This window comes from Vreelandella hamiltonii (assembly GCF_014651795.1).
Taxonomy (GTDB): domain Bacteria; phylum Pseudomonadota; class Gammaproteobacteria; order Pseudomonadales; family Halomonadaceae; genus Vreelandella; species Vreelandella hamiltonii.
In genome coordinates this window covers 1-55,948 of sequence record NZ_BMXO01000019.1, presented here as the reverse complement: position 1 = coordinate 55,948, position 55,948 = coordinate 1, and the positions used below count along the sequence as shown (strand labels likewise).

Below are 55,948 nucleotides of genomic sequence, written 5' to 3'. Positions count from 1 at the left end.
CGCTTACCTACGGCTTGCGAACAGGCACAGCACTTTACCTGGGAGAGTTTGTCACACGGCTATCAGCCGCCCAGCGGGCAGTGTTTGCCTCAACGTCTATCACGCCCTGCACGCTTTTGATTTTTATTGTCCGTCAGCTATTGCTATAGAGGATGCCATGACCACATCTGCAGAATTATTTGATCTGGCCAGTCGCCATATTCCCGGTGGCGTGAACTCGCCGGTGCGCGCCTTCAAAGGCTTGCATCGTCCCCCGGTGTTCATGGAGCGCGCCCAAGGGGCCTACCTGTTCGACGTCGAGGGCAATCGTTACATCGACTATATCGGTTCCTGGGGGCCGATGATTACCGGTCATGCCGACCAGGACGTGCTCGCCGCCGTACGGGCCCGGCTGGATAATGGGCTCTCCTTTGGCACGCCTACGGCAGTAGAGACCACCATGGCGGACCTGATCTGCGAGATGATTCCGTCCATGGAGATGGTCCGCATGACCAGTTCCGGTACCGAGGCGACCATGTCGGCCATCCGGCTGGCGCGGGGCACCACGGGAAGAGACAAGATCGTCAAGTTCGAAGGCAACTACCATGGCCACTCTGATTCGTTGCTGGTCAAGGCGGGCTCTGGCGCGCTGACCCACGGTGAGCCCAGCTCGCCCGGTGTGCCTGCCGCGCTTGCCGAGCACACCATCACGCTCTCTTATAATGACCCGGAAGGCGTGGAAGCGTGCTTTGCCGAGATCGGCGAGCAGATTGCCTGCATCATCGTCGAGCCGGTGGCGGGCAACATGAACTGTATCCCACCCCAGCCTGGTTTCCTGGAAACCCTGCGCCGTGTGTGCGACCAGTACGGTAGTTTGCTGATTTTCGACGAGGTGATGACCGGCTTCCGTGTGGCCCTGGGCGGGGCCCAGGCCTATTACGGCATCACGCCTGACCTCACCTGCCTGGGCAAGATCGTGGGCGGGGGCATGCCGGTCGGGGCGTTCGGCGGCAAGCGTGACATCATGCAGAACATCTCGCCGCTTGGCCCGGTGTATCAGGCAGGCACCTTGTCGGGTAACCCGCTGGCCATGGCCGCAGGCGTCGCGCTGCTCACCAAGCTGCAGGTGCCGGGTTTCCATGATGCTCTTACCCAGCGTGTGCAAACCCTGTGTAACGGCCTGCAGGAGCGTGCCAACGCCGCGCGGGTACCCATGTTGACCCAGTCGGCGGGGGGAATGTTCGGCGTTTTCTTCACCTCGCAATCTCGGGTCGATAATTTCGCTCAGGCCACGGCGTGCAACCCGGATGCTTTCCGCCGCTTCTTTGGTGCGATGCTAGACCATGGCGTCTATCTTGCACCGTCTGCCTACGAAGCGGGCTTCATGTCCAGCGCCCATACCCCAGAAGATATCCAGCTCACGCTGGATGCCGCCGAAAAAGCCTTTGCCGTCATGTAGTATTCAGTAACGGGGGGTATGTCGACTGCTACACTACAAGGGCCGCTCAACATGAGCGGCCCTTGTGGTTACCGAGGTAGCTCACCATGATACGACGGCCGGTTTATCACGCTTCACGCTTTTACGGCGCGCTATTCACCGCCGTTCTCACCCTTGGCTCGCCCTTGGCAGGGTTGGCCGCACAGGAGCAGGATATGACCCAGATCCACATCACCATGAGCGGCTCCCCTGGCGCAGAGTTCTCCGCCGAGTGGCGCATTACCCATGACGGCGAAACCGTCGAGCATCCGGAAACCCGTGGTACGGTTCCAGCAGAATTCACCTTCGAAGGCGATACGTTGGAAGCCACCGTCAAGCTGTTGAGCGATGACGAGCGGCTGGAAGTCGATATCGTCAAGGGCAGCAACCGTTCCCGCTCTTCGACTCAGGGCAAAGGTGGCACGCTGACGCTGATGGTGCGTTAAGGCATAAAAAAACCGCCCCCGAAGGGGCGGTAGCGAGCATTCGGTATTGCTTAGTGGCCTTGGCTGACCACGTTGTAGTTGCCACTGCCGTTGGTCACGATTTGCGAGAAGTGCTGGCCTGCTCCGTTAAAGGCACCACTTTGGTTGACGAAGTGGGTGTTGCCGTTACCATTGGTGCTGATGAAGGAGTCATGACCGTAGCCGGTTTGAGTGACGGCTGCGTAGTTGAAGCTACCATTGAGGATGATATCGCTGTCCAGCTCATCACCGGTTTGGGTAGTGTAAGTGCGGTTGAAGTTGCCGGATGCTTTCACGTAGCTATCGTTCAAATCACCGTCTTGCACCACATTGGACTCGTTAGCCCAACCTTCCTGCTGTACCCAAGAGTCGTTGAGCTGACCTTGCTGGTCCACGTTGGCCAGGTTGCCTTTGCCACTCTGTACGACGATGGAGTCGTTGGTGACGCCTTCCTGGGTAACGTAGGCAGTGTTCAACTGGCCGGACTGGGTAATCGTGGAGTAGTTGTTACCAGGCGCGGTGCTGGCAGTGCCGACGATTTCGTCTTGAGTGACGTTAGCACGGTTGAAGCTACCTTCCTGCTTGATGCGAGAATCTTGGGTGCCCCACTGGGTGACCGAGGTACGGTTCAAGTCACCGTTTTGCTCGATCTGGGAGTCGCTGCCTACGGCACTGCCGGCATACAGTGAACCAGCCATGCTATCGACCGCTGCGCGGGAGCCGTTGAACTGCCAGCTGGGAGCCGTTTGTGCCATGGCGGCAGCGCTCATGGTCAGTGCGATGGCAGCAGCGATAGTAGTGATTTGAGTTTTCATGGTTACATCCCCTTTATGATGGCTTGCTTCGTTGGTTACTGAGATAGCGGCAGCAACTCAGTAAGTTTCGACGGTGACTGGGCGCAGGGTGCTAGAGTAGGCTTGTTGCTCTACGCTGATGCTGCGGTAGCCACTCCCCGATTGTGAAACTTGGATATCGCTTTGATGACCCACTTGATTGATATAGGCTTCAAGCGATTGTTGGTTTCCAGCTTGGGTGAGATGTGCTTTGTGATGGTTGCCTTGTTGGAATACCACCCCGAAGTTATTTCCCCCACGTTGCTCCATGACGGCAATGTTTCTGTTGCCCAGCTGAGTGATTCGAGAAAAGTTGCCTCTCTGGTAACTCGCTGAGTAAGACTGTGAAACCATTGCCTGATTGTTATTGCCGACTTGCTCGATGATGCTGTAGTTGCCTTGCCTGGCAGTGTCTACCGAATTGAAATACTGTTCGATACGTTGGTCAGCGGCGTTGGCCGAGGCTGAAATCGATACCATCGCTGCCACCAGGCTTGAAGCGGCGATCTTCAGGAGTCGCGTCTTGTTACTGGTGTGAGATGCTGCGAAAGGTTTCATTTTCCATCCCTCTGAAACTTTTTGTATCGTTTTGTATTTCATGTGTTGAGTTTGATCGATTATTGGGTTGACGCCATAAGCAGTTTGAATAGTTACGAGAGGGTTTTTCTCATTATTTACTACCAAAAAAGTATGAGTTTCCTAATGCTGTGATGGCATAAAAAGACGCGGCCCTATCCAAAGATAGGGCCGCGTCTTTTTATGAACTAACGCCGTCATTGATTACAAAGCAGGTATTGGCGCATTCAGATAGTCTGCTAGTACGGTATTTTGCAGCGTCGTGCCGTTGGGCAAGTTCCATAGATTGTTTTCGACGCCACGTGCGATCAGGTGAATGACCGCAGATTCAATGGCTGACATGACGGCCAACTGAACGGGCTCGTTCGTGGTGATACCTGCCTCGGCTTCCAGAAGACGCCTGAAATCGATGAAACGGTAAACACCGGCACGCAACTCTTTGGAATAAATGGTTTTGGTCGTGGTCACGTTGGCCAGGATTTCACCCGTCGAGATCTCCACGGCGCGCAAATTCACGGTGACCTGGTCTACTTGATACTGTCCCGACGCACCAATACCGAAGTATTCAGCCCCAGCCCCCCCCGTACGGATGTTGGATTCATAGGCAATGATGCCGCCTTCCAGCATGACGGAAGCTGCTCTGAGAGAAGGCAAATTATCGGGTTGGCCAAAACGCTCGAACTCTGCGCGGATGATACGTCGCTCCGTCAACAGGTTTTGTAACCCTACCCGCTCCAGCGGTATGAACCATCCCGAATCAGCCAAAGCGCCGGTCAGCATGGCGGCAGCCCCCTGCGTCACCGCCGTTGAAAAGGTGCTGGCAGGTGCGGGACGGTACTGCCCGGTCTGATCACGAAAGTCATACACAGAAACGAAAATCTTGCCTGCGGGTGGCGGTAGCGATACCAGGTCCTGGTACGTGGCTCCTCTGGGGGTAAGTGTGGCCTGTGCTCCTTCCAGGTTTTCGGAGTTGGCCACCATTCCTGCGCAGCCACTCAAGAGGCTGACAAGGAGCATGGACGCGATGATTTTCATGTTGATCCCCTGACGACACTGTAAGTGATGGTGTTATGTGTTGTGTGTGCCGAAACGCTGCTAAGGGTTGAATAGCCCACCGACGCTGATGTTGGTCACGTCGCCAGTGACTTTATCCACCACTCTCACGATCAGTTGCCCCCCTTCATCGCGGACGACGACGCTAAACTCACCGCTATCGAAGGAGCCCTCTCCAATGTTGCCCGCCCCGACATCCGTGATCAGCTGAGAGATCAGCCGACTCTCCAGACTTTGGATGAGTCGCTCGGTGGAAGAGATCGGCTCGATACCGCGTGCGTTGGGATCGACGTTGGTATCCTGTGACTGGGCTTTGCCCAGCAGATAGGTGCCCATGAACGGGTCCCCTCCAAACGAAGGGTTCAATGGGCGATAGATCAATTCGCCTGCAACGCTCTCAAGAGTAACGACTCCCAACATGACAGCCGTAGCGAAAGCGCAGGCTTTGCGGTGAGTGTTCATCAGTTCAACTCCTCTCTACCCAGGTCTTTATCGGATGTGATGGCGGCGGTAAGCTGCTGTTGAAGCAGCGCTTCTTCCACGATATTTACAGCTTCTCCGGCAACACGGTCCGCTTCGTTGATTCGGGGAGAGAGCTGTGTTCTGAAATACATGCGGTTGCCTTCCATGACCCAGATCTGGCTTCCCCACCGAGCATCTGGGCGCTCTTGAATGGTCAGGGTGGCGTTGCCGATGATCAGGTTATCCATCGCCCGCTGACTGAAGGCGCGATAGAACGTTTTTCCGGCCATGGTGATCGTTCGGTCTACCATGATGCCGGTCAGCTCACTGCCCCTGTTCACTCGGCCTTGAACTTCCGGGCCGTCTGGGCTCGACAGCTGATTGATGGCCTCTATCTCTGCTTGCTCATTGACGGGCAAGGTGCTGGCGGGGTCTGCAGGTTCATTGGCGTGACTGTAAATCCCTGATCCTGAGCTCAGCAGTACCGTCATGATCAAGTAATGGCGAAGGTTCATGGCGTTTACCCTGTACCTAGCGATGCCGTTGCAGGCTTCGCGCGGCCTCCATGTTGGGGAGGATGGGGCCCAGGTTCTGGTGGATCCAGTTGAGCGCCTGAATACGATTGTGTACGTTGATTTTTCTGAAGATATTGTAAAGATGTGACTTCACCGTGTGCTCACTGACAAACAGCTTGTCGGCGATTTGCTGGTTGGACGACCCATTGCTCAGCAGTGAAATGATTTCCATCTCTCGATTGGTCAGGCCACAAGCCGGGCGAAAGGCGTTGCTCTGATACTTGCGGTAAAAAAGGATAAGCCGCGCCATCAAGTCGCGTGACATCCACAACTCCCCCTCCAGCAATGAGAGGATGCCTTTGCAGATCACTTCCAGGCTTTCGTCCCGGTAAAAAACGCCTTTCAAATGAGCGCAGGAGAGTGCTTCCAAGGCGTGATCCATATCTCGCACATTGAAGGCTGCCAGCGGTGATTTCGCGAGCGAATCCGACAGTTTGTCCTGCCATTCTGGCAGTGCATCGACGCCGATATGGTCGCTGTCGATGAGGATCAACAGTCGATCGGTGATCGTGGCAGGCAGTTGAGCAGCAGGTGAGTGAACGCTCACACTACAACCTGTGTGCTCATGCAGGTAATCAGCAAATAGCTGTGCTTGAGGGCTTTTTTCGGTGACGATGTACACCAAGCCGGGGGTCTTTTGCTGGGACATTGGGGGAGCCTCATTCAAGGAGAACATCAGCAGGCGACCCTAACAGTGTTGCCTATAAGATACTTTTCGTAAAGAAATGTTATCAAAATAATGAGTAAAGTAATTTACATATTGTTATTCTTTTTTTATCTAAAAGCCAAGTTGTTGATTTATATTTTATAAATGAGTCATCTTCGAACGATTGGGCGGTAACCATAAAAATACGCTGGGTACACATTCCATGTGCTTTAGCTGTGTTTCTGTTCAGCGTAAACTGAGGCTCCCTGTTTGGAGGTTTCGATATGTCGACGGGTACGACGCTTGTCCTGGCCAGTGGAAACGCAGGAAAACTTAAAGAGTTCAATCAGTTACTTGCCCCGCTTGGGCTCGATGTAAGAGCACAGGCAGAGTTTGGCGTGCAAGACGTGGAAGAAACCGGACTGACCTTCGTTGAGAATGCGCTGTTAAAAGCTCGTGAAGCCAGCCGAGTCAGCGGGTTACCTGCCCTGGCAGACGATTCGGGGCTGGAGGTGGATGCACTGCAAGGAGCACCAGGTATCTACTCTGCGCGTTATGCCGGTGAGCCGAAGAGTGACGAACGCAACAATCAGAAACTGCTGGCGGCGCTTGCCGACTGTGCGGAAGGCCAGCGCAGTGGCCGCTACTGGTGTGTGCTGGTCTATTTGCGTCATGCCGAAGACCCTGTCCCCGTCATCGTACAGCGCAGCTGGGAAGGCGAAATTCTGGCGCATCCCCGTGGGGATGGTGGGTTTGGTTACGATCCTCTGTTCTGGTTACCGGATCAAGGCATGAGCGTGGCTGAGCTGGCGTCAGAGTCCAAGAACCGGTTGAGCCACCGCGGGCGTGCGCTGCACGATCTCGTGGATATCCTGAAGGTGGCGCATGGCTGAGGCACTGCCGCCCCTGTCGCTTTACATCCACACCCCGTGGTGTGTTCGCAAGTGCCCTTATTGCGATTTCAACTCTCACGAGCCAGGCGCCCAGGGGCTCCCTGAAGAGGCGTTTCTGGCTGCGCTATTGGCTGATCTGGAGCACGATCTTCCTCTGGCAGCCGAACGCCCTCTGCAAACGATCTTCATTGGCGGCGGGACGCCTAGCCTGCTCTCGCCGGACTTCTATCAGCGGCTGTTTCAGGGTATTCAGCAGCGTTTGGCGTTTGCACCGACCATCGAGATCACTCTGGAAGCCAATCCAGGTACGACCGAACAGCAGCGTTTTGTAGGTTACCGAGAGGCGGGTATCAACCGGCTGTCGCTGGGGGTACAGAGTTTTCGTCCGGCGCAGCTAGAGGCCCTGGGGCGCATCCATAGTGGGCAAGAGGCATTGACGGCCGTGGGGCAGGCCAGGTCGGCGGGCTTCGATAATATCAACATCGACTTGATGCATGGGCTTCCCCAGCAAACGCCTGAACAGGCCATGGAAGACATCGACCAGGCCTTGGCATTGGCGCCGGAACACCTCTCCTGGTACCAATTGACCCTGGAACCCAATACGGCTTTCTTCTCACATCCTCCTCCGTTACCGGAAGAGGAAGCGCTGTGGGACATTCAGGAAGCGGGGCATGTGCGCCTTGAACGGGCAGGGCTGCAGCGTTATGAAATATCGGCCTATGCGCGCCTCGGCTCACAAAGCCAGCACAATCTGAACTATTGGCGCTTCGGCGACTATCTGGGCATTGGAGCGGGTGCCCACGGCAAGTTGACGTGTATCGACGAGAGTGGCCAATGGCAGATCGAACGCCGCTGGAAAACCCGCCAGCCTCAGTCTTATTTGAGGCGTCTCGACGATCCACGTGGTTTCGTGGCCGGCAAACAGCCGATCGAAGCCGATGAGCTGCCGCTGGAATTTGCCATGAATGCGCTGCGATTGACGGAAGGGGCAAGCCTGAAAACATGGCAAGCGCATACGGGTCAGCCTGTCGAACTGTTACTTGACCGTTTACAAATCGCTCACGAAAAAGGACTTTTGGTGGAAATGCCCGAAAAGCTGCGTGCTTCTCCTCAAGGTCTATTATTCTTGAACGAACTGCTGGCACTGATCAGTGATGAGTGAGCAGTGATAACAAAGGCAAAACCTAATCGTAAAAGGAGTGAGTGATGCGTATGTTCCGACTACTGACCCCGTTGGCGGCGGCTATTCTGGTGGCGGGCTGTGCCACCACCGACCCTTATGGTGGTCAAACACAACGCTCCAGTACAGCGGTGGGTACGGGCATTGGGGCAGCCATTGGTGCCGCAGCGGGTGCCTTGTCTGGTGATGGAAGCACTAGCCGTCGTGACCGAGCGTTGATCGGGGCAGCGGTTGGCGCCGCCGCCGGTGCTGGCGTCGGGGCCTACATGGACCGCCAGGAGCAGCAGCTGCGTGAAAACCTGCAGGGGTCTCGTATCGAGATCGACCGTCGCGGCGACGACATCGTCTTGAACATGCCCAGCAGCGTGACCTTTGGTTTCGACTCTGCTGACCTGACCAGCGACGCACGCAGTGCACTCAATGAAGTCGCCAATGTGTTGACCCAGTACACGGATACCCGCGTCAACATTGCTGGCCACACCGACAGCACGGGCAACGCGGATTATAACCAGCGGCTTTCCGAGCGCCGTGCCGAATCGGTAGGTCGTTACCTGGGGCAGAATGGCGTTTCCTCCATGCGTCTGAACACCTTGGGTTACGGTGCGACTCGGCCGGTTGCCAGCAATGACTCCGAACAGGGGCGTGCACAAAACCGTCGTGTCGAAATCACGCTGACGCCGACAGGCAATGGCCAATAAGCCGTAAAAACTCTGCATTGCTCTAGAACGCCCGCTATGCTCACATAGCGGGCGTTCTGTTTATATAGGCATCCTCATGCTGTCATACCAACACGCCTACCATGCCGGTAACTTCGCCGATGTTCAGAAGCATCTGACGCTCTATGCCGTCATTGATCATCTGTTACGTAAAAAATCAGCAATTACATATGTAGATACCCATGCGGGCAGAGGCTTCTATCCACTGGCTACCGAAGAGACACAGCGGCTGCTGGAGTACCGTGAGGGCGTTTTACCGCTTTGGCAACATCGCCAGCAGTTGGCAGATCCGCTGCTTGGCGCCTGGCTCGAGGCCGTGGCCAGTGCCCAGCCAGACGCTGATACACTGGCCTGCTATCCGGGTTCTCCCTGGTGGCTCGCCCAGCGTCTGCGCTCAGAGGATCGGCTGACACTGTTCGAACTGCATCCTGGTGAGCACGAACATCTCGCCAGTCAGTCGCTGCCCAAGCGGGCGACGCGTATCTTCGGCGATGGGTTGGTCGGCCTGCGCCATCAGGTACCGGCATCGACCCCCAGGGTGTGTGTGTTGATGGATCCCAGCTACGAGCGCAAGATCGAGTATCACGAAGTGGTGGAGAGCACGGCCTACGTGCTTGAGAAAGCCAGGCATGCCGTGGTGATGATCTGGTATCCGTTATTACCTGCCGAACACCATCAAGCGCTGCTGGCAGGCCTGCGTGACAGCGGAATTCGCAAAATCTGGCAAAGCGAACTGCTGCTACGTGCCCCTGAAGCGGGTGCCCGCGGCATGTATGGAAGCGGTATGCTGGTCATCAACCCCCCCTGGGGGCTGGATGAGCGTCTGATCAACGCCATGTCACAGATCACACCGACGCTGGGCGAGCACAGCCGCTTCCGTACGTCCTGGTTGGTCCCGGAGTAAAGTTACAGTAGTCGAGTCTACTTGCCGATACAGAAGCTGCCAAAGATCTCTCCAAGCAGGTCGTCGGCGCTGAACTCTCCGGTAATCTCTCCCAGTGCCTGCTGGGCATCGCGCAGATCTTCGGCCAGCAGCTCTCCTGCACCGTAGCCTTCCAGCTGAGCGCGCCCTGCTTCCAGTGCGGCCATGGCACGGTCCAGGGCATCCAGATGGCGGCGGCGCGCCGAGAAACGACCTTCGGTAGTGGCGGAAAAGCCCATCACCTCTTTCAAGTGGGCTTTCAAGTTATCCACACCTGCCCCCGTTTTGGCCGAGAGCCTGACGATGGGAGTGCCTGTGGGTAACTCAGATGCTTCGAGCCCTGGCGCTTCGGCGCTGCTGTCGATCTTGTTGCGCACCAGGGTCAATCGCTGCTGGTCCGGCAGGCGGGCCACGAACTCGGGCCAGATGGCCATGGGGTCCGTTGCCTGGGTAAGCGAGGCATCGACCAGCAGCAGTACGCGATCGGCTTTCTCGATCTCTTCCCAAGCCCGGGCAACGCCAATTTTTTCTACCGCGTCCGGCGTATCGCGCAGGCCAGCGGTGTCGATAATATGCAGTGGCATGCCGTCCAGGTGGATGTATTCACGCAGCACGTCGCGGGTGGTGCCCGCAATGTCCGTGACGATGGCCGTGTCCTGCTCGGTCAGCGCATTGAGCAGGCTGGACTTGCCCGCATTGGGGCGCCCTGCAATCACCACGCTCATGCCTTCACGCAGCAAGGCGCCTTGGCCTGCGGCCTGGCGCACACGCACCAGTGCCTGCTGCACCTGCTCAAGATGCGTTGCCACGTGGCCATCGGCAAGAAAGTCGATCTCTTCTTCGGGGAAGTCGATGGCGGCCTCAACATAGACACGCAGCTCGATCAACTGCTGAACCAGCCCAGAAACGCGCTGTGAAAACTCGCCTTGCAGCGAGCGAAGGGCATTTTCGGCAGCCGAGCGTGAGCTGGCATCGATCAGGTCGGCAATCGCCTCGGCCTGGGCCAGGTCCAGCTTGTCATTCAAGAACGCGCGTTCGGAGAATTCGCCAGGCCGAGCCAGGCGGGCGCCCAGGGCGAGGCAGCGCTCCAGCAGCATATCCATGATCACGGGGCCACCGTGCCCCTGCAGCTCCAGCACGTCCTCCCCGGTAAAGGAGTTAGGCCCGGCAAACAGCAGCGCAATGCCTTCGTCGATAATGCCTTGAGCACCGTTGAAGGGGCCGTAATAGGCATGACGCGGGGGAGGGCATTGCCCCAGTATGGCCTGAGCGATATGGCGGCTTTCCGGGCCAGATACGCGGATGATGCCAACGCCGCCGCGCCCAGGGGGGGTGGCCAGGGCGGTAATCGTGTCTTGGGTATAGAGTCGTTCAGCCATAACGCGTCCTGGAGATCCAAAAAGAAAGTGTATCGTGTATGCAGCAGAAGAAAAGGGCAGGCCTGAAACGCCAGACCCCCGCTTTAGCGGGGGTCTGGTGAAGAACGGGATGAGAGGCTACTTGGTGCGCATCCCTTTGCCCACGTTGGGGTCTTTCTCGATATTGCGGGTAATCACGTACTGCTGGGCTACCGAGATGATGTTGTTCACCACCCAGTAGATGACCAGACCCGCCGGGAACCACAGGAAGAAGAACGTGAAGATAATGGGCAGCATCTTCATGATCTTGGCCTGCATGGGGTCCGGAGGCGTCGGGTTGAGCAACTGCTGAACGTACATCGATACACCCATCAGGATGGGCAGAATGAAGTACGGATCTTTCACCGACAGATCCTGGATCCACAGCATGAACGGCGCATGGCGAAGTTCAACGGATTCCAGCAGCATCCAGTACAGCGCGATGAAGACCGGCATCTGGATGAGGATCGGCAAGCAGCCACCCAGCGGGTTGATCTTCTCTTTCTGGTAGAACTTCATCATCTCTTGAGACATTTTCTGGCGGTCATCGCCATAAAGCTCTTTGAGACGCTGCATCTCCGGCCCGAGCTTGCGCATCCGAGCCATGGACTTGTAGGCCTTGGCTGAAAGCGGGAATAGCGCGAGCTTAACCAGCACGGTCAGCAGAACGATAGACCAGCCCCAGTTGCCGACTACGTCATGAATCTTGTCGAGCAGCCAGAACAGCGGATTGGCAATGAACCACAGCCAGCCGTAGTCCACGGTCAGACGCAGATTCGGTGCCACCTGCTCCAGGTACTCCTGGACCTTGGGCCCCATGTAGAGGGTAGCCCCCAGAGTGGCTTCGCCTTCGGCGGCCACGCTGGTCACCGGCCCTGCAAAGGCGGCAACGTTGCGGTTGCTGGAGTCGGTGGTCGCGTAATACAGGTTCTGCTGATTCTGAGCAGGTGCCCAGGCAGAGACGAAATAGTGCTGAATGATGGCTACCCAGCCACCTTGGGCCTCACGGTTCTCGAACCGACCGCGCTGGATATCATCGAAATCGACTTTTTCGTAGCGGGTATCGGGTGACGAGTAGGCTGCGCCCAGATAAGAGCTCATGCCCATGGCGACGCCACTGGAGGGGTCCGGGCTGTTATCGCGAGCCAGTTGGCCAATGAAACGGGCACTGACAGGTTCATCAGTGTTGTTGGCCAGGTAATAGCTGACATTGACCGCATAGCTGCCGCGCTCGAAGGTCAGGCGCTTGATCACGTCAACGCCGTTGACTTCTGCCGTCAGGTCGACGGTGAGCTCTTGCTCGTCGTTGCCCAGGCGGTATTCGGTGTTTTCAGGTGTAAACGTGATGCGACTTGCCTGGCCATCCAGCTGCAGGCCAGAGCGTGCTACGTAGCTGCGCGTGGCGTTATCCGACAGCAACACGTAGTTGCGTTCAGAGTCCAGCGTCAGCTTGTGCTGTGGCAGAGCGGCATACACGATATCCCCACCAAAGGGGTCGATGCGTACGTCCAGCACATCGGTAGTGACGGCGATGAAGTCACGACTGGCGGTCGAACTTGGCGAGTCGCTCATTCCTTCATCGATGGCGGCCTGAGGTGCGGAAGTACTGGGAACGGAAAGATCGTTGCTGCCGCCTTCACTCGCCGGTGCCCCATTGCTTGTCTGGGTCATTTCGGGAGTGGAGTCGTAGCTGGTCTGCCCGTAATCCTGATTCCACTGTACAACCAGTAGGTAGGCAAGCACTGCCAGTGGAATCAGTAATAAAAGTCGTTTTACGTCCATGAGGGTTCTGCCCGATGGGTGGTGAACATGCTAATGGCGCAGTGTCATTTGCTCGGCCCATGACACACGAAAGCCTGCCAAGCGGCAGGCCGAGGTCGAGCGGCGAGGTGTGTCGTCAAGTGTCACGTGTCAGGCCATGTGATGGCGGAGATGTCGATACCGCCGGAACCTCGCGCTGAAGTCGTTTCCACATGCCATGCAATTGGCGAGTCAGCGTCTCGTTGTCGATCTCCTGAACGCCCCGCTTGGCCATGATCACGATATCCACAGCGGGCAAGCGATCCTGACGAAGGCGAACGGATTCTCTAACCAGGCGCTTGAAGCGGTTACGTTCCACAGCAAGCTTCACATTTTTCTTGCTGACTATCAGGCCAATGCGGGGGTGCCCCAGAGTATTCAAGCGCGCTAGCGCCATCATGCCCTTGCCATGGACTTTCAAGTCGGCTTGTTCGAACACGTGACTGAAATCCCCAGCGTTCAGCAATCGCAAGCACCGGGGAAAGCCTTGAGGCGACACACGCAATCCGAGATCAGGCGCTCAGACGCTTGCGGCCTTTGGCACGGCGGCGTGCGATGACGGCACGGCCGTTCTTGGTTGCCATACGAGCACGGAAGCCATGCGCGCGCTTGCGCTTGAGAACGCTGGGTTGAAAAGTGCGTTTCATAACTCGTTATTCCCACGTGGTTTAGGACGGAAATTGAATTCCAGATGACCCGGTCCAGTGAGGAACCAGCCGGGGAGTTTCAATTCAAGACCGGAAATTGTAGAGACTTCCTGGCCCCGGTGCAATTTTTCCTTGCATGAAAAGCGTGAAAAGGGCAATGGCAGCCCACGATGCCCTGTCAGTCTGACGAACGTCGATGACACTACTATTACTAATAGGTTTATTTAAACCTGTTGTTATTAATAGTGGGGATACTAATTGTGGATAACTCATTTATCCCTATCTTTATCAAAACCTTAAAATGATAAAAAATCTGTGGGTAACTGGCTGTGAAGTAGCGTAAAAGCTGTGATTTATGTGTGATTAACGCAGCACAACTCAGCAATTTGCGGTTTTGTACCCATGCCGTCCGCTGTTTTTCCTAAGCTCTCATGGTCATTTGTCCACAGGCGGAAAAGAGCCCCGAGTGCGTGTGGATAACCGTTTCGTTGGGCGCTACAATGGTCGGCCGTTTTCAACCGATGGTGAGATGAGTGTCACTCGCGCTTTGGCAACAGTGCCTGGACTACCTGCAGGACGAACTGAATTCGCAACAGTTCAATACCTGGATACGTCCACTGCAGGCAGAAGAAGGAGAGTCCAACGAGCTTCGCTTGTTGGCGCCGAACCGCTTTGTGCGCGATTGGGTGAGCGATAAATACGCGAAGCGAATCAGTGAACTGATGCGCGAGCTTGCTCCTTCCAAACCTCCCAAGGTCAGCTTGACCGTGGGTAGTCGTCGCACCTCGGCACCTGCGCCACAGCCTAGAGAGCTGGGTAATCCCGTCTCCGCATCGCCTGCTCAGGCGCCTGCTCCCGCCGTCCATACTCCGCCCCGCGGTGAAGTGGGCGATGACCGTGAAATCGAGCAGTTGCGCGAAGAGCCGGGCGCCGGCCGACGCGGCAACGAGCGCCAGGTACAGGTAGAAGGTAGCCTGAAGCACAGCAGCGGCCTGAATCCCAACTTCACCTTTGATACCTTCGTGGAAGGTAAATCGAACCAGTTGGCGCGTGCGGCCTCTCGGCAGGTATCCGAAAATCCGGGTGGGGCCTATAACCCGCTGTTCCTCTACGGCGGGGTAGGCCTGGGTAAAACCCACTTGATGCATGCCGTGGGCAATGCCCTGGCAGGTAGGCGGGAAAACGCCCGAGTGGTGTATCTGCACTCCGAGCGCTTCGTGGCGGATATGGTGAAGGCGCTTCAGCTCAACGCCATCAATGACTTCAAGCGTTTTTATCGCAGTGTCGACGCCTTGTTGATCGATGATATTCAATTCTTTGCTGGCAAGGAGCGCTCCCAGGAGGAGTTTTTCCATACCTTCAACGCCCTGTTGGAAGGTGGCCAGCAGATGATCCTGACCTCGGATCGCTACCCCAAAGAGATCAGTGGCGTCGAAGAACGTTTGAAGTCGCGGTTCGGTTGGGGCTTGACGGTAGCCATCGAGCCGCCTGAGCTGGAGACGCGGGTCGCGATCCTGATGAAGAAAGCCGACCAGGCCAAGGTCGAGTTACCGCATGATGCAGCCTTCTTCATCGCTCAGAAAATACGTTCCAACGTGCGGGAGCTGGAAGGTGCGCTCAAAAAGGTCATTGCCGACTCCCACTTCATGGGCAAGCCGATCACCCAGGACTTCATCCGTGAGTCGTTGAAAGACCTGTTGGCCCTTCAAGACAAGCAGGTGGGGGTGGATAATATTCAGCGCACGGTGGCTGAGTATTACAAGATCAAGGTGGCGGACCTGCTCTCCAAGCGACGCTCTCGTTCGGTGGCGCGCCCTCGGCAGGTGGCCATGGCGCTGGCCAAGGAGTTGACCAATCACAGCCTGCCGGAAATTGGTGATGCCTTTGGTGGGCGAGACCATACGACGGTATTGCACGCTTGTCGTAAAGTGAAGGCGTTGCAGGAAGAGAGCGCAGATATTCGCGAGGACTACAAGAACCTCCTGCGCCTGCTGACCAGTTAACCCATTATGTCGGCCTGCTGCGGTGGGCCTTTCAGGATAGAAAACCGGAGTTTCGATGAAATTTACCATTTCCCGAGAGGCGCTGCTTCGCCCGCTGACTCTGGTGGCGGGGGTCGTAGAACGGCGCCAAACGCTGCCTGTGCTGTCGAACGTCTTGATCCAGGTCGAAGGTGATCAGGTAGCGCTGACCGGTACCGACCTGGAAGTCGAATTGGTGGGGCGCACGGTGGCCAGCCAGGTGGACCAGCCAGGCGCAGCAACGGTACCTGCGCGCAAGCTGATGGATATCTGCAAGTCATTGCCGGATCAATCGGATATTCAACTGGCTGTGGAGGACGGGCGCGCCGTATTACGTAGTGGTCGTTCGCGCTTTACACTTTCTACACTTCCGGTTGCCGAGTTTCCCAACATCGAAGATGCGGATGGTAGCCAGGAGCTGAGCGTACCGCGCGGTACGTTGAAGCACTTGATCGAGTCGACATCCTTCGCCATGGCCCAGCAGGACGTGCGCTACTACCTGAATGGCATGCTGCTGGAGATTCAGAGCAACCTGCTGCGCACGGTGGCCACCGATGGGCATCGGCTGGCCATGTGCTCACGTCCGGTAGAAGTGGCCGTCAGCCAAGCGCAGAAACTGATCGTGCCGCGCAAGGGTATTCTGGAGCTGTCTCGCTTGCTTGACGACAGTGACGAGCCCGTAAGCCTGACGCTGGGTGCGACCCATGTGCGTGCTCACACGGGCGACTTTACGTTCACGTCCAAGCTGATTGACGGCAAATTCCCGGACTACGAGCGTGTCGTGCCGCGCAATGGCGACAAGGTGCTGATTGCCGAGCGCGCGGAGTTGCGTCAGGTGCTGTCGCGGACCGCCATCCTCTCCAACGAGAAGTACCGTGGCGTACGTCTCTATCTGGAAGAGGGCAACCTCAAGGTCATGGCCAACAACCCGGAACAGGAAGAGGCCGAGGAGAACGTCGCTGTCGAATACAATGGCAGTGCCATGGAAGTCGGCTTCAACGTTGGCTATCTGGTAGACGTGCTTTCCGTGTTGGATGAAGACCGCGTTCAAATGACGTTGGCCGACCCCAACAGCAGTGCGCTTTTGGAAGAGCCAGGTGGCGGTGATGCGCTGTACGTCGTCATGCCCATGCGTCTATAAACGGCAGCAGGACGTTATCTATGACGGCGCTTCTGGCTTCAGAAGCGCCGTTTTCACGTGTGCTGGACGGCAATCAATGGTCTTGAAGAGTGACATCGACGCATGAGCATCAAGGAGCTTACTTTCCACGGCCTGCGTAACCTGGCCCCCACCACCTTGCAGCCATCGCCGCGCATCAATGTGCTGCACGGCGATAATGGCAGTGGCAAGACCAGCGTTCTGGAAGGTATTCATGTGCTGGGTATGGGGCGCTCCTTTCGAACCCGTCAGCTCAAGCATGCCATACAGACGGAAGCCCCATATATGACCCTGTATGGTCGTTTGGCGGGTGACCCTGAGGTTACCCTGGGGGTCAGGCGGTTACGCACTCAGCGCGAGCTGGAGCTGCGTTTGAGGGGGGAGAAGGGGGTGCGCTTGGCCGAACTCGTGGAGGCGATGCCCCTGCAGCTCATCAATCCCGATGCCTTCAGGTTGCTGGAGGGCTCTCCTGCCGGGCGTAGAGAGTTTCTCGACTGGGGTGTGTTTCACGTGAAACATCATTTCCTGGATGCCTGGCGAAGAACGCGCCGAGCAGTGAAACATCGGAATGCCCTTCTCAGGCGTGGTAGAATGGTGGCCAGTGAGCTGGTTGTTTGGGAGCAAGAGCTTGCACAGTGGGGCGAAGAGATGGATCGGCTTCGCCTTGAGTGGTTTAGCCAGTTCTTGCCCATGTTCGAAGAAACGCTGCATAAATTGCTGCCACTACCTGGCCTGACGCTGCGCTATGCCCGAGGGTGGGATAAGCAGCGCTCTCTGGCAGAAGTGCTCAGGGATAGCCGAGAGACGGATCAGCAGATGGGGTTTACCCAGCAGGGCCCTCAGAGAGCAGATTTACGTATTCGATTGAACAAGCAGCCAGCCGTCGAGGTGCTTTCCAGAGGCCAGCAGAAATTGGTCGTCAGTGCGCTGAAGCTGGCTCAGGGGCGGCTTCTGGAAAGTACCACGCAGCGGCACTGTATCTATCTGATTGATGATTTACCTGCGGAGCTGGATGACAGGCACCGCCATCAATTTTGCCATTTACTGGAAGAAATGCAGTGTCAGGCTTTTATTACCAGCGTTGAAGCCACGGCTCTAAGGAATAGTTGGCAAGCCAGTACGGACATAAAAATGTTTCACGTGAAACATTCCCCGGCTGGATGGAGTCAATTGGAGACGGATGGCTAAACGACACGGAACGAGACAGACTTCACGACGGAGTGGTCAATGAGCGAGCAGGCTTACGATTCATCAAGCATCAAGGTGCTCAAAGGACTGGACGCAGTACGCAAGCGTCCGGGCATGTACATCGGTGATACCGACGATGGCACCGGGCTGCACCACATGGTTTTCGAGCTGGTGGATAACTCCATCGATGAAGCTCTGGCAGGCCACTGCAGTGAAATTCGCGTCGTCATCCACCCGGATGAATCGATCACCGTGAGTGATAACGGCCGCGGTATTCCGACTGAACTGCATGAAGGCGAAGGCGTTTCGGCAGCTGAGGTCATCATGACCGTGCTGCACGCAGGCGGCAAGTTCGATGACAACTCCTACAAGGTGTCTGGCGGGCTGCACGGGGTAGGTGTCTCGGTGGTTAACGCGCTTTCAGAAGAGCTGCGCCTCACTATCTGGCGGCAAGGCGAAGTATTCGAGCAGATCTATCACCACGGCGTGCCGCAGGCTCCGCTTGGTGTGGTGGGCAAAACTGAAAAAAGCGGTACACGTGTACATTTTCGTCCGTCTCCTGCCACGTTCGCCAATATCGAGTTTCACTACGATATTCTGGCCAAGCGGCTACGTGAACTCTCCTTCCTGAACTCCGGCGTTGCAATCCGCCTGATGGATGAGCGTAGTGGCAAGGAGGAGCTTTTCCATTACGAGGGCGGCTTGAAAGCCTTTGTTGATCACCTCAACAAGAACAAGACCGTTCTCAACCCGGTTTTCCACTTCAATGCGGAGCGGGAAGATGGGGTGGAAGTCGAAGTGGCCATGCAGTGGAGTGATGCGTTTACAGAAAACATCTTCTGCTACACCAACAACATTCCCCAACGGGATGGTGGTACTCACCTGGCAGGGTTTCGGGCAGCGCTCACGCGGACATTGAACCATTACATCGAAGCTGAAAATCTGCTCAAGAAATCGAAGGTCAATACCTCCGGTGATGACGCTCGTGAAGGTTTGACGGCCATCATTTCGGTGAAGGTACCGGACCCTAAATTCTCCTCGCAGACCAAGGACAAGCTGGTTTCTTCCGAAGTGAAAACGGCGGTAGAGCAGGAGATGGGTCGCCTGTTCGCAGACTACCTGATCGAAAAGCCCAATGAAGCCAAGTCGATCGTCAACAAGATGATCGACGCGGCGCGAGCCCGTGAAGCTGCCCGCAAAGCGCGTGACATGACGCGTCGTAAGGGGGCTCTGGACATTGCTGGCTTGCCCGGCAAGCTGGCTGATTGTCAGGAGAAAGACCCCAGCCAGTCAGAACTTTACCTGGTGGAGGGTGACTCGGCCGGCGGCAGTGCCAAGCAGGGTCGTGACCGTCGTACCCAGGCCATCCTGCCATTGAAGGGCAAGATTCTAAACGTCGAGAAGGCACGCTTCGACAAGATGCTCTCTTCCGCCGAGGTAGGCACGCTGATCACGGCATTGGGATGCGGTATCGGCCGCGAAGAGTTCAACCCTGACAAGCTGCGCTACCACTCGGTCATCATCATGACGGACGCCGACGTGGATGGTTCGCATATTCGTACGCTGCTGCTGACGTTCTTCTTCCGCCAGATGCCCGAGCTGATCGAGCGGGGCCATATCTTTATCGCGCAGCCACCGTTGTACAAGATCAAGCGTGGCAAGCAGGAGCTCTACCTGAAAGACGAGCAGGCCATGGTGGACTACCTGACCACGACGGCACTGGATGGTGCAGGGCTCCATGTGAATGCCGATGCACCGGGCATCGCAGGCTCGCAGCTCGAGGCCCTGGTGAATCAGTACCGCAATGTCATGAAGCGGATTGATCGCCTGGCACGTGTTTACCCCATTGAGGTATTGAAGCAGGCAGTACATGCCACTGCACTGCAAGGGGAAGCCAGCCTCAAAGATCGCGGTACCATGCAGAACTGGATTGCCGAGCTTCAGAAAGCCATGGATGACAAAGTGGCGTATGAGGGCGGCCCGCGTTATCAGTTCCATCTTCAGGAAGACACCGAGCGTGGCCTGCACCTTCCCGCAGTGTCACTGATTGCTCATGGCGTGACGACCGATTATGTGTGGGGGCTGGATTTCTTCGAGAGTGCCGACTATCGCGCGATTTCAGGGCTTGGGCAAACGCTTAACGGGTTGTTGGAAGAGGGCGCCTATATTGCCCGTGGCGAGCGTCAAAAGCCGGTTAGTCACTTCTCTGATGTGCTGGCCTGGTTGATGCACGAGGGCCAGCGTGGCCTGTCAGTGCAGCGCTATAAAGGGCTGGGTGAAATGAACCCGGATCAGCTCTGGGAAACCACTATGGACCCTGATAGTCGCCGCATGCTGCGCGTGACCATTGAAGACGCCGTTGCCGCCGATATGATGTTCAACACCTTGATGGGCGATGAAGTAGAGCCACGCCGTGACTTTATCGAAACCAACGCTCTGGTGGCGAATCTCGACGTATAGCGCTGTACTCCATTAGCTAGCGGTCGTTAATGAAAGATGTTTCACGTGAAACATTGAATAAGAAAAGCCGCAGTGGGCATCGCCCTCTGCGGCTTTTTTGTATGAGGCTATATATAAGAGCCTGGCATGTGGTCAGGTTTGGCGCTTAACTCACCTTCAGCCACGCCGTGGGTGAGTATCCAGTGCACCGGCTAACAACTGGTCAACGAATTCGGCAAGGTCATTGACGACCAGCGTGTGTTCCAGGCCCACACTTTTGGCTAGCGTTCTCTCACCTTTGCCTGTCTTTACCAGCACACTTTGGCAACCTGCCGCCTCTCCGGCCTGCAGATCTCGCAGGCTGTCACCTACCATCCAGCTACCCCCTAGGTGATCCAGGCCAAGTGCCTGCTGTATTTGCGTCAGTAGGCCGGGCAACGGTTTTCGGCAGGTGCAGTCATCTTGCGGCCCATGGGGGCAATATGCGATGTGCGCAATCTGGCCACCTTCGGCTTCTACCAAGGTGCTCATGTGATGGTGCATGGCTGACAGGGTGGCTTCATCGTAATAGCCCCGTGCAATGCCTGATTGGTTGGTGGCTACCGCCACCGTAAAGCCAGCCTGTGAAAGCCGCGCGATGGCCGTAATGGAAGCAGGGTAGGGCACCCACTCCACCAGGGACTTGATGTAGTCATCCGAGTCGTGATTGATGACGCCATCCCGGTCAAGAATCACGAGCCGTTCTGGCATCAAAGAAGTCATCGAAGGCATGAAAGTCCTATTTACTGCGTAGGTGCTGATTCAGTAGCGCGAGGGCATGCAGGGTATGGGCAATTTTCTTGCCATCGCTGCCAAAGCGCTGGAAAGGGATTTTCTGGAGATGCTGCAGGCGCGGCAAGGTTGCCAGAAAGCGTTCGCGTACATCGTCCCGGGTGGCCTGCAGGCCGTCCATCAGGGCTGCGGTCAGGCGTTCACGATGAAGTGGTCGTTTGCTCAGCTTGCCATAGAGAGAAAAGATGAAACAGTGCCAATCGCGCACCATGCAGTCGGTGAGTTCGTGTACCTGGCCTGGGTCCGTTTCGAAATCGATGAACACGACCCCATCCTTGTTGACCAGAATGTTGCGTGCAAAAGCCTCGCTAAGGTAGCAGCTGCGCTCATGCACATCATTGAGCGCTGAAATACCGAGGTTTAACAGTTGGTCGATTTCTTCCGGTGTTTGCGCCTGGGTCAATTTATCCAGCAGCGTGGCTGCAGGCTCATCCTCACTGCCTGCATCGGCCAGCAAAAGGGCGTCGGGGGTTTCTGCCAGAATGGTCGGTACGGCGATGCCTGCGGCAGACAGCGCTTTAATACGACTGGCTTCCAGCGCCACGCTCTCTTGGCCGCCCAGGTTGGGCACTGGTTTGAGTGCTTCGATGTTCAGCCAGCGCGCCATCAAGGTCAGCGGCAGGTAAGCCAGCCGTGAGTTCCGTTTAGCCGCTTTTTTCAGCCAGACCTTTCGCCCTGCCAGCTCATAGGATGCCATATTGGACTGCTGCTGAGGCAGAGTATCGAAAAGAAACATATCGTACATGGCCAACTCCCTTGACGGCGTAAGTGCGTGGCCGCCCGGTATATCAGACGCAGCGGCAATTGAAATGTTTCATTAATTTTATCTTGATGTTTCACGTGAAACAAAAGCTTCGTTGAATACATTCAACAAAAAACCCGGCCACCAGGGCCGGGTTGCATGCGCTTACGAGTAGAGGCTTACTGGGGTAGCTGAGAAATATCCGCGACTTCCAGGAAAAGCGCCTGCAGGCTGGCGAGCAGAGCAAGGCGGTTGCGACGCACGGCCTCGTCATCGGCCATGACCATGACCTGATCGAAGAACGTATCGACCGGCTCACGCAGCGTTGCCAGGGTGTCCAGGGCCTGTTGGTACTCACCGGCGGCAAATAGCGGAGCTACCTGCTGCTGACAGTGGATGACGGCCTTCGCCAGTGTCTGCTCGGGGCTCTCCTGAAGCAGTGTGGTATCGACTTGCGTGCTGCCATCGTGCGCCTGCTTGCTCAGGATATTGGAGACACGCTTGTTGGCAGCCGCCAGAGCGGTGGCTTCCTCACGCTGGGCAAAGGCTTTGACGGCACGTAACCGACGCGCAAAGTCCAGCGGCTTGCTGACGGGACGCGCACGCACGGCCAGGTACATATCGGCGGTAATGCCTTCGTCCTGCCCCCAGGCGCGGAAGCGGTCGAGCATGTAGGTCAGCACTTCCTCTACCAGTCCTTCGGCTTTGGGCAGTTGCTGGTGCTGGTCGACGGCGACCTGCAGCAGTTCACGCAAGTCGAGGTTCAGCTCGCCTTTTACCAGGATATTCAGCACACCAATGGACGCGCGGCGCAGGGCAAAGGGGTCCTTGGCGCCCGTGGGGCGCTGGCCGATGCCGAAGATGCCCACCAGCGTATCCAGGCGGTCTGCCAGGGCCAGTGCCTGGCCAGTCAGGCTGGCGGGGATGGCGTCGCTGGCAAAGCGCGGCAGGTACTGCTCTTCCAGTGCCTGGGCTACTTCGGCAGGCTCGCCATCCTGCTCGGCGTAGTAGCGGCCCATGATGCCTTGCAGCTCGGGGAACTCGAGTACCATCTCAGTGACCAGGTCGCATTTGGCCAGTGCCACGGCACGCTGAGCGTGGGCGACATCCCCCTGGATGCGCTCGGCGATGAAGGTAGCAATGGCCGTGCTGCGGCGTGCCTTGTCTGCCAGCGTGCCGAGCTGCTGCTGAAACACGACGCTTTCCAGCTGAGGAATGCGCGATGCCAGCGTTTTTTTGCGGTCGGTATCGTAGAAGAACGCAGCATCCGCGAGGCGAGGACGGATGACCTTCTCATTGCCGGCAATGACCTGATCAGGGTCCTGGCTTTCGATGTTGGAAATGGTGATGAACAGCGGCTTGAGCTTGCCGTGGTCATCCAGCAGGTGGAAGTATTTCTGGTTGGCCTTCATGGAGGAGATCAGGCACTCGGCGGGCACGTCCAAAAAGCGCTCATCGAAGCTGCCGGTCAATGCCACGGGCCACTCGACCAAACCGCTGACCTCGACCAGCAGGTCTTCATCGATGACCGCGTTGGCTTCCTGAACTTCTGCCTCGGCCAGCACCTGTTCACGAATACGCTCGCGGCGCTGCTGACGGTCGGCCAGCACGTAGGCGTTTTCCAGTGCTGCCAGATAATCGTCGGCGTGTTCGAGCTGGATCGCATCCGGGGCGTGGAAGCGATGACCGTAGGTGGTGCGGCTGGCCTGCAGGCCTAGTGCTTCTGCGGCAATCACTTCCTTGCCATACAGGGCGACCAGCCAGTGTACTGGGCGGGAGAACTCCACTCGAGACGCGCCCCAGCGCATGTTCTTGGGCACCGGCAGCGATTGAAGCGTCTTGCGAATCATCTCTGGCAGTAGCGCCTGGACACGCTCACCTTGCTGCTGCTCCTGGAAGCCCAGCCAGGTGCCTTTATCGGTTTCCAGGTGAATCAGCTCATCCACGCTGACGCCACAGGACCGCGCAAAGCCTTCGGCGGCCTTGGTGGGCACGCCATCCTTGAACGCGGCAGCCAGCGCGGGACCGCGGCGCTCCACTTCACGATCCGGCTGCTTGTCGGCCAACCCCGATACCTGGACGGCCAGGCGACGCGGTGTTGCATAGGCAGTGACGGACTGAAACGGAACTTCTGCTTCCTGCAGACCTTTTTCAATACCCGCAGCAAACGCATCAGAGAGCGCGTCCAGGGCGGTAGGCGGCAGCTCCTCGGCACCCAGTTCCAGTAAAAGCGTATCAGCGGCCATTATGCGTCTCCCTGGTCGGCTAGCAGTTCGCGGCGCAGGGCTTCGGGCGCCATGGGGAACCCTGCTGCTTTGCGTGATTCGAAGTAGGCGGTCGCCACGTCACGGGCCATGGTGCGCACGCGCAGGATGAAGCGTTGACGTTCGGTGACCGAAATGGCATGGCGCGCATCCAACAGGTTGAAGGTGTGCGACGCCTTGAGCACTTGCTCGTAGGCGGGTAGCGGCAGACTGGCGGCCAGCAGTTTGCTGCACTCTTTCTCCTGATGGTCGAAGGCAGCAAAGAGCTGGTCGACGTCGGCGTGCTCGAAGTTGTAGGCGGACTGCTCCCGCTCGTTTTGCAGGTAAACATCGCCGTAGCTGACCTTGCTGCCGTCCGGCGCAATGGCCCAGACCAGATCGTAAACGCTATCGACGTTTTGCAGGTACATGGCGATACGCTCGAGGCCGTAGGTCAGCTCGCCGGTAACGGGGTAGCATTCGATGCCGCCCGCCTGCTGGAAGTAGGTGAACTGGGTGACTTCCATGCCGTTGAGCCATACTTCCCAGCCCAGGCCCCAGGCCCCGAGCGTGGGGGATTCCCAGTTGTCTTCCACGAAGCGAACGTCGTGAACCAGAGGGTCGAGGCCCAGGCGCTTCAATGACCCCAGGTACAGGTCCTGAAGATTGCTGGGGGAGGGCTTCATCACCACCTGAAACTGGTAGTAGTGCTGCAGGCGATTGGGATTTTCGCCGTAGCGGCCGTCGGTGGGGCGGCGGGAAGGCTGCACATAGGCAGCGTTCCAGGTTTCGGGGCCAATCGCCCGCAGGAAGGTGGCGGGGTGGAAGGTGCCCGCGCCGACTTCCATATCGAGGGGCTGGAGAATCACACAGCCCTGTTCTGCCCAGTACTGTTGCAGAGCAAGGATCAAGCCTTGAAAGGTCGACACATCGGGTGTCGATTGGTTTGTCGAGACACTCATCGCGGAAAGCACCGTTGGCCATGAATTCATAAGCCGTCAAGTATACAATTACAGGCAGATGGGTTATAGGCACGTTAGCAAAACAGCCGCTTTTGATAAGGAGAACGAGATGATCGTGGTAACAGGCGGCGCCGGGTTTATCGGCGCCAATATTGTCAAAGCGCTAAATGCTCGTGGCCGTGACGATGTGATGGTGGTCGACGACCTGCGCGATGGCACCAAATTCGTCAACCTGGCGGACTGCACGCTCGCCGACTACCTGGACAAGGATGATTTCATTGCCCGGGTGAAAGCCGCGCTGCGCGGTGAAACGGTGGACCTGCCGACCATCGATGCGATTTTCCATGAGGGTGCCTGCTCGGATACCACGGAGTGGGACGGCCACTACATGATGGAGAACAACTTCGAGTACTCCAAGGTGCTGCTCAACTACTGCGAGAAGCTGGGCATTCCGTTTCTGTACGCTTCGTCAGCGGCCACCTACGGCGGCAGCGACGTGTTCAAGGAAGCCCCTGAGCACGAGAAACCGCTCAACGTCTATGGCTACTCCAAGCTGCTGTTCGATCAGCACGTGCGTTCGCGCTGGAACGAGCTGACTACCCAGGTAGTAGGTTTCCGCTACTTCAACGTCTACGGCCCTCGAGAGCAACACAAGGGCAAGATGGCGAGCGTGGCATACCACAACCATCTCCAGATCCGTAACGGCGAAACGCTGAAACTGTTCGGTGCCTACGGCGGCTATGAGGCGGGCATGCAGAGTCGCGACTTTGTCTACGTCGGCGATGTGGTCGACGTGAACCTTTGGTTCCTGGACAACCCCAGCGCGTCGGGCATCTTCAACCTGGGTACGGGCCGTGCCGAACCTTTCAAGGCGATTGGTGAAGCGGTGATCGATTTCTATGGTCAGGGCGAAATCGACTATATCCCGTTCCCCCAGGAGCTGAAGGGGCGCTACCAGAGCTATACCCGTGCGGACATCGGCCACCTGCGAGCAGCGGGATGTGATGTCGAGTTCAAGACGGTGGCTCAGGGGGTCAAGGCTTATCTGGAGTGGCTGAATGGCTAACTCTGCCAAGCGGCTTCTGGTGGTCGGCCCCTCCTGGGTCGGCGATATGGTCATGGCGCAAAGCCTGTTCATGACCTTGAAGGCGCGCACCCCGGGGGCCACGCTGGGCGTGGTGGCCCCGGCCTGGTCGCAGCCGATTCTCGAGCGCATGCCCGAAGTCGATGAGGTGTTGCCACTGGAGGTCGGCCATGGTGAATTTGGCCTGGCGAGTCGGCGGGAGCTGGCCGCTCGGTTGCGGGGCCGCTTTGACCGCGCCATTGTGCTGCCGCGCTCTTGGAAGGCGGCGCTGGTGCCTTTCATGGCACGGATCCCTGAGCGGGTAGGGTTCCTGGGGGAGCATCGCTACGGGCTGCTGAAAGAGCGCCGCAAGCTGGATAAACAGGTGCTGGATCAGACCGTCAAGCGCTTTGTCTCGCTGGGACTACCCGTTTCAGAGGCGCAAACTGGCCAGTTTGCCATTCCCAAGCCCAGGCTCACCATTGACCGTGACAACCTGGTGAATCTGCGGTTGAGCCTCGCGCTCTCTTCCCGCCCAGCAATCGGCATGATGCCAGGCGCTGAGTATGGGCCGGCCAAGCAGTGGCCGCTGGCCTACTTTCACCAGTTGGCGGCGAAGCTCACCCAGGACGGTTTCGAGGTGCGCGTGCTGGGCGGAGCAAAGGACCATGAGGCAGGGCAGGCGATCGTGAAGGGGTTGTCGCATGCGCACAATCTGTGCGGGAAAACCCAGCTGGCCGACGCCGTCGATCTGCTGGCCGATTGCTGCCAGGTAGTGACCAATGATTCTGGCCTGATGCACGTAGCGGCAGCGGTTGGGGTACGTATTCAGGCGCTGTATGGATCGTCGTCTCCTGCCTATACGCCGCCCCTCACCGAACAGGCGTCCATTCACTACCTGGGGCTCTCCTGCTCGCCATGCTTCGAACGGGTTTGCCCGTTGGGTCATACCAACTGTCTCAATGACTTGTCCGTCGAGCGCGTCTATCAGTCGATCTGCGTCGGCCTGCCGTGAGGGGGCTGCCAAGGCAGCTGTCAGTGAAGGATCTCGACTTCTTCGGCTTGATCGGCCGGGGTCTCCATGACCTGCGCCGAGGAACTCTCCTCGGTCTCTCTGCGCTGAGGAGCGAGTCCTTCCCATAGCCGGTGCTGGAGGGCCGTTTCTTCGCGCAGGCGAGCATTGAGCGTACTCAGCCCGTGGGTTTCCGCCAGGGTCGCGCGGCGGCCCAGCAGGGAGGTGCCAAGGCCTGCACGGCCCTCGTGTAGCGGCAATCCCATGGCGTCCAGTATGGTGGGAAACACGTCCAGCATGGTAGCTTCGCGGCGTATACGCTGGGGCACCACCCTGTCGCCTAGCATGATAAAGGTGTTATCTCGATCCAGCGCCGTCAGTTGGTCCCATACCGACACGCGCATGGTCAGGTGGTCGCTGAGCACCACCACCAGCGTATTCTCCAGCAGGTTTTCTGCTTCCAGGCGTTCGATCAGATCGCGGGCCAGCCAGGCCGAACACTCCACGGAGTAAAGAATGTCCTGGCCATCGAAGGCCCCTTGGCGGTCCCGGCAGCGCTGGGCGGGAAAGCCGTTGGGTGCATGGCCCGCGATGCTCAGGTTGACCACTGCCCAGGGGCCATCGTCTTCACGGTTCAAGCGACGTATTTCGTCGACGGTGAAGTCGTAGAGGGTATCGTCATAGAGGCCCCAGCTATTGAGATACTCGGGGTCGTCCATGTCCGTGATGAAATCCTCCTTGCCCTTGACCGTGTCGAACTGATGCCCTCTGTAAAAGAGACCTTTACCCGCAAACTGCGTACTGGCGCCACCCAGATAGCTGAGCCGGTAACCTTGACCCGCAAGAATATCGCCCAGGCAGTCTACGCCAGGCACGACCTGAGAAAGGGGTTCGAACTGGCTGTCATGCAACAGGCCAGCGGGCATCAGGGGCACGCCGCACTGGCTGGCGATCATCCCGGCCATGGTCCAGCCGGTGTTGTCCATTTGCTGCACGCCTTCGAAAACGACGCCACGCGCCCCCAGTGCGTCAAGGTCATCATAGGCATTGCCGAATATGTCGTGACGATAGGTACGCTCGATGCTTTCCAGGTAGAGGAGCAGCAAGTTAGGAGCACCGGGCTGGTCTTCCAGCGGCGGCTGAACGTAGCGTCGATCCAGCCAGGCCCCATCGTCGGTGACGATGGCGGCACTGCGTTGCCCCAGCCCGTATAGCAGCGGGTTTCCGGCTAACAAGGCAATGGCAAAAAAGCGTTCGGTCAGACGCCAGCGCTGGTCGTGACGGGCGATATATAGGACGGAGATCAGCATGGCGAGCACGACCAGCGTATATACCACTGCCATGACCATTTTGCCTCCACCGCCATGGTCGGCCATGCCCGCTTGCAGATGGAAAAATACCGCGCCCAGGTCCACACTGCCAAAGCTGTCGACCAGGTAGACGTAAATGCCAAACAGGCTCAGCGGTAGCAGCGACCATGGCCAGACGGGGCGGTAGCGGGCATTCAAGGGAGCACCCCAGCGCAGCTTGAGGCCTACCAGCATCCACACGGTGGCGGTGATGAAAAGCGTCCACCAGGGCAAGCGCGTCAAGACAGTAACGGCATAGCCCAGGCTCGCGCCAATCACGACCAGCGGTAGCCAGGGAGTCAGGGGGGGTGACTTGGAAGCGAGCATGCCATGTCCCTTTTCGTCGCTTGCTGAATGAGCCTGTTAGCTTACCAAATCTCGACGTTCATGGTCGTGGTAGCATGCAATGAAACTGGCCATGAAGCATGAGCGAATGGATCGCTCATCTCGTTGTTATAAATTCGTTGCTATAGATTCGTTGGTATAAATTCGCTGGGATAGGTGAACTGTGACTCTTGCTGCTGTGTTGATCGTCAAAAACGAAGCCCACCATTTGCGTGAATGCCTCGAAACGCTCACTTGGGCCGATGAAATCGTCGTGCTGGATGCGGGCAGCCAGGATGCTACCTGCGAGATTGCCCGCGCGTTCACGGACAAGGTCCATGTGAATGCCGACTGGCAGGGGTTTGGCATTCAGCGCCAGCGAGCAGAAGCCCTGGTAAGCAGTGACTGGATTTTGATGGTCGACGCCGATGAGCGCGTGTCCCCTGAATTGCGTGACAGCATTCAAGAGGCCATTCAGCAGCCTCCCGCTGCATATAGCGTCAGTCGGCTCTCCTGGTGTTTTGGCCGTTTCATTCGCCACTCGGGCTGGTACCCAGACCGGGTGCTGCGTCTCTACCCGAAAGGCCAGGCGGGCTATAATGCAGCGCTGGTGCACGAGAAGCTGATCGTCGACGCAGGCCTTGCCGAAAAGCCACTATCCGGCGACCTGCTGCACTACACCTACCGTGATCTGCGCCACTATCTGGAGAAATCCGCCCACTATGCCCAGGCCTGGGCAGAGCAGCGGGCTGCGCAGGGCAAAACGGCCACGCTATGGCAAGGCATTCGCCATGGTCTGGCCTGCTTTCTCAAGATGTACGTGCTCAAAGCCGGGTTCAAGGATGGCAAGCAGGGGCTGCTGCTGGCTCTGCTCTCTGCGCATTCCACGTTCGCCAAGTACGCCGATCTATGGGTGCGTACCCAAACCGCCGAGAAGCAGCGCTGAGATCTGGTGGGCTGCCGCGTCGAGATCGATGGCAGTCATGTCCTGTGTGTCAGCGCCTGAAGGCGGGCTAAACGCCAGGCGCTTTTCCGCCCGGTTGCAAGTTTGCCAGCGCAGCGGCGTGGCTGAGCGCTTGGCGGGATAAAAGCCTGCCGTGGCGATGTCCAGGCAGCCTGCGATATGCAGCGGGCCGGTCGAGCCAGCAATCAGCATATCCGCTCCGCCAAGCTGCAGGGCAAAGTCATCGACACCTGCGGTGTCGGGGAAGTGGTCTGCTTCAACACCCTGTTTGGCTAGCTGCTCCCTCAACTCTTGTGCCTGAGGCTGCTCACTAGGGCCAGCGCTGATCAGCCAGCGTAGTGGCAAGTGCTGGCACTGTTGGTGAACGTGAGTAATCAACTCGGCGTACTGTGCCACCGATAGATTCACCGCCGAGCCGCCGCTGCCAGGATGAACGACCACCACGCGCTCTGACGTATCGTTTATCAACGCTTGGCGCTGTGCATGGCGCAGTGCGTCATCCAGCGGCCAGAAGGGTGGTGAAGGCAGGGTAGAGAGTTTCAGCGAAAGGCGTGCCAGCAGCTCACAGGCCAGATCGACGTTGTACTGGTACTCCGGCTTTGCTGACTGCGAGCGGCGTTGGCGTACCCGCACGTTATAGAACACCTGCGCCCACTTGGTCGCGGGGGCAACACGCAGTGCAATGCCTGCTCTCATGCCAAGCCAACCAATGCGTGGCGTCGAGAACAGCGTTAGCAGGGCATCGAATTTCGATTGTTTCACGTGAAACAATAGCGCTTGCTGCGCCGCTTTATCGGCCTGGCTACCGGGGTCGATAATGACCTCGTCCACCCATGGGCACGCGTTGGCCAAGGGGGCGGTATAGGCAGGAACCAGCACGGTGACGTGGGGTGTAGGAGATGCCTGTTTCAAGCAGGCCAGGGCGGGCCAAGCCAGCATGAAATCTCCAATCTTGTCGTTGCGGACCACTAAAATGCGAGGTTGCGCAGTCTGGGGATGATTCATGAAGGCTCCTGGGGTGATAATGGTCAACCGTGTCAACGTCATGGCAGAGAGGTATCAGTGGTTCACCATATTATGCAGGTCTGTATGTCGAAAGGGTGGGGCGGACTGGAGATGTACCCGTCGCGCATTATGCCTGAATTGCAGCGCCTGGGGGTGGTGAACCATGGCCTTGCCATCGCCGGGTCGCGTGTCGCCAGCAGTATGGAGGGCGCAGGAGCAAGCGTGTTCACGGTGCCGAGTACCGCTCGAGCACTCCTTTCGCTACCTGCGTTGCTGGGTTATATAGACCGGCATCGTATCGATATCGTGCACTGCCATAAGTCGAGTGACCTGCGTGTTGCGGCACTGCTCAGCCTCTTTCGTCCTCGCTTGAAGCTGTTTTTTACCGAGCATATGGGAGTGACGCGCCCCAAGAAAGGTGTGTATCACCGTTTGGCCTATTCGCGGGTAACAAAAGTCTTTTCGATCAGTCAGGCGACCTATCGACGCAACAAGCAGGCATTGCCCGTCTCGGAGGCGCGCCTTCACTGCCTTGGGCTGGGCGTGAACGTGGATGCCTACCAAGGGGCGGTGCACGCCAAATCAGCGCTCGGCCTTCCTGAGGAGGGATGTTTGATTGCACTGCCAGGACGTCTGACGCCCGGCAAAGGGCATGAGGTGTGGCTGGAGGCATTGGCATCGTTGGATCGCCAAGCGTTGTGGTATGGCTTGATCATTGGCGGTGTCACTGCCGATGAAGGGGCTGACGAATCATTTGTAGCGGCGATCAAGCAAAAGGTCGCAGCGCTTGGTTTGCAAGAGCGCGTCCACTTTCTCGGATTTCGCCAGGACTTACCCGCGCTGCTCCAGGCCATCGATATTGCGTGTATCCCTTCGCGTAATGAAGCCTTTGGGCTGACCGTCATCGAGGCCATGGCTGCCCAATGTGCTGTCGTGGGGGCCAATAGTGGTGCTATCCCTGAATTGATAGACCAGCAAAGAGGTCGCCTGGCCGACCCGCTATCGGCTGAAGAGTGGTCCGTTGCCCTGAAAGAACTGATCGATGCGCCGGAGACCAGACGGGTGCTGGGTGAAGAGGCGCGTCGATGGGTGGTCGCGCATATGGCGCTCGACGTGCACGCGAAAAAACTGCTGCGCGAATATCAACTGTCCGAGTGATAGCCCGCCACGATGTGAGTGTGCGGGCGTGCACTGGCAAACTTCGCCACAGACCGCTCCAGCCGCTGCAGGTTGCCCGCTTGCCATTTGCCCGGCGGGCGCAGTCGGCAGCGGTCGAGATCGATGAGCCAGGGCTTGCCTGCCTCATCCACCAGAATATTGCGGGCGTTGAGATCCACATGATCGAACCCTGCCTGGTGAAACCGCTTGATCATGGCGCCTACGCGCATCAACAGCGCCTCGTCTGCCTCTTCGGCGCTCAGTAAGGAGGCGAGCGCTCGGGCGCCCGGGATGCGTACGGTCAGCAGGGCCGCCTCATAGGTCAACCCGAACCGAGTGACGCAGCAGGCCACTGGGCGAGGCACGGGAAGCCCTTGCTCATACAGCGCGGCGGTCAAGCGCACTTCACGAAACGCTCGTGTGCGCTCTGCCCCCAGCCAGACATAGCGCTGCTTGTTGACCTTGGCGATGAGCCCGCCGCGCTGGTAAGGGCGCAGCACCCACTGCTCATGGTCGCGTGCTTGCAGGAACAGGCTGCTGCCACGGCCGGGTGCTTCGCCGACTACCAGGCCTCGCGATTGCCAGTAATCTGCCTCGAACAGCGCCGTGCTCAGTGGGAGAGTCGGGGAGGACAGTTGGTGTGATGCGCAGGCGTCACTTAAACTGTCTGCATCATGTAAAATCAGCCCATTTTTCTGCTGGAGTGCCGCTAAGCGCATGAAGCCCTCTCTGCCTGCTCAACCAAACCATATTGCCATTTTGCGCCTCTCCGCGTTGGGAGACGTGTGCAATCTCGTGCCCACGGTGCGAGCGTTGCAGCGCCAGTGGCCGCATGCGCGCATTACCTGGATTATCGGCAAGGGGGAGCACAGTTTACTGGCCGGGCTTTCCGGGGTCGAGTTCATCGTGTACGACAAAGCGACCGGGCTTGCCGGCATGCGGGCCCTCTGGCGTGAGCTGGCTGATACCCGCTTCGACGTGCTGCTGCATATGCAGCAGGCCATTCGTGCCAGTGTGCTCTCGCTCGGTCTCAAAGCCAGCGTCCGGGTAGGGTATGACAAGGCCCGTGCCAAGGACGCCCAGCACTGGTTCACCCAGCACCAGCTAGCCCCCCACGAGAACGCCCATGTGCTGGAGTCGTTCATGGATTTTGCGCGTCTGCTGGGCGTCGAAGACGAGCGTCTGGAGTGGAATCTCGCGGTGCCTGCCGTTGCCTACGAGGAAGCCCGGGCAATCAGTGGCGACACGCCTTATTTGGTGATCAATCCCTGTAGCAATGCGCGCTTGCGCAATTTTCGCAACTGGTCCGTGGAAGGGTATGCCAGCGTGATTGAACACGCCTGGGTACAGCATGGTCTCAAGAGCGTGCTCACGGGGGGCGGCAGCCCCCTGGAGCGTGAAATGGGCGACCATATCGAGGCGCTCTGCCAGCCGGGGAGCGTCATCAATGCCATCGGCGGCACCTCGCTGAAGGGCGTGCTGGCGCTGATCGATAACGCTCGCGCGGTGATTGCCCCGGATACGGGTCCTGCGCATATGGGCAATGCCATGGGTACGCCGACGCTTGGCCTCTATGCCACCACCAACCCCCAGCGGGCTGCGCCCTATCTGTGGCGCGATTTTGCCGTCAATGCGTATCCCGATGCGGTACGCACCTATCTGCATAAATCGGTGGACGAAGTGAGCTGGGGGCAGCGGGTGCGGCATGCCGATGCCATGGACCTGATCAAGGCGGACGACGTCATTGCCAAGTTAGACGCGCTGCTGGCGCATAGCGCAGCGCACACCACAACAGGACTCTCGGATGAAAGTTGATCTAACCGCCCTGGAACATGCCCGCGTACTGGTGGTCGGGGATGTCATGCTCGACCGCTACTGGCATGGCGGCACCTCGCGTATCTCACCGGAAGCCCCGGTGCCCGTGGTACGCGTGGAAGATGCTGATGACCGCCCCGGCGGCGCGGCCAATGTGGCGCTCAACGTGGCGTCATTGGGTGGGCACGCCGCGCTGGCGGGCCTGGTGGGAGAGGATGACAATGCCGAGCTGCTCACCAAGCGCCTGGCGGCAGCCAATGTAAGCACTTACTTCCAGCGCAGCCCTGATGTCCCAACGATTACCAAGCTGCGTGTAATGAGCCGTAACCAGCAGCTGCTGCGCCTGGATTTCGAGCAGCGCCTCGATAGCGTGGACACCAGCGCCCTGCTGGCACAAGTGGAACAGGCGCTGCCCGAATGCGACGTGGTGATCCTGTCGGATTACGGCAAGGGCACGTTGAATCAGGTCGAGCGGCTGATCGAGATGGCTCGCCAGCACGGCAAGCGGGTACTGATCGACCCCAAGGGTCAGGATTTCACCAGGTACCGGGGAGCCAGCCTGATCACTCCTAATCTGGCCGAGTTCGAGGCCGTGGCGGGCCCCTGCGCCACCGACGCTATCCTGGCCGAGCGTGGCGAAGCGCTGCGTGCCGAGCTGGCACTGGAAGCGCTGCTGATTACCCGCAGCGAGAAGGGCATGACGCTGATCCGTGAAGGCCATGCACCGCTGCACCTGCCCACCCGTGCCCAGGAAGTGTTCGATGTCACGGGGGCCGGCGATACCGTGATTGGCCTGATGGGCCTGGCCCTGGCCGCTAAACATGCGCTGCCGGAAGCCATGATGCTGGCCAATCTGGGCGCGGGCCTGGTGGTGGCCAAGCCGGGTACCGCAACGCTCTCCATTGCCGAGCTTTACACCGCGCTGCATGGCGACAAGCTGGCCGAGTTCGGCGTGATCGAGCCAGCGCCTCTGGTCGATGCCGTTCGCGCTGCGCAGCTGCGCGGTGAGCGGGTGGTGATGACCAATGGCTGCTTCGATATTCTCCACGCAGGCCATGTGGCCTACCTGGAACAGGCCAAGCGCCTGGGTGACCGGCTGGTCGTGGCGGTGAACGATGATGCGTCCATTGGCCGGTTGAAAGGGCCGAAGCGCCCCATCAACCCGTTGAACCGACGGATGCAGGTGCTGGCGGGGCTCGGCGCGGTGGATTGGGTGGTGCCGTTCAGTGACGACACGCCTGCCGCCCTGATCGAGCAAGTACTGCCGGATATTCTGGTCAAAGGCGGCGACTACCGCCCCGAAGACATTGCTGGCGGCAGCGCCGTGATTGCCAACGGGGGCGAAGTCAAGGTGCTGGGCTTCGAGGATGGTGTTTCCACCACGGCAATGATCAGCTCGATTCTGGATCGCGAAAGTTGATGACTGCCCCCCGCTGGCCACGGCTGGCCTATTCGGCTGTGCTGTATGGGCTGGCGCCCTTGATTGGCTGGCGCATCTGGCGTGAGCAAGTCCCCACGTACTCACGACTCCAGCGGCTGGGACTGCGCCTTGCACCACTCCCGCCCGCGCCGCGACTTTGGCTGCACTGTGCTTCCGTGGGGGAAGTGCGCGCCGCACGCCCGCTGATCGAAGGACTGCTGGCGCGCTTTCCTCGCCACAGCCTGCTGCTGACCACCATGACGGCTACCGGCGCCAGACAGGCACAGGCGTTGATAGCAGAACAGGAGACTGCCGACCAGACGCGCCTTGCCCACCGTTTTTTGCCGTTGGATTTTCCCGGCGCGGCCAGGCGTTTTGTGGCTCGCGTACAGCCGGACCTTGCCATCCTGTTTGAAACCGAGCTGTGGCCGAACCTGCTTCACGCCTGCCATCGGCAGGCGGTGCCCGTTGCCGTAGTGAACGGCCGACTATCGCCCCGCGCGTTTGGCCGCTACCAGCGTTTGCGCCCGCTGATGCAGGGGGCCTTGGCCAACGTGACGTGGCTGGCTGCCAAGTCGCCAGAGGACGTCGAGCGTTTTCTCGCGCTGGGCTGTGCGGCTGAATCGACCACCGTGGTGGGGTCGCTGAAGTTCGAACAAGCCTTTCCTGAAAGGCTATTGGAAGAGAGTGAGTACTTACTTAATGCGTGGGGTCAGCGTCCCGTGTGGGTCGCTGGCTCTACCCGAGACGGGGAAGAAGCGCTGCTGCTGGCTGCCCATCGTCAATTGCTCACGCGCTTCCCCGCGGCGCTGTTAGTGCTGGTGCCCAGGCATCCACAGCGCTTTGATGAAGTGGCGGCCCAGTGTGAGCGTGAAGGGTTCAAGGTCAGTCGTCGAAGCCAGCAACAGCCCGTCACGCCCGCCACCCAGGTCTACCTGGGGGATACGCTGGGCGAGTTGGCGAAGCTGTACGCTGCGGGCAGCGTCGCCTATGTGGGGGGAAGTCTGGTGCCACTGGGCGGGCACAACGTGTTGGAGCCCGCCGCACTAGGTAAGCCCGTGCTGTGTGGTCCGTCACTGGAAAACTTCAGCGATGTTGCCGAGCCGCTCTTGGCGGCCAAGGCACTGACGATGGTTGACACGCCAGATGCGCTGGCAAGCGTTCTGGTAGAACACATCACCAACCCTGAGTGTGCCAGGCAGCGCGGGCTGGCTGGGCAAGCGGCCATCAAAGCTCAGCGCGGGGCGCTTTGGCGCACGTTGGATGGGCTTGGCCGGTGCTTGGCTTTGGCCCGGGATTAGTCCTGGCCAGTGCCTGGCTTTGGCGAGTGCTCAGCGTAAGGCCGTGCGCTCTACGCCATCCGCTTTACCCAGCAGCAATACATCGGCACCGCGTGCAGCAAACAGGCCGTTGGTGACTACGCCGACGATGCCATTGATACGCGCTTCCATGGCTACCGGGTCGTCGATCATGAAGTTGAAGCAGTCGATGATCTGGTTGCCGTTGTCGGTGATGACGCCCTGACGGTAAACGGGTTCGGCACCGAGTTTGACCAGCTCGCGGGCCACATAAGAGCGCGCCATGGGAATCACTTCTACCGGCAGGGGAAAGTTGCCGAGCTGGGCGACGTATTTCGAGCCATCGGCAATACAGATGAAGCGCTCGGCGCAGGCGGCGACGATCTTTTCACGCGTTAGTGCGGCACCCCCACCTTTGATCATATGCAAGTGAGCATTCACTTCGTCGGCACCGTCGATGTAAAAGGGGACGTTGCCAACGTGATTGAGTTCGAAGACCTCGATGCCCTGTGCTTTCAAGCGCTCTGCGCTGGCCTCAGAGCTGGCCACAGCGCCTTTGAAGCGGTCGCGTAACGCGCCCAAACGATCAATGAACAGGTTGGCGGTGGAGCCGGTGCCAATGCCCAGCACGGTGCTTTTTTCGAGATATGGCTCGATTTCATCGAGCGCGGCATCGGCGACAGCGGCTTTTAGTTCGTCTTGTGTCATGATGGAGTCCAATCAGGGTGGGCAGTCGTCCTTAGTATAACGGCCTGAACGCCCGCTGCCGATGGCAACGCCGCTAGACGTTGGCGGCTGTCATCTGCTACCAATAGAGGTTTTGTTCGCACCCGCCAGGGTCACGCCATTTTTCCGGGATATCAGCATGCTCGAAGCAACCGTCAAAAAGATTCTCCAGGCCCGTGTCTACGAAGCGGCCTGCGAGACGCCTATTTCCCCCGCTCCCTTTTTGTCGCGTCGTTTCAACAACCAGATTTTGATCAAACGCGAAGACTTGCAGCCGGTGTTTTCGTTCAAGATCCGTGGGGCCTACAACAAGATGGCCCAGCTCACGGAAGAACAGAAAGCCAAGGGGGTGATTGCTGCCTCGGCGGGCAACCATGCACAGGGCTTGGCCATGGCGGCCAAACTGATGGGCGTGAAGGCCGTCATCGTGATGCCTCGCATCACGCCGGATATCAAAGTGCAGGCGGTACGTGCGCGGGGGGCAAAAGTGGTGCTGAAGGGCGACGCCTTTGCCGCCGCCGCCGAGCATGCGCAGGAGCTGATCAAGGAGCATGGCTACACCTATATTCCACCGTTTGACGATATCGACGTCGTGGCGGGCCAGGGCACCATCGGGGTCGAGATTCTGCGCCAGCACAGCGGGCGGCTGGATGCGATTTTCATCCCGGTAGGCGGTGGTGGGCTGATCGCCGGGGTGGCGGCCTACGTGAAATACCTGCGTCCTGATATCAAGATCATTGGCGTCGAGGCCGAGGATAGCGCCTGCCTGAAAGCGGCTCTGGAGGCCGGGGAGCGCGTCGTGCTGGAGCAGGTGGGCGTGTTTGCAGAAGGCGTGGCCGTGGCGCAAATTGGCGACGTGCCTTTCTCTCTGGTACGTGACCTGATCGACGATGTCATTACCGTGAACACCGATGAGATGTGCGCGGCGGTCAAGGACATTTTTGAAGATACCCGTGCCGTGGCGGAAACGTCTGGAGCGCTGTCGTTGGCCGGCCTGAAGAAATACGTGCAGCAGACCGGTGCCGAGGGGGAAACCCTGCTGTGCATCAATTCGGGAGCCAACACCAACTTTGACCGCCTACAGCATATTGCCGAGCGGACGGAGCTGGGCGAGCAGCGCGAAGCCATTCTGGCCGTCACCATTGCCGAAAAGCCTGGCAGCTTCAAGAAGTTCTGCCGAACGCTGGGCAAACGTATGGTGACCGAATTCAGCTATCGTTATGCCGATGATAACGAAGCTCATATCTTTGTGGGCGTGCAGGTCAAGCCAGGTGGCGAAGACCGCCTGGCGGTGATCGACAAGCTGCGCGAAGGCGGGTATCAGGTCGAAGACTTGACCGATAACGAACTGGCGAAGCTGCACATTCGCCATCTCAGCGGCGGTCGGCCCCGGGAGCACTTCGAGGAGGAGCTTTACCGTTTCGAATTTCCGGAACGTCCTGGCGCCTTGATGAACTTCCTCACCCAATTGCCCCATGATTGGAATATTTCACTGTTCCACTATCGCAACCACGGGGCTGCTTATGGTCGTGTGCTGGTGGGCATGCAGGTACCCAATGAGGATCGCACCCATGTGACCGAGTACCTGGACGCCATTGGTTACCGTTACTGGCAGGAGAGCGACAACCCGGCCTATCGGCTGTTCATGGCGTAATTGGATGTAAGTGTTTGCTAACTAGGCAGCCAAGTGCCGCTGAACAGATTCAAAAAGCTAAAACGTTTAATTAAGGGGTGAAAATAGTGTTAATAGCGGTTGTCACTACCCCCCTTATAGCCCTATAGTCATCGCCACAAATAATGAGGTGTGTCATCTTTCCAAAGGCAACTCCTTGGTGACGCACCCAGGGCTACCGGCACTTGGAAAGACGTTGGAGATTTGGCATGCGGCGAAGAAAACCTGATATGGTCATGGCGCTAACCGTGGTGTTTTTACTTGGGGTTTTGGCGACTGGCTATGCCCAGGCAATATCGGGAAGCTGATCGATGTCTGCAGGCTAGAGCGGTATCGACGTCGCGAGCCTGCAAAAGATCAAACAAGAGGGCTGATCATGGATCAGCCCTTTTTTATGGGGCGTACCGTAGCTTGATCGCTGACCACTGCCGTCAGAGGAATATCCCAAGGCTCCAGCGGCAGCTGGTCGACCTGCTGGCAAGCGTGAGCCACCCCAATCAGCGCGGGAGCCGGGCCAGGTCTGCGCATGAAGGCCAGGCTACGGTCGTAAAACCCTCCCCCCATGCCCATGCGGTTGGCCTGCTGGTCGAACCCGACCAGCGGTACGATCAGCGTATCCAGTGCCCAGGCGGGTAGCCGATGGCCACGGTGGGCAGCAAACCTTGGGCAGGGTTCGGCAATGCCGAAACGATTCTTGACCATGGGGGTATGCTGGTCGTAACGCACGAACCATAGGCTATTGGCGCTGAAAGGGCGTAGCACAGGAAGGTAAATCGTGGTGCGTCGCTGGCGAAGCCATGCGATCAGGGGTGTCGGGTCGATTTCGCCATTGACCGGCAGGTAGAGACTGATGCGTTTGGCGCGTCTGATTTCGGGCTGATGCCTCAGGCGCTGGCAGAGTGAGTGGGCCGCCTGCTGTTGCTGTTTGGCGGTCAGCGCCTTGCGTCTGCGCTTGAGTTCACGGCGCAGGGCCTGCTTTTCATCGGGCGTCGTATGCGTCATCGCTATCAGGCCATGTTGAAGTGTTCCCCAGAATACCGCTGTCGTTCTGGCCCTGAACCTATTGGTTCAGGTGGGTGGCCGCAGCCAGACCGTCAGGCTTTCCGACGCACGGACATGCACACGGGTCTGGCTAGCATTTGGCCCCCTGGTACTGCGTATAGGCTCGAGGGACTATAACGACTGGCGCGCATTCCAGAGAACATCCCTATCCTAACAGAGGCGCTGCCAATGCCAAAGCATCCATGCCCCGAACGGCTCTCTTTACGCGTCCGTTGGCTTGCGAGTACCTGCCAACGCTCGTTCGAGGCGCTCATTGAGGCGGCTCAGGTTAGCCTCACCCGCACGGTGCTCGTCCAGCGCTTCCAGCAATTCATGGGTAATGTTCAAGGCGGCCATGATGGCAATGCGCTCGTTGCCCAACACGCTGCTCTGGGCGTGAATACCGTGCATGGCTCTGTCCAGGTAGCGAGCTGCGCGCTCCAGCTGCACCTCCTGACCGTTATCGCAGGCAATGACATAGCTGCGCCCCAATAGGGTGATCTCTTTCGTTGGCCGCTTGGCGGTACTCATCATTGACTCCAGCACGGGCCAGTCAGGGCCCCAATGCGTTAACATCACATAAATAGGATGGATAGACGATATTCACTATAAGAGAGCCGCTCGTACGGGGTCAACGCACGTACCGGCCGCGCTCTGCGCAGAATCTTACTCTGACTTTTGCTAAAGCGAGCACAAAACATGTCATTGATTGACGAGCGCCAGGACTTTTCTGACGTGGCGGATGTATTTTTATTGCACGGGAGCATGCAGTCTCCCGCTTTTCTGGATGGGCGCCTATGTGGCCTGCTGGCGCTGCGTGATGTGAGTGCCGAAGGGTGGCTGGAAGAGGTTTGCCTGGGCCTCGGTGTCGAACAGCCTCGGGACCAGGCAAGTGCAGAGCGACTGTTGGGCTGGCGACGTCAGACGCTGGAAGCCTTGAGTGCCAGCGACTTGAATTACGCGCCGCTGCTGCCGGATGAGCTGTTTTCGCTTGCCGAACAGGCCCAAGGGCTCAAGGAGTGGACGCTGGGCTTCATGGAAGTCGTCGAAGAGGTGGCCGATGACACGCTGCGAGAGCGCTGGTCGCAGACCCTGCGTGAGGCCATCGAAGATCTGGCGGGGCTGAGTCAGATCGAAACCGATATCGATGATAGCCCGGACAACGAGAACGACCTGTTTGCATTGACCGAGCACGCGCGCATGGCGGCCATGCTGCTGTATACCGAGCAGCACCCGGGCCAGCCCCAGGTCGAGCAGGTCGACGCCCCCGTCCACTGATATCTGACTGTTCTTCAGAATACGCAAGGAGCCACTATGTTGCCTGAGCGATTGCCGCGTCCCGCGCCCATTGGGCCTGACGAGTACCGCCAGCGGCGTGAGGCGCTGATGGCCCAGCTGCCGCCGAACGCGGCCATGCTGATACCGGGAGCATCGTTAGTGACACGCTCCCACGATAGCGAATATCGCTTCCGTCAGCAGAGCGACTTTTACTACCTCACGGGCCTGCAAGAGCCCGACGGCCTGCTGGTGCTGCTGCCTGGGCGTGTCGAAGGCAGCAGTGTGGTGTTCTGCCAGGACCGGGACCCCACGCTGGAGGCCTGGACGGGCCGTCGGTTGGGTGCAGGCGGGGTGGAGCAGCAGCTGGGGGTCGACCAGGCCTTCGAGAACGCCCAGCGCGATGTGCAACTGGCAAGGCTGCTCGATGGCCGCGAACTGCTCTACGCGCCGCTGGACAATCCCGAAGCGATCAGCCTGCTGGAAGAGGCGCTCGCCCAGGCCCAGGCGAGCGTGCGCCGTGGTAAGCCCGCCTTGAAAGGCTGGCTGGATTGCCGCCCACTCATCCATGAGATGCGGCTGATCAAGAGTCCGGGGGAAATCGCCCTGCTGCGCCATGCGGCGGCCATTTCTGCTCAGGCCCATGTGCGTGCCATGCGCACCTGCCGGGCAGGGCTGCATGAGTATCAGCTTCAGGCCGAGCTGGAGCATGCGTTCATGTGGCAAGGGGCCAGTGGTCCCGCTTATAGCACCATCGTGGGCGGCGGCGCCAACGCCTGTGTGCTGCACTATATTGAAAACAGCGATTTGCTGGAGGCAGGGGCGCTGGTGCTGATCGATGCGGGCGCCGAGTTCGATCTCTACGCTGGCGACATCACCCGCACTTTCCCGGTCTCCGGTCACTTCAGCGATGCCCAGCGAGCGCTCTACCAGGTGGTGCTGGAGGCTCAGGAGCGTGCTGTGAACGCCGTCGCTCCGGGCGCTACCCTGGCCGATATTCATCAAGGGGTCGTGCACGATTTGACCAAGGGCCTCATCGACCTGGGGCTTTTGGAAGGCGAGGTGCAGGCACGTATCGATGACGAAAGTTATCGACGCTTTTATCTGCACTCCACGTCGCACTGGCTGGGTCTGGACGTCCACGATGTGGGGACCTATCGACTCGATGAAAACACGCCCAGGCCGCTGGCGCCGGGCATGGTACTAACCATTGAGCCGGGCCTGTATATCCCTTGTGATGACGATATTCCTACGGCTTACCGTGGGATCGGTATTCGTATCGAAGACAACGTTGTGGTTACTGCGCTTGGGGGAGAGGTGATCACCGATGGAGTTCCCAAGCAGGTCGAGGCCATCGAGCAATTGATGGCTAAATAGTGACCAGTCGACAAAGCTGAAGAAGTCGTTATGTAAATTACGTTATGGGTTACGATGATTCGCATGGGCTGAACAACCAAGCCAGGAGAGGTGAATGCAGGTGTCCGCAGCGGTAACAGATCCTTCCAGTGAGCGGCCTGCCACTCACGATATCGTGATCGTGGGTGGTGGCCTGGTAGGCGCCAGCCTGGGGTGCGCCCTCGCACCTCTGATCGAGCGTTTTGGTTGGCGCGTGGCCATCATCGAGGCCAAGGCACTGCCCGACACGAGCGACCAGGCCACTTGGCAGCCCAGCTTCGATGCGCGTGCCAGCGCCATTGCCGAGGGCTCCGCCCAGCGCTTTCGCCAACTGGGCGTGTGGCAGGAAATGCAGGCTGAGGCCTCGCCCATCCAGCGCATTCATATCAGCGAGCGCGGACGTTTGGGGGCGACACGCCTGAGCGCGGAAGAGCTGGGCGTCGAGGCGCTGGGGCATGTGATTCCCAACGCCTGGATGGGGCAGGTGCTGCACCGTCGATTGCAGCAACTCCCCATCGAATGGCACTGCCCCGCCTCGGTCACGTCGCTGACCCCGCAGGCAGGGGGGCGGCATCATCTTCGCCTGTCGAATGGCAGTGAGCTGACTGCCACGCTGACGTTACTGGCCGACGGAGGCCGTTCGGGCTTGAAAGAGCAGCTGGGTATTCAGAGTCGCCGTCACTCTTATGAACAAACCGCCGTGATTGCCCATGTGGGGGTCAGTCAGCCGCACCACGGGGTCGCCTACGAGCGCTTCACCGCAGACGGCCCCATTGCGCTGTTGCCCTTGCCCGGTCAGGCCATGGAGCTGGTCTGGACACACCCCAGCGGGGGTGAGCAGGCGCGCATGGCGCTGTCTGAGCAGGCTTTTTTGAGCCAGCTACAGCAAGCGTTCGGCGACCGGGTAGGCCGCTTCAATCGGCTGGGGCAGCGTTATTGCTATCCGCTTTCACTGGTGACAGCCGAAGAGCCGGTAAGGCCGGGGCTAGCGGTGCTTGGCAATGCTGCGCACGCGCTGCACCCCGTGGCCGGGCAGGGCTTCAATCTTGCGCTGCGCTCCGTGATGGACCTGGTCGAGGCGCTGGCCCAGGCTGCCCAACACCAGCAGCCCTTGGGCAGTCTGGCAACCCTGGCGGCTTTCGAGCGCCGCCGTGCCGATGACCGTGCCAACGTCATCCGTTTCAGCGACGGCCTGGTGCGGCTGTTCGGTGCTTCGCTGCCACTGCTGCCCCATGCCCGTGGTGCCGGGTTGATCGGCCTGAACCTGGTGGGACCGCTGCGCCGGGGGTTGGCACGCCGAGCCATGGGGCTAGAACGATAGCGCTGGAACGATAGCGCGCACCATTGGCGCTGACACATTAAGGATTGGCTATGACGATTCAAGCAGAACAGGCAACCACGGTCACGCGTTTCGATGCGGTGGTAGTGGGGGCCGGTATGGTCGGGGCCAGCGTGGCAGGGTTGCTGGCCAAGGCCGGTATGCAGGTCGCGCTGGTCGAGGCCCGTGAGAAGCCTCTGCAGTTGGAAGAGGTGGCCCAGGCGCTACCGGCGCCCCGTGTCAGCGCCCTGACGCCGGTGTCACAGCGGCTGTTGAACCATCTGGGTGCCTGGCCTGCCATGGCGGCGACGCGTATCACGCCTTACCGTTACATGCAGGTATGGGATGCCGAGGGCAGTGGCAACATCCACTTTTCGGCGGACGAGGCGGGCACCGCCGTGCTGGGGCATATCGTCGAGAACGACGTGACCCTGGCCGCACTCAATACACAGCTGGCCAACCTGCCGACGTTGACCCGGCTGAATGGCGTGCGCGTCTCCGCGCTACAGACCAGTTCCAAAGGGCGCTGGCTGGTGTTGGAGGATGGCCGCCAGCTGGAAACCCCGCTGCTGGTGGCGGCCGATGGTGCGCGCTCTGTGCTGCGCGAACTGGCGGGCATCGAGGTGGCAGAGGAGTCCATGGGCCAGGAAGCGGTGGTCACCACCGTGCGCTGTGAGTACGCCCATGGAGCGACGGCCCGTCAGGCCTTCGTAAGCGGCAGCCCGCTGGCTTTCCTGCCGTTGACCGTGGACGGCGATGATCGACTGTGCTCGATTGTGTGGTCCGTGCCACCCGAGCAGGCGGCCCGGCTTGAGTCGCTGGCACCGCAAGCACTGGGAGAGGACTTGGGGCGCGCCTTCGATCAGCGTCTGGGGGCCGTCACGGTGCTTGATCGAGCCTATCGCTTTGCGCTGGTACAACGCCACGCCCGCCGCTATGTGCAGGAGCACTTTGCCCTGGTGGGGGATGCGGCGCACAGCATTCACCCCTTGGCGGGGCAAGGGGTGAACCTTGGGCTGATGGATGCGGCGGTGTTGGCGGAAGAAGTGGTTGCTGCCTGGCGGCGTGGCTCGCCCTGGGGCAGCCTGACCATCCTGTCGCGCTACGAACGCCGCCGTCGTCTCGACAATACGGCCATGCTGGCCCTGATGAAGGGCTTCAAGGGGCTGTTTGGCAGTCAGCAGCCGGGCCTGACCCTGCTGCGTAATGTCGGCATGAGTGGCATGAACCAGTGGGTGCCGCTCAAGCGGCTCATCATGCGGCAGGCCACCGGTGAAAGAGGTCGCCTGCCGAGCACGTGCCGTTAGCGGCGCCGGTCGACGACATTGAGCGCTTTCAACAGGTTGAGCGCTTCGCTGAGCTGATAGTCGTCGCGCAGCCGCTGCGACATGGCCGCACGCTCGCGAGGCTGGTTCTGACTGCCCAGATGCCCTTCCAGGTCGGCTTCGCGCAGTTCACGGCGGCTTTCGGCCACTTCCAGGCGGCCACGCACCACTTCCACGTCCGGCTCGATGCCCTGCGCCTGGATGGAGCGGCCATTGGGCGTGTAGTACAGCGCCGTGGTCAGCTTCAGCCCTTCGCCGTTGCCTAGCGGCATGATCTGCTGCACCGACCCTTTGCCAAAGCTTTCGGTGCCCATGATGACTCCACGGCGCTGGTCCTGAAGCGCACCCGCCACGATCTCTGCGGCGGAGGCGCTGCCGCTGTTGATCAGCACCACGAGCGGTACATCACGCGCAGGCGTATCGGGCGATGCCGAAAAGGACATCTCGGTATCCGACAGGCGACCTTCGGTATACACGATCAGCCCGCTATCCAGAAAGAGGTCGGCCACGCCCACCGCCGCTTGCAGCACCCCGCCAGGGTTGTTACGTAAATCCAGAATCAGGCCTTCGAGCGGCTGTTCGCGTGCCATGCGCTCGAGGGCGCGGCGTGCCTGCTCCGGCGTGCGTGATTGGAATTGGCTGATACGTAAATAGCCGTAGCCAGGCTCCAGGGTTTCATGGCGCACGCTTTCGCTACGGATGATTTCCCGGGTCAGCGTAAGATCTCGTGGGCTATCTTCGCCCGCGCGCAGAATGGACAGCCGCAGCTGGCTGCCCGGCTCGCCCCGCATCAGGTTGACGGCTTCCTGCAAGGAGAGGTGATCGGTGGGTGTGTCATCGATGGCGATGATGATGTCCCGCGACAGCAGGCCCGCGCGGGAGGCCGGTGTATCGTCGATGGGAGTGATCACCATGAGTTGACCATTCTCGGTGCCGACTTCGATGCCGATGCCGCCGAACTCGCCCTGGGTGGACTCGCGAAGGCTCTGGTACTCGTTGGCATCCAGGTAGGCCGAGTGAGGGTCCAGCTCGCTGAGCATGCCGCGCATGGCATTGCGCAGCAGCGTGCGATCATCCACTTCCTCGACATAGGCCCGTTTGATGCGTTCGAACACCTCGGCGAAGGTCTGGATCTCTTCCAGCGGAAGGTCGTCGGCGACGCTATTGGCCGTTTGAGCCGCCAAGGGTAAGGGAGCTGCCAGCAGCGCGAGCGGAAGCAGAGTCGCCAAGAAACGCTTGGCAGGGGCCGATACCTCGGTTACAGATAGCGTCATGCGTACTCCGCAAGGCGAAAGGCAGCGCCGCTGGGCGCCGCAGGGGTTGATACGATTGGCGCGACACCTTCATGGATGCCGCTGCTATCAGCTTATCCCGTCAACGTCGTGCAATCCAACGTTGCGGGTTAATTGGTGCGCCACCTCGCCGCACTTCGAAATAGAGCGCGGACGAAGGCTGCCCTCCGCTGTTGCCCACTCGGCCGATGCGGTCGCCTCGGTTCACTTGCTGGCCCGGGCGGGCATCGAACTGCTGAAGGTGGGCATACAGGGTCATGATCTGATCACCATGATCGATGATCATCAGGTTGCCGAACCCCCGCATCCAGTCCGCAAAGACCACCCGCCCAGAGTGGACGGCCGTGACCGCCGTGCCGGCGCCCGCTTGAATCACGATACCGTTGTAATGCACGCCTTGACGGCGTTGGAAGCTGGCCGTGATGGCGCCCTGTACTGGCCAGGGCAGGTCGCCCTGGGTGCGGGTGATGTTGGTGGAGGGCGTCGGCTCGGCCAGTCGGGCAAGCTCGGCCTGGATGGCGCGTAGCTGCTGTTCGGCCTGCTCGCGGCTCTGGCTGAGATCGGCCAGACGGTCGGCTTCGCTTTCGTAACGGTCATCCAGCGTGGTCACGACGCTGCGCCGCTCCTCCGTGCGGCGGGCCAGCAGCGCACTCTGTGCTTCCAGCTCGTCCGCCAGGGTATCCAGCCGGGTCTGGCGCTCGGCCAGCGCCTGCTCGGTATCCACCAGCGCGGTATCCAGGCGGGCAATGTCGCCCAGGCGACGTTGCCGCGCCTGCGTCAAGCGGTTCAAGTAGGCCTGCATGCGGTCCAGCTCGGCGGGGTTGCTCTGGTTCAACAGCAGCTTGAGCTGAGGGGTGGGCCCCAGCCGGTAGAGGGCCGCCAGCTGCTGGCCCAGCGCTGTGTATTGCGCCGCTCTTTCCTGCTCGAGCCGCTCACGGTGCTGGCGCAGTTGCTCGCTCTCTTCGTTCAGTTGGCGGCGTTCCCCCTGCAGCTGGTCCAGACGCTGGTGCGTTTGGGCCAGCTCCGTCTCGACGGCACGCAGGGCCTGTTGGGCGCTGTCACGGGCCTGGTCCGTCACGCCCAACTGTTGGGTCATGGCATCGATTTGCTGGCCTAGCGCATCCAGCTGCTGCTGGGCGGCACGCTCATCCTGCGCGACGGCAGCGGACGTGCCCAGCATCAGCAGCGCCAGCAAGGGCAGCCGTTGCCACGATGGCATTAGGCGAAGCGCAGCAGTGACTGGCCCGTCATCGCGTCTGGCTGTGGCTGATGCATCATCGCCAGCAGCGTGGGTGCCAAATCGCACAGACGGCCGTCCGACAGCTGAGCCTCGCGCTCACCGACGTAGATCAGCGGTACCACGAAGGTGGTGTGAGCGGTTTGCGGCTCGCCGGTCACCGGGTGCACCATCTGTTCGGCATTGCCGTGGTCGGCGGTGATCAGGCAGGCGCCACCGGCCCGCTCGATGGCCTCCACGACCCGCCCAACGCAGGTGTCGACGGTTTCAATGGCCTTGACGGCGGCGGCAAAATCCCCCGTGTGACCGACCATGTCGCCGTTGGCGTAGTTGCACACCATCAGGTCGAAGCGGCCGCTGTCGATGGCGTCCACCAGCTTGTCGGTGATGTCGAACGCGCTCATTTCCGGCTTTTCGTCGTAGGTTTTCACATCACGAGGCGACGGCACCAGGATACGTTCTTCGCCGTCATACTCGGCTTCGTTACCCCCCGAGAAAAAGAACGTCACATGAGGGTACTTCTCGGTTTCGGCGATGCGCAGCTGGGTCAGGCCGCGCTTGGACACCACTTCGCCCAGCGTATCGGTGAGGTCGGTGGGGGGAAACGCCGCCGGAGCGGCAATGTCGGCGGCGTACTGGGTCATCATCACCAGGCCGTCACCCGCCAGGGCAGGCCGGGTCTGGCGCTGGAAACCGGTAAAATCTGCATCGGTGAAGGCGCGGGTCAGTTCGCGGGCTCGGTCAGAGCGGAAGTTCAGAAAGATCGCCGCGTCGCCATCTTGTAACGTCATGGCGCTACCGTTGACGGGAACGCTGGTGGCCGCCACGAACTCGTCGGTTTCACCACGCGCGTAGGCATCCCGCAGGCCGCTTTCAGCGCTGGTGGCGGTATGGTCGGCATGACCCTCGGTGAGCAGGCGGTAGGCCTGCTCGACCCGCTCCCAGCGGTTGTCTCTGTCCATGGCGAAGAAGCGGCCAATGATTGAGGCCACGAAGCCGTTGTCGGCACCGACCAGCTCGGCAAGCCGGGCATTGGCGCGCTCGATGGAGGCCAGCGCGCTTTGCGGGGGCATGTCGCGGCCATCCAGGAAGGCGTGCACGTAGATTCGCTGAGCGCCGCGCCGTGCTGCCAGTTCTGCTACGGCAATGAAGTGGTCTTCATGGCTGTGTACGCCTCCAGGGGAGAGCAGGCCCAGCAAATGTACCGCTTTGCCGTTGGCCACGGCGTCGTCGATGGGTTTGGTCAGCACGCCATTGGTATCCAGGTCGCCATCCTCGATGGCCTTGGTGATCCGCGTGAAGTCCTGGTACACGATGCGCCCAGCCCCCAGGTTCATGTGGCCCACTTCCGAGTTGCCCATCTGCCCATCGGGCAGCCCCACATGGCGGCCATCGGTGTGTACGAAGGCGTGGGGGCGTTTGGCCCACAGAGCATCCATGTTCGGGGTATGGGCGGCAGCCACGGCGTTATGTGCGCTATCGGGGTTGTGACCATAGCCGTCCAGGATGATCAGGGCGACGGGGCGGGGTGCAGATGATGCCATGAGAAACCTCGTTATATGGGTCAGCCAAGCAACGAAAAGTGCTGTTTGAAACGCTGGCAATGGCCATTCAGCCAGTTTTCAGACAGTACCTGAGAAACAGGGTCGCGGCGGGCGCGTGCTTGGGGCATCATAACGCAGGCAGCCGCTGGGCGTCATGGCCTGCGCGGTATGCCCTGTGACGTGTATACTTGTCGCGTTTCTGATGGCGGCCAGGCCGCTTTTTTCTGCATAGACCAAGAGATTGTGTTCGCGATGATCGATCAGCTGTTCGAATTCGTAATGAACCACCCCCTGTTGGTGGGGGCATTTTTGCTGGTGCTCACGGCGTGGATTGTCTACGAAACGCGTAGCGCTGCCTCAAATGCCGTGTCCTCTAGCCAGGCCACCCAGCTCATCAACCGCGAAGATGCGGTGGTGGTGGACATTCGTGAAAGCAAAGACTTCAAGGCGGGGCATATCGCCGGTGCACGCAACATTCCCCAGAGCAGCCTCGATAGCCGCATGAACGAGCTGGAGAAAGTCAAAAGCCAGCCGATCATCGTGGTGTGCAAGCATGGCCAAAGCTCGGGTGCCGCACAAGCCAAGCTGGTCAAGGCGGGCTTCGAGCGGGCCACGAAGTTGCGTGGTGGCATGATGCAGTGGCAGGCCGATGGCCTTCCCGTAGTGAAGAAGTAAACGACGAAAGCGGCCTCTGGGCCGCACGCTTTTTTATTGAATGAATAACGAGGAGTCTCCCATGGCGGAAGATAACAACACCCCGCAGGCCGGTGCCGCTGAAGGCGAAAAGCCGCAGCTGAAATTCTCTTTGCAGCGTATTTACGTGAAAGACATTTCCTTCGAAGCGCCGAACTCTCCTTCCGTGTTCAAGCAGGCGTTCAAGCCCAAGGTCAATCTGGATCTGAACACTACCAGCCAGAAAGTGGCTGACGACCAGTACGAAGTCGTGGTCAAGGTCACCGCCCAGGTGAATGACAGCGAGTCCGGCACCACGTCGTTCCTGGCCGAAGTCGAGCAGGCTGGCCTGTTCCGTATTTCCGGCATCGAAGGTGCGCAGCTGGAGCAGACGTTAGGCGCCTTCTGTCCTAACCTGCTGTTTCCTTACGCCCGTGAGTGTATCGACAACCTGGTCAACCGTGGCGGCTTCCCTGCGCTGATGCTGGCGCCGGTCAACTTCGAAGCCATGTACGCCCAACGCAAGCAGCGTGAAGCGCAGCAGGCAAGCCAGGCTGCCGAGAACACCCACTAAGCCATGCTCGAAGCGCATTCGGCAGCACACTGGCTCGCCACGCACGGCAAGATGCCACGCCTTCATGTGCCCACCGAGCTGCGTGTCGGGGCAACCGTCACGCTGCCGGAAGGCCCTGCCAGGCACGTTACCCGCGTGCTACGCATGGGGGAGGGCGCGGCACTGATCCTGTTCGACGGGGCGGGCCAGGAGGCAGGCGTTCGGCTGGCGGAGGTGGGGCGAAAACAGACCACCGCAACCGTCGAATCGGTATGGCCAGGCAGCGCGGAGTCTCCGCTAGCGGTGCATCTGGGCCAGGCGATTTCCAAGGGAGATCGCATGGACTATGCCATTCAGAAAGCCGTGGAGCTGGGCGTCGCTGCCATCACCCCACTCTATACCGAGCGGGGGGATGTTCGCCTGAAAGGCGACCGAGAAGAGAAGAAGCTGGCCCATTGGCAGGCGGTGGCTGCCAGCGCCTGCGAGCAAAGTGGGCGTGCAGTGGTGCCTCCCGTGTACCCGCCGCAGGGGCTGGAGGAGTGGCTGGCCGAACGGCAAGAGCCGCTGCGCCTGATGCTTCATCTGGCCACGGGCAATGGCTTTGCACAGTCGTCTCGGCCCGCTTCGGCAGCGTTGCTGATTGGCCCCGAAGGAGGGCTCAGCGAGACCGATATCGCTGCGGCCACCGCCAGCGGCTTTACGCCGCTGACATTAGGGCCCCGTGTACTGCGTACGGAAACCGCACCGGTCGTCGCGCTGACCCTCCTGCAGCATCATTTCGGCGATTTGTAAGCGCTTACTGTCAGCCGCTGCCGCATTCTCTGTGGCAGCGGCTTTTGTATAGCAGGCTGTCAGGCCGAATACGGCCTCGCTTTGGCTAGCGTTAGCAAGGTACGCTACCGATTCTCAACCCTTCGCAAGGACACCTCCATGGCCCGTGAGTCCCATGCCTCTCCCCGTTCTGCCAGCGATGCGACTGCCCAGCTGGGAGAAGTCGCTTACTTGACCGTGACGGCAGTGAACAGTACGGGCGCCTTTCTGCGTTGGGGCCAGCCCAAGGACGTGCTGCTGCCCTATAGCGAACAGCGTTTTCGCCCGGATCCCGGCAAGCGCGTACTGGTCATGCTGTATAGCGATGACCAGGGGCGTCCCGTGGCATCCATGCGATTGGACCGCTTCCTGAGCGACGACGCCTGGGCGCTGTCGCAGGGTGATGAGGTCACGGTAGTGGTGGCCGATCGCACGGACCTGGGCATGAAAGTGGTGGTCGAGCACCGTTACTGGGGATTGATCTATCAGGACGACATGACCCAGCCGCTGCGCCGAGGGCAGACGCTGAAAGGCTATGTAAAACAGCGTCGCGAGGATGGCCGAGTCGATATCTCGCTGCTGCCGCCGGGGGCGGCTCGCCTCGATGTGGTGGGTGACAAGATACTGCAAGCGCTACGCGAAAGCGGCGGCTACTTGCCGCTGGGCGATAAAAGCGATGCCCACGCCATCAAGGCGCGCCTGGGGGTGAGCAAGAGCGCCTACAAACAAGCGATCGGGCGGCTTTACAAGCAACAGCTGATCACCCTGGCCCCCGATGCCATTCGCCTGGTGCCTGGCGCGCTCTCCGAAACCGCAGACAAATAGCCGCGGTTGGAGCCGTGCCTGCAGTACGGCATACTGAATAATGATTGTTCCTGCATGGACGGTATTTCGATGAGCCACTCAACGTTGCATCTCGGTGTCGTGATGGACCCGATCAGTGACATCGCCTACAAGAAAGACACCACCCTGGCGATGCTGTGGGCTGCCCAGGAGCGCGGCTATACCTTGCACTACATGGAGCAGGACGATCTGTTCTTGAACGCAGGGCAGGCCTACGCACGCATGCGTCCATTGACCGTGCATCGTGATCCTGCGCATTGGTACGACCTTGGCGAAGCAGTTCAGCGGCCACTGGCAGAATTGGACGCCGTGCTGATGCGCAAGGACCCGCCGGTAGATGCCGAGTTCATCAATGCGGTGCACCTGCTGGGCTTTGCCGAGCGCGAGGGAGTGCTGGTGGTGAACCCCACCGCCGCCTTGCTGCAGTGTAACGAGAAGCTCTTTGCCCAGCAGTTTCCTCAGTGCTGCGCGCCAACGGTCGTGGCCAGCCGTGATGACGTGCTGCGTGCCTTCCACGCCGAGCATGGCGACGTGATCTTCAAGCCACTCGACGGCATGGGTGGCACGGGCATTTTTCATATCGGCCCTGATGGCCGCAACATTGGCGCCGTCATCGAGCAGCTGACGCTGCGCGGTCAGCGTCAGATCATGGCGCAGCGCTACCTGCCGGAAATCAAACACGGCGATACCCGTATTCTGCTGGTCGATGGCGAGCCTGTGCCCTTCGGGCTGGCGCGCATCCCCTCGGCGGGAGAGACCCGCGGCAACCTGGCCGCCGGTGGGCGTGGCGTGAGTCGCGAGCTGACCGAGCGTGATCACTGGCTGATCCAGCAGGTACAGCCGCTGATCCGTGAGAAAGGGCTGATGTTCGTGGGTCTGGATGTCATCGGTGACTACATCACCGAGATCAACGTGACCAGCCCCACCTGCGTGCGGGAAATCGACGATCAGCGCGGCACCGACATCGCCGGCATGCTGCTGGACGCCATCGAGCGTCGCCTTGCTTCCGCCCAATAACGCCCGACTTGCTGATTCAGCGGCAAGCCATAGGAGACGCATGCAAAGCTTAAAACACCATTTTTTAATGGCCATGCCGCATCTGGACGACCCCAACTTTGCGGGCAGCCTGGTGTACTTGTGTGACCATGACCACAATGGTTGCATGGGGGTGATTACCAACCGCCCCCTGGAGATCACGCTGGATGCGCTGTTCGAACAGCTCTCCTTGGGGGGCGATGAGAGCCCGCACCGCAATGCGCCTGTCTATTACGGTGGCCCCACCCATAAAGACCGTGGCTTTATCCTTCACGAAGGGGATAGCCAGGCGTGGGATTCCAGCGTCCAGGTAGAAGATGGCATTGCCCTCACCACCTCCATGGATATTCTTCAGGCGCTGGCGGATGGCAGGGGGCCGGAGCACTTTCTCGTGTGCCTGGGGTGCGCGGGCTGGGAAGTGGGACAACTGGAGGATGAGCTCAAGGACAACGCCTGGTTAACGGTGGAAGGTCAGGCTCGCGTGCTGTTCGACACCCCGCCCGCCGAGCGCCTGGCCGCTGCCGCTGGCCTGCTGGGCGTCGATCTCAACCTGATGACCCGTGACGCCGGTCACGCATGACGAAGGGGCAGTAACGCGATGGCCGACAGTGGGGAGCGCCTGATTCTGGCATTCGATTATGGAACGCGGCGCATCGGTGTGGCGGTAGGCAATGAGCTGCTCAACAGCGCCCGCGAGCTGACGCCTCTCCCTGCACGGGATGGCATTCCTGACTGGAACGTGGTGTCTCGTCTGGTTCAGGAGTGGCAGCCCGACCTGTTCGTGGTCGGGCTACCGTTGAACATGGATGGTAGCGAATCGCCCATGAGTACCCGTGCGCGCAAGTTTGGCAACCGCCTGCATGGGCGTTATGGCAAGCCGTGCGAAATGGTCGATGAGCGTGGCTCTACCCGTGAAGCCAAGCAGATCGCCCACGCATCGGGACATCGCGGCAACTATCGTCAGCAGAGCGTGGACGGCATCGCTGCCGTGCTGATTCTGGAAGGCTGGTTCGCCCACCGAGAAGGCCTTCCCGGTGGGCGAACCGCGCACTGAGCGTTTAGCTGCTCAGCCGTCTGCTCATCAGCGGTCCAGCGTGCCAATTTGCGGCGGTACGAACCAGCGTACTGGCCGCATGTCCTGCTCGATCAGCTCGTCCACTTTCAAGAGCGTGGCAAAAATGGCCATCCGCATGGGGATGCCGTTATCTGTCTGGCGGAAGATCGCCAGGCGCGGATCGCCATTCAAATCGACGTTCAAATCATTGGCGCCTGGACGGCTATCGCGCGGTAGCGGGTGCATCACGATCGTGCTTTGGCTGCAGCGGTGATCCAGAAAATCGCGATTGACCATGAAGTCATCGGAAAGCCCCTGGAAGCTCTCGTTCATTTCATCCGTGAAGCGCTCCTTCTGGATGCGCGTCGTATAGACGACGTCCAGATCCGAGAAGTCGCTGGCCAGGGAGTCGCGCTGCTCGATCCGATGGCCCCGCGATGCCACCAGATCCACCAGATAAGACGGCATTTCCAAGCCGGGTGGGGAGACCAGCGTTATCCGCAGCGGATCATAAAGCGATAGCAGCTTGATCAGCGAATGCACCGTGCGCCCGTATTTCAAATCCCCGGTCAGTAGAATGTGGGCACCACTCAGGCGCTTGCCCAACCGCTGGAACTCCTTGTCGATGGTATAAAGGTCCAGCAGCGCCTGGCTTGGGTGCTCGCCTGGACCATCACCACCGTTGATGACCGGCACATGCGTTGCGGCGGCAAACTCGGCAACCGACCCTTGATCCGGGTGGCGCATGACGATGGCATCACAGTAGCCGCTCATTACCCTGCTGGTGTCGTACAAGGATTCGCCCTTGGCCATGGACGAGAAGGTAAAGCCCGTGGTGTCACAGACACTGCCTCCCAGACGGCAGAAAGCTGCATTGAAACTCACCCGCGTCCGCGTACTGGCTTCGAAGAACAGGTTGCCCAGTACCGCACCTTCCAGCACTCGCGTGACCTGGCGACGACTGGCAATCGGCTCCATGCGTGCGGCCACCCGTAACAGGTGATCAACGCTTTCGCGATTTAATGAATCGACGGTTAACAAGTGCTGGCTCATCGAAGACCTCATATCCGTAGGTGCAATAGATGTGGCGAATGTTGCGGAGTGCCAAGTGTAACCGCCAAACAGTAAGCGCCGAAGTGCTTTCCACGGGTTGTGTGATCGCGTGGGCGACTTTTTTTGACTATTTGGTAAATACCCCTTGCCAACCCGGCAGCGAATCCGTAAAGTACGCATCCGCTGCCGGGGACGCCAAGCGTTGCCAGCGGTGAAGAAGGTCGAAAAACCTTCGGTTTGTCAGGAAGTTAGCGTCATCTGTTGGTTGGATTGATCGCTCGCTTTACTCGCTGAAAACAGCCCTTGACAAACACCACGGAATGCGTAGAATACGCCTTCCTCGCTGAGGCAACACGGTTCAGGTCACCGAGCCAGCCACAGCGAAATCGCTCTTTAACAATTTGATCAGGTAATTCATGTGGGCGCTTGCCGATGAGGGTGAATCATCACCTAATATCAAGGCAAGCGAACACCAAGATACTCTTCGGAG

At 59.4% G+C, this 55,948-nt stretch carries 54 protein-coding genes and 1 other RNA gene (1 of these 55 cut by a window edge); 30 read left to right on the top strand and 25 right to left on the bottom strand.

The window, feature by feature from the left end; genetic code table 11:
• The 3 genes from thiD to IE061_RS16235 form a co-directional block, all read left to right on the top strand.
• A protein-coding gene (gene thiD / locus IE061_RS16245; protein ID WP_193462061.1) for a bifunctional hydroxymethylpyrimidine kinase/phosphomethylpyrimidine kinase crosses the window boundary here: on the top strand, window positions 1-120 show its 3' portion. Its footprint begins 690 nt before the window's first position; 120 of the gene's 810 nt are visible here — the last part of the coding sequence; the start codon falls outside the window, past its left edge; it ends in the stop codon at window positions 118-120.
• A gap of 37 nt (window positions 121-157) precedes the next feature.
• Window positions 158-1,438, top strand: coding sequence for a glutamate-1-semialdehyde 2,1-aminomutase (gene hemL, locus IE061_RS16240; protein ID WP_039179067.1), 1,281 nt, complete (start codon window positions 158-160; stop codon window positions 1,436-1,438).
• 86 nt (window positions 1,439-1,524) lie between these two features.
• On the top strand, window positions 1,525-1,902 hold the full coding sequence (locus IE061_RS16235; protein ID WP_193462060.1) for a hypothetical protein: 378 nt from the start codon (window positions 1,525-1,527) through the stop codon (window positions 1,900-1,902).
• A gap of 50 nt (window positions 1,903-1,952) precedes the next feature.
• Here the strand turns inward: IE061_RS16235 and IE061_RS16230 are convergent, their stop codons facing one another.
• From IE061_RS16230 to IE061_RS16205, 6 genes are all read right to left on the bottom strand, one after another.
• Window positions 1,953-2,735, bottom strand: coding sequence for a curlin subunit CsgB (locus tag IE061_RS16230; RefSeq protein WP_193462059.1), 783 nt, complete (start codon window positions 2,733-2,735; stop codon window positions 1,953-1,955).
• Window positions 2,736-2,792: 57 nt separating this feature from the next.
• Window positions 2,793-3,311, bottom strand: a complete 519-nt coding sequence (locus IE061_RS16225) for a hypothetical protein (RefSeq protein ID WP_084123779.1) — start codon at window positions 3,309-3,311, stop codon at window positions 2,793-2,795.
• A gap of 222 nt (window positions 3,312-3,533) precedes the next feature.
• Window positions 3,534-4,364, bottom strand: coding sequence for a CsgG/HfaB family protein (locus IE061_RS16220; RefSeq protein ID WP_039179075.1), 831 nt, complete (start codon window positions 4,362-4,364; stop codon window positions 3,534-3,536).
• A gap of 60 nt (window positions 4,365-4,424) precedes the next feature.
• Window positions 4,425-4,802, bottom strand: coding sequence for a curli assembly protein CsgF (locus IE061_RS16215; protein WP_373294998.1), 378 nt, complete (start codon window positions 4,800-4,802; stop codon window positions 4,425-4,427).
• Window positions 4,803-4,843: 41 nt separating this feature from the next.
• Entirely contained in the window at window positions 4,844-5,359 is a 516-nt protein-coding gene (locus IE061_RS16210) for a CsgE family curli-type amyloid fiber assembly protein (RefSeq protein WP_193462058.1), read from the bottom strand.
• Between the two features lie 16 nt (window positions 5,360-5,375).
• Window positions 5,376-6,068 carry a LuxR C-terminal-related transcriptional regulator gene (locus IE061_RS16205; protein WP_039179084.1) on the bottom strand — a complete coding sequence of 231 codons (693 nt, stop codon included), beginning with the start codon at window positions 6,066-6,068 and terminating at the stop codon, window positions 5,376-5,378.
• 281 nt (window positions 6,069-6,349) lie between these two features.
• Here IE061_RS16205 and rdgB point away from each other — a divergent pair, with 281 nt between their 5' ends.
• The 4 genes from rdgB (at window position 6,350) to IE061_RS16185 (ending at window position 9,758) form a co-directional block, all read left to right on the top strand.
• Window positions 6,350-6,958, top strand: a complete 609-nt coding sequence (gene rdgB, locus IE061_RS16200) for an RdgB/HAM1 family non-canonical purine NTP pyrophosphatase (protein WP_026001914.1) — start codon at window positions 6,350-6,352, stop codon at window positions 6,956-6,958.
• A complete protein-coding gene (hemW, locus tag IE061_RS16195; protein WP_193462057.1) occupies window positions 6,951-8,120 on the top strand; it encodes a radical SAM family heme chaperone HemW in 1,170 nt (389 codons plus the stop codon). Before rdgB ends, hemW begins: the two co-directional genes overlap by 8 nt.
• A 44-nt stretch (window positions 8,121-8,164) precedes the next feature.
• Entirely contained in the window at window positions 8,165-8,836 is a 672-nt protein-coding gene (locus IE061_RS16190; RefSeq protein ID WP_039179089.1) for an OmpA family protein, read from the top strand.
• A 76-nt stretch (window positions 8,837-8,912) separates the two neighbouring features.
• A complete protein-coding gene (locus tag IE061_RS16185) occupies window positions 8,913-9,758 on the top strand; it encodes a 23S rRNA (adenine(2030)-N(6))-methyltransferase RlmJ (protein ID WP_193462056.1) in 846 nt (281 codons plus the stop codon).
• Window positions 9,759-9,775: 17 nt separating this feature from the next.
• On the opposite strand, the gene mnmE is transcribed toward IE061_RS16185, so the two are convergent.
• From mnmE to rpmH, 4 genes are all read right to left on the bottom strand, one after another.
• Window positions 9,776-11,155, bottom strand: coding sequence for a tRNA uridine-5-carboxymethylaminomethyl(34) synthesis GTPase MnmE (gene mnmE, locus IE061_RS16180; protein WP_039179095.1), 1,380 nt, complete (start codon window positions 11,153-11,155; stop codon window positions 9,776-9,778).
• 117 nt (window positions 11,156-11,272) lie between these two features.
• Window positions 11,273-12,955: a membrane protein insertase YidC gene (gene yidC / locus IE061_RS16175; RefSeq protein WP_193462055.1), complete on the bottom strand. Its 1,683-nt coding sequence runs from the start codon at window positions 12,953-12,955 to the stop codon at window positions 11,273-11,275.
• 115 nt (window positions 12,956-13,070) lie between these two features.
• A complete protein-coding gene (rnpA, locus tag IE061_RS16170) occupies window positions 13,071-13,472 on the bottom strand; it encodes a ribonuclease P protein component (RefSeq protein WP_144983942.1) in 402 nt (133 codons plus the stop codon).
• Between the two features lie 13 nt (window positions 13,473-13,485).
• Window positions 13,486-13,620 (bottom strand): 50S ribosomal protein L34, encoded by a 135-nt coding sequence (gene rpmH, locus IE061_RS16165; RefSeq protein WP_009723348.1) that lies wholly within the window; start codon window positions 13,618-13,620, stop codon window positions 13,486-13,488.
• A gap of 533 nt (window positions 13,621-14,153) precedes the next feature.
• Between rpmH and dnaA the strand changes: the two genes are divergently transcribed.
• The 4 genes from dnaA to gyrB all read left to right on the top strand — a co-directional run bounded on the left by dnaA (window position 14,154) and on the right by gyrB (window position 20,448).
• The gene (dnaA, locus tag IE061_RS16160; RefSeq protein ID WP_193462054.1) at window positions 14,154-15,623 is read left to right on the top strand and encodes a chromosomal replication initiator protein DnaA; all 1,470 of its coding nucleotides are present in this window, start codon (window positions 14,154-14,156) and stop codon (window positions 15,621-15,623) included.
• 55 nt (window positions 15,624-15,678) lie between these two features.
• Entirely contained in the window at window positions 15,679-16,782 is a 1,104-nt protein-coding gene (gene dnaN, locus IE061_RS16155; protein WP_016915609.1) for a DNA polymerase III subunit beta, read from the top strand.
• Between the two features lie 102 nt (window positions 16,783-16,884).
• Entirely contained in the window at window positions 16,885-17,988 is a 1,104-nt protein-coding gene (gene recF / locus IE061_RS16150; RefSeq protein ID WP_193462053.1) for a DNA replication/repair protein RecF, read from the top strand.
• A gap of 39 nt (window positions 17,989-18,027) precedes the next feature.
• Window positions 18,028-20,448, top strand: coding sequence for a DNA topoisomerase (ATP-hydrolyzing) subunit B (gene gyrB, locus IE061_RS16145; protein ID WP_100731111.1), 2,421 nt, complete (start codon window positions 18,028-18,030; stop codon window positions 20,446-20,448).
• A 156-nt stretch (window positions 20,449-20,604) separates the two neighbouring features.
• On the opposite strand, the gene gmhB is transcribed toward gyrB, so the two are convergent.
• From gmhB to glyQ, 4 genes are all read right to left on the bottom strand, one after another.
• Complete coding sequence (gene gmhB / locus IE061_RS16140) at window positions 20,605-21,177, bottom strand: D-glycero-beta-D-manno-heptose 1,7-bisphosphate 7-phosphatase (protein ID WP_193462052.1); 573 nt, start codon at window positions 21,175-21,177, stop codon at window positions 20,605-20,607.
• A gap of 28 nt (window positions 21,178-21,205) precedes the next feature.
• On the bottom strand, window positions 21,206-22,003 hold the full coding sequence (locus IE061_RS16135) for a BUD32 family EKC/KEOPS complex subunit (RefSeq protein WP_100731109.1): 798 nt from the start codon (window positions 22,001-22,003) through the stop codon (window positions 21,206-21,208).
• Between the two features lie 176 nt (window positions 22,004-22,179).
• The gene (gene glyS, locus IE061_RS16130; RefSeq protein WP_193462051.1) at window positions 22,180-24,246 is read right to left on the bottom strand and encodes a glycine--tRNA ligase subunit beta; all 2,067 of its coding nucleotides are present in this window, start codon (window positions 24,244-24,246) and stop codon (window positions 22,180-22,182) included.
• Window positions 24,246-25,205, bottom strand: a complete 960-nt coding sequence (glyQ, locus tag IE061_RS16125; protein ID WP_026001915.1) for a glycine--tRNA ligase subunit alpha — start codon at window positions 25,203-25,205, stop codon at window positions 24,246-24,248. The genes glyS and glyQ overlap by 1 nt, the downstream gene beginning before the upstream one ends.
• Window positions 25,206-25,314: 109 nt before the next feature.
• Between glyQ and rfaD the strand changes: the two genes are divergently transcribed.
• Together rfaD and waaF are read left to right on the top strand one after the other, a co-directional pair.
• Complete coding sequence (rfaD, locus tag IE061_RS16120; RefSeq protein ID WP_016915616.1) at window positions 25,315-26,271, top strand: ADP-glyceromanno-heptose 6-epimerase; 957 nt, start codon at window positions 25,315-25,317, stop codon at window positions 26,269-26,271.
• A complete protein-coding gene (waaF, locus tag IE061_RS16115; protein WP_193462050.1) occupies window positions 26,264-27,283 on the top strand; it encodes a lipopolysaccharide heptosyltransferase II in 1,020 nt (339 codons plus the stop codon). Before rfaD ends, waaF begins: the two co-directional genes overlap by 8 nt.
• Window positions 27,284-27,303: 20 nt before the next feature.
• On the opposite strand, the gene IE061_RS16110 is transcribed toward waaF, so the two are convergent.
• A complete protein-coding gene (locus IE061_RS16110) occupies window positions 27,304-28,956 on the bottom strand; it encodes a sulfatase-like hydrolase/transferase (protein ID WP_081138448.1) in 1,653 nt (550 codons plus the stop codon).
• Between the two features lie 181 nt (window positions 28,957-29,137).
• Between IE061_RS16110 and IE061_RS16105 the strand changes: the two genes are divergently transcribed.
• On the top strand, window positions 29,138-29,899 hold the full coding sequence (locus IE061_RS16105; RefSeq protein WP_193462049.1) for a glycosyltransferase family 2 protein: 762 nt from the start codon (window positions 29,138-29,140) through the stop codon (window positions 29,897-29,899).
• Here IE061_RS16105 and IE061_RS16100 read toward each other — a convergent pair.
• Entirely contained in the window at window positions 29,861-30,922 is a 1,062-nt protein-coding gene (locus IE061_RS16100) for a glycosyltransferase family 9 protein (protein ID WP_193462048.1), read from the bottom strand. The genes IE061_RS16105 and IE061_RS16100 overlap by 39 nt on opposite strands.
• Between IE061_RS16100 and IE061_RS16095 the strand changes: the two genes are divergently transcribed.
• Complete coding sequence (locus IE061_RS16095) at window positions 30,914-32,080, top strand: glycosyltransferase family 4 protein (RefSeq protein WP_193462047.1); 1,167 nt, start codon at window positions 30,914-30,916, stop codon at window positions 32,078-32,080. The genes IE061_RS16100 and IE061_RS16095 overlap by 9 nt on opposite strands.
• Here the strand turns inward: IE061_RS16095 and IE061_RS16090 are convergent.
• Window positions 32,065-32,799: a 3-deoxy-D-manno-octulosonic acid kinase gene (locus IE061_RS16090; protein WP_193462046.1), complete on the bottom strand. Its 735-nt coding sequence runs from the start codon at window positions 32,797-32,799 to the stop codon at window positions 32,065-32,067. The two genes, IE061_RS16095 and IE061_RS16090, sit on opposite strands and share 16 nt — an antisense overlap.
• Here IE061_RS16090 and IE061_RS16085 point away from each other — a divergent pair.
• From IE061_RS16085 to waaA, 3 genes are read left to right on the top strand one after another with little or no spacing between them, the layout of a single operon-like run.
• Window positions 32,798-33,895, top strand: a complete 1,098-nt coding sequence (locus tag IE061_RS16085) for a glycosyltransferase family 9 protein (RefSeq protein WP_193462045.1) — start codon at window positions 32,798-32,800, stop codon at window positions 33,893-33,895. The genes IE061_RS16090 and IE061_RS16085 overlap by 2 nt on opposite strands.
• Complete coding sequence (gene hldE, locus IE061_RS16080; RefSeq protein ID WP_193462044.1) at window positions 33,885-35,315, top strand: bifunctional D-glycero-beta-D-manno-heptose-7-phosphate kinase/D-glycero-beta-D-manno-heptose 1-phosphate adenylyltransferase HldE; 1,431 nt, start codon at window positions 33,885-33,887, stop codon at window positions 35,313-35,315. The genes IE061_RS16085 and hldE overlap by 11 nt, the downstream gene beginning before the upstream one ends.
• The gene (gene waaA / locus IE061_RS16075; protein WP_193462043.1) at window positions 35,315-36,616 is read left to right on the top strand and encodes a lipid IV(A) 3-deoxy-D-manno-octulosonic acid transferase; all 1,302 of its coding nucleotides are present in this window, start codon (window positions 35,315-35,317) and stop codon (window positions 36,614-36,616) included. Before hldE ends, waaA begins: the two co-directional genes overlap by 1 nt.
• Window positions 36,617-36,646: 30 nt before the next feature.
• Here the strand turns inward: waaA and rpiA are convergent, their stop codons facing one another.
• Window positions 36,647-37,321: a ribose-5-phosphate isomerase RpiA gene (gene rpiA, locus IE061_RS16070; RefSeq protein ID WP_039179177.1), complete on the bottom strand. Its 675-nt coding sequence runs from the start codon at window positions 37,319-37,321 to the stop codon at window positions 36,647-36,649.
• 157 nt (window positions 37,322-37,478) lie between these two features.
• Between rpiA and ilvA the strand changes: the two genes are divergently transcribed.
• Window positions 37,479-38,993 carry a threonine ammonia-lyase, biosynthetic gene (gene ilvA / locus IE061_RS16065; RefSeq protein WP_193462042.1) on the top strand — a complete coding sequence of 505 codons (1,515 nt, stop codon included), beginning with the start codon at window positions 37,479-37,481 and terminating at the stop codon, window positions 38,991-38,993.
• A gap of 399 nt (window positions 38,994-39,392) precedes the next feature.
• On the opposite strand, the gene IE061_RS16060 is transcribed toward ilvA, so the two are convergent.
• The 3 genes from IE061_RS16060 to IE061_RS16050 form a co-directional block, all read right to left on the bottom strand.
• The gene (locus IE061_RS16060; RefSeq protein WP_193462041.1) at window positions 39,393-40,013 is read right to left on the bottom strand and encodes a 5-formyltetrahydrofolate cyclo-ligase; all 621 of its coding nucleotides are present in this window, start codon (window positions 40,011-40,013) and stop codon (window positions 39,393-39,395) included.
• A 20-nt stretch (window positions 40,014-40,033) separates the two neighbouring features.
• Window positions 40,034-40,215, bottom strand: a non-coding RNA gene (gene ssrS / locus IE061_RS16055) — 6S RNA.
• 59 nt (window positions 40,216-40,274) lie between these two features.
• Window positions 40,275-40,583 (bottom strand): cell division protein ZapA, encoded by a 309-nt coding sequence (locus IE061_RS16050; RefSeq protein WP_016915630.1) that lies wholly within the window; start codon window positions 40,581-40,583, stop codon window positions 40,275-40,277.
• Between the two features lie 168 nt (window positions 40,584-40,751).
• On the opposite strand from IE061_RS16050, the gene IE061_RS16045 reads away from it, so the two are divergent.
• The 4 genes from IE061_RS16045 (at window position 40,752) to IE061_RS16030 (ending at window position 45,347) form a co-directional block, all read left to right on the top strand.
• Entirely contained in the window at window positions 40,752-41,330 is a 579-nt protein-coding gene (locus IE061_RS16045) for a UPF0149 family protein (protein WP_016915631.1), read from the top strand.
• Window positions 41,331-41,366: 36 nt separating this feature from the next.
• Entirely contained in the window at window positions 41,367-42,704 is a 1,338-nt protein-coding gene (pepP, locus tag IE061_RS16040; protein ID WP_081193775.1) for a Xaa-Pro aminopeptidase, read from the top strand.
• 94 nt (window positions 42,705-42,798) lie between these two features.
• A complete protein-coding gene (gene ubiH / locus IE061_RS16035) occupies window positions 42,799-44,043 on the top strand; it encodes a 2-octaprenyl-6-methoxyphenyl hydroxylase (RefSeq protein ID WP_081193773.1) in 1,245 nt (414 codons plus the stop codon).
• A gap of 50 nt (window positions 44,044-44,093) precedes the next feature.
• Entirely contained in the window at window positions 44,094-45,347 is a 1,254-nt protein-coding gene (locus IE061_RS16030; RefSeq protein ID WP_193462040.1) for a UbiH/UbiF/VisC/COQ6 family ubiquinone biosynthesis hydroxylase, read from the top strand.
• Here the strand turns inward: IE061_RS16030 and IE061_RS16025 are convergent.
• The 3 genes from IE061_RS16025 to gpmI form a co-directional block, all read right to left on the bottom strand.
• Window positions 45,344-46,639 (bottom strand): S41 family peptidase, encoded by a 1,296-nt coding sequence (locus IE061_RS16025; RefSeq protein WP_193462039.1) that lies wholly within the window; start codon window positions 46,637-46,639, stop codon window positions 45,344-45,346. The genes IE061_RS16030 and IE061_RS16025 overlap by 4 nt on opposite strands.
• A gap of 100 nt (window positions 46,640-46,739) precedes the next feature.
• Window positions 46,740-47,876 carry a murein hydrolase activator EnvC family protein gene (locus tag IE061_RS16020; protein WP_193462038.1) on the bottom strand — a complete coding sequence of 379 codons (1,137 nt, stop codon included), beginning with the start codon at window positions 47,874-47,876 and terminating at the stop codon, window positions 46,740-46,742.
• Complete coding sequence (gpmI, locus tag IE061_RS16015) at window positions 47,876-49,438, bottom strand: 2,3-bisphosphoglycerate-independent phosphoglycerate mutase (protein WP_193462037.1); 1,563 nt, start codon at window positions 49,436-49,438, stop codon at window positions 47,876-47,878. The genes IE061_RS16020 and gpmI overlap by 1 nt, the downstream gene beginning before the upstream one ends.
• Window positions 49,439-49,690: 252 nt before the next feature.
• Between gpmI and IE061_RS16010 the strand changes: the two genes are divergently transcribed.
• From IE061_RS16010 to ruvX, 7 genes are all read left to right on the top strand, one after another.
• Window positions 49,691-50,113, top strand: a complete 423-nt coding sequence (locus tag IE061_RS16010; RefSeq protein ID WP_016915639.1) for a rhodanese-like domain-containing protein — start codon at window positions 49,691-49,693, stop codon at window positions 50,111-50,113.
• 61 nt (window positions 50,114-50,174) lie between these two features.
• On the top strand, window positions 50,175-50,684 hold the full coding sequence (gene secB, locus IE061_RS16005) for a protein-export chaperone SecB (RefSeq protein ID WP_016915640.1): 510 nt from the start codon (window positions 50,175-50,177) through the stop codon (window positions 50,682-50,684).
• A 3-nt stretch (window positions 50,685-50,687) separates the two neighbouring features.
• Window positions 50,688-51,455, top strand: a complete 768-nt coding sequence (locus IE061_RS16000) for a 16S rRNA (uracil(1498)-N(3))-methyltransferase (RefSeq protein WP_016915641.1) — start codon at window positions 50,688-50,690, stop codon at window positions 51,453-51,455.
• 138 nt (window positions 51,456-51,593) lie between these two features.
• A complete protein-coding gene (locus IE061_RS15995; RefSeq protein ID WP_039179221.1) occupies window positions 51,594-52,298 on the top strand; it encodes a CvfB family protein in 705 nt (234 codons plus the stop codon).
• Window positions 52,299-52,367: 69 nt separating this feature from the next.
• Window positions 52,368-53,333: a glutathione synthase gene (gshB, locus tag IE061_RS15990; protein WP_039179303.1), complete on the top strand. Its 966-nt coding sequence runs from the start codon at window positions 52,368-52,370 to the stop codon at window positions 53,331-53,333.
• A 40-nt stretch (window positions 53,334-53,373) separates the two neighbouring features.
• The gene (locus tag IE061_RS15985; protein WP_026001922.1) at window positions 53,374-53,931 is read left to right on the top strand and encodes a YqgE/AlgH family protein; all 558 of its coding nucleotides are present in this window, start codon (window positions 53,374-53,376) and stop codon (window positions 53,929-53,931) included.
• Between the two features lie 18 nt (window positions 53,932-53,949).
• On the top strand, window positions 53,950-54,405 hold the full coding sequence (ruvX, locus tag IE061_RS15980) for a Holliday junction resolvase RuvX (RefSeq protein ID WP_016915645.1): 456 nt from the start codon (window positions 53,950-53,952) through the stop codon (window positions 54,403-54,405).
• A 27-nt stretch (window positions 54,406-54,432) separates the two neighbouring features.
• On the opposite strand, the gene IE061_RS15975 is transcribed toward ruvX, so the two are convergent.
• Window positions 54,433-55,458: an aspartate carbamoyltransferase gene (locus IE061_RS15975; RefSeq protein WP_016915646.1), complete on the bottom strand. Its 1,026-nt coding sequence runs from the start codon at window positions 55,456-55,458 to the stop codon at window positions 54,433-54,435.
• Window positions 55,459-55,948: the final 490 nt, after the last annotated feature.

Bases quoted from the DNA above. Each gene is read 5' to 3' on its own strand.
- hemL (WP_039179067.1), top strand. From the start codon at position 158: ATGACCACATCTGCAGAATTATTTGATCTGGCCAGTCGCCATATTCCC.
- IE061_RS16235 (WP_193462060.1), top strand. From the start codon at position 1,525: ATGATACGACGGCCGGTTTATCACGCTTCACGCTTTTACGGCGCGCTA.
- IE061_RS16230 (WP_193462059.1), bottom strand. From the start codon at position 2,735: ATGAAAACTCAAATCACTACTATCGCTGCTGCCATCGCACTGACCATG.
- IE061_RS16225 (WP_084123779.1), bottom strand. From the start codon at position 3,311: ATGAAACCTTTCGCAGCATCTCACACCAGTAACAAGACGCGACTCCTG.
- IE061_RS16220 (WP_039179075.1), bottom strand. From the start codon at position 4,364: ATGAAAATCATCGCGTCCATGCTCCTTGTCAGCCTCTTGAGTGGCTGC.
- IE061_RS16215 (WP_373294998.1), bottom strand. From the start codon at position 4,802: ATGTTGGGAGTCGTTACTCTTGAGAGCGTTGCAGGCGAATTGATCTAT.
- IE061_RS16210 (WP_193462058.1), bottom strand. From the start codon at position 5,359: ATGAACCTTCGCCATTACTTGATCATGACGGTACTGCTGAGCTCAGGA.
- IE061_RS16205 (WP_039179084.1), bottom strand. From the start codon at position 6,068: ATGTCCCAGCAAAAGACCCCCGGCTTGGTGTACATCGTCACCGAAAAA.
- rdgB (WP_026001914.1), top strand. From the start codon at position 6,350: ATGTCGACGGGTACGACGCTTGTCCTGGCCAGTGGAAACGCAGGAAAA.
- hemW (WP_193462057.1), top strand. From the start codon at position 6,951: ATGGCTGAGGCACTGCCGCCCCTGTCGCTTTACATCCACACCCCGTGG.
- IE061_RS16190 (WP_039179089.1), top strand. From the start codon at position 8,165: ATGCGTATGTTCCGACTACTGACCCCGTTGGCGGCGGCTATTCTGGTG.
- IE061_RS16185 (WP_193462056.1), top strand. From the start codon at position 8,913: ATGCTGTCATACCAACACGCCTACCATGCCGGTAACTTCGCCGATGTT.
- mnmE (WP_039179095.1), bottom strand. From the start codon at position 11,155: ATGGCTGAACGACTCTATACCCAAGACACGATTACCGCCCTGGCCACC.
- yidC (WP_193462055.1), bottom strand. From the start codon at position 12,955: ATGGACGTAAAACGACTTTTATTACTGATTCCACTGGCAGTGCTTGCC.
- rpmH (WP_009723348.1), bottom strand. From the start codon at position 13,620: ATGAAACGCACTTTTCAACCCAGCGTTCTCAAGCGCAAGCGCGCGCAT.
- dnaN (WP_016915609.1), top strand. From the start codon at position 15,679: ATGAAATTTACCATTTCCCGAGAGGCGCTGCTTCGCCCGCTGACTCTG.
- recF (WP_193462053.1), top strand. From the start codon at position 16,885: ATGAGCATCAAGGAGCTTACTTTCCACGGCCTGCGTAACCTGGCCCCC.
- gyrB (WP_100731111.1), top strand. From the start codon at position 18,028: ATGAGCGAGCAGGCTTACGATTCATCAAGCATCAAGGTGCTCAAAGGA.
- gmhB (WP_193462052.1), bottom strand. From the start codon at position 21,177: ATGCCAGAACGGCTCGTGATTCTTGACCGGGATGGCGTCATCAATCAC.
- IE061_RS16135 (WP_100731109.1), bottom strand. From the start codon at position 22,003: ATGTACGATATGTTTCTTTTCGATACTCTGCCTCAGCAGCAGTCCAAT.
- glyS (WP_193462051.1), bottom strand. From the start codon at position 24,246: ATGGCCGCTGATACGCTTTTACTGGAACTGGGTGCCGAGGAGCTGCCG.
- glyQ (WP_026001915.1), bottom strand. From the start codon at position 25,205: ATGAGTGTCTCGACAAACCAATCGACACCCGATGTGTCGACCTTTCAA.
- rfaD (WP_016915616.1), top strand. From the start codon at position 25,315: ATGATCGTGGTAACAGGCGGCGCCGGGTTTATCGGCGCCAATATTGTC.
- waaF (WP_193462050.1), top strand. From the start codon at position 26,264: ATGGCTAACTCTGCCAAGCGGCTTCTGGTGGTCGGCCCCTCCTGGGTC.
- IE061_RS16110 (WP_081138448.1), bottom strand. From the start codon at position 28,956: ATGCTCGCTTCCAAGTCACCCCCCCTGACTCCCTGGCTACCGCTGGTC.
- IE061_RS16095 (WP_193462047.1), top strand. From the start codon at position 30,914: ATGATTCATGAAGGCTCCTGGGGTGATAATGGTCAACCGTGTCAACGT.
- IE061_RS16100 (WP_193462048.1), bottom strand. From the start codon at position 30,922: ATGAATCATCCCCAGACTGCGCAACCTCGCATTTTAGTGGTCCGCAAC.
- IE061_RS16085 (WP_193462045.1), top strand. From the start codon at position 32,798: ATGAAGCCCTCTCTGCCTGCTCAACCAAACCATATTGCCATTTTGCGC.
- IE061_RS16090 (WP_193462046.1), bottom strand. From the start codon at position 32,799: ATGCGCTTAGCGGCACTCCAGCAGAAAAATGGGCTGATTTTACATGAT.
- hldE (WP_193462044.1), top strand. From the start codon at position 33,885: ATGAAAGTTGATCTAACCGCCCTGGAACATGCCCGCGTACTGGTGGTC.
- waaA (WP_193462043.1), top strand. From the start codon at position 35,315: ATGACTGCCCCCCGCTGGCCACGGCTGGCCTATTCGGCTGTGCTGTAT.
- rpiA (WP_039179177.1), bottom strand. From the start codon at position 37,321: ATGACACAAGACGAACTAAAAGCCGCTGTCGCCGATGCCGCGCTCGAT.
- ilvA (WP_193462042.1), top strand. From the start codon at position 37,479: ATGCTCGAAGCAACCGTCAAAAAGATTCTCCAGGCCCGTGTCTACGAA.
- IE061_RS16060 (WP_193462041.1), bottom strand. From the start codon at position 40,013: ATGACGCATACGACGCCCGATGAAAAGCAGGCCCTGCGCCGTGAACTC.
- IE061_RS16050 (WP_016915630.1), bottom strand. From the start codon at position 40,583: ATGAGTACCGCCAAGCGGCCAACGAAAGAGATCACCCTATTGGGGCGC.
- IE061_RS16045 (WP_016915631.1), top strand. From the start codon at position 40,752: ATGTCATTGATTGACGAGCGCCAGGACTTTTCTGACGTGGCGGATGTA.
- pepP (WP_081193775.1), top strand. From the start codon at position 41,367: ATGTTGCCTGAGCGATTGCCGCGTCCCGCGCCCATTGGGCCTGACGAG.
- ubiH (WP_081193773.1), top strand. From the start codon at position 42,799: ATGCAGGTGTCCGCAGCGGTAACAGATCCTTCCAGTGAGCGGCCTGCC.
- IE061_RS16030 (WP_193462040.1), top strand. From the start codon at position 44,094: ATGACGATTCAAGCAGAACAGGCAACCACGGTCACGCGTTTCGATGCG.
- IE061_RS16025 (WP_193462039.1), bottom strand. From the start codon at position 46,639: ATGACGCTATCTGTAACCGAGGTATCGGCCCCTGCCAAGCGTTTCTTG.
- IE061_RS16020 (WP_193462038.1), bottom strand. From the start codon at position 47,876: ATGCCATCGTGGCAACGGCTGCCCTTGCTGGCGCTGCTGATGCTGGGC.
- gpmI (WP_193462037.1), bottom strand. From the start codon at position 49,438: ATGGCATCATCTGCACCCCGCCCCGTCGCCCTGATCATCCTGGACGGC.
- IE061_RS16010 (WP_016915639.1), top strand. From the start codon at position 49,691: ATGATCGATCAGCTGTTCGAATTCGTAATGAACCACCCCCTGTTGGTG.
- secB (WP_016915640.1), top strand. From the start codon at position 50,175: ATGGCGGAAGATAACAACACCCCGCAGGCCGGTGCCGCTGAAGGCGAA.
- IE061_RS16000 (WP_016915641.1), top strand. From the start codon at position 50,688: ATGCTCGAAGCGCATTCGGCAGCACACTGGCTCGCCACGCACGGCAAG.
- IE061_RS15995 (WP_039179221.1), top strand. From the start codon at position 51,594: ATGGCCCGTGAGTCCCATGCCTCTCCCCGTTCTGCCAGCGATGCGACT.
- gshB (WP_039179303.1), top strand. From the start codon at position 52,368: ATGAGCCACTCAACGTTGCATCTCGGTGTCGTGATGGACCCGATCAGT.
- IE061_RS15985 (WP_026001922.1), top strand. From the start codon at position 53,374: ATGCAAAGCTTAAAACACCATTTTTTAATGGCCATGCCGCATCTGGAC.
- ruvX (WP_016915645.1), top strand. From the start codon at position 53,950: ATGGCCGACAGTGGGGAGCGCCTGATTCTGGCATTCGATTATGGAACG.
- IE061_RS15975 (WP_016915646.1), bottom strand. From the start codon at position 55,458: ATGAGCCAGCACTTGTTAACCGTCGATTCATTAAATCGCGAAAGCGTT.